The organism is Pseudomonas pichavaramensis (assembly GCF_050473265.1).
GTDB lineage: Bacteria > Pseudomonadota > Gammaproteobacteria > Pseudomonadales > Pseudomonadaceae > Aquipseudomonas.
On record NZ_JBJKFJ010000017.1, the window covers coordinates 1 to 56,168 of the forward strand.

Annotated in this window: 52 protein-coding genes; 29 read left to right on the forward strand and 23 right to left on the reverse strand. The window is 62.8% G+C overall.

Annotation, left to right across the window (positions count from 1 at the left end):
- Positions 1–265 precede the first annotated feature (265 nt).
- The gene (acs, locus tag ACJRW5_RS22300) at positions 266–2,227 is read left to right on the forward strand and encodes an acetate--CoA ligase (RefSeq protein ID WP_484572676.1); all 1,962 of its coding nucleotides are present in this window, start codon (positions 266–268) and stop codon (positions 2,225–2,227) included.
- 483 nt (positions 2,228–2,710) lie between these two features.
- Here the strand turns inward: acs and ACJRW5_RS22305 are convergent, their stop codons facing one another.
- Positions 2,711–3,388: a DUF4197 domain-containing protein gene (locus ACJRW5_RS22305; protein ID WP_484572677.1), complete on the reverse strand. Its 678-nt coding sequence runs from the start codon at positions 3,386–3,388 to the stop codon at positions 2,711–2,713.
- Between the two features lie 114 nt (positions 3,389–3,502).
- Between ACJRW5_RS22305 and ACJRW5_RS22310 the strand changes: the two genes are divergently transcribed.
- Positions 3,503–3,904: a hypothetical protein gene (locus tag ACJRW5_RS22310; protein WP_484572678.1), complete on the forward strand. Its 402-nt coding sequence runs from the start codon at positions 3,503–3,505 to the stop codon at positions 3,902–3,904.
- Between the two features lie 6 nt (positions 3,905–3,910).
- Here the strand turns inward: ACJRW5_RS22310 and ACJRW5_RS22315 are convergent, their stop codons facing one another.
- From ACJRW5_RS22315 to ACJRW5_RS22325, 3 genes are read right to left on the reverse strand one after another with little or no spacing between them, the layout of a single operon-like run.
- The gene (locus ACJRW5_RS22315) at positions 3,911–4,609 is read right to left on the reverse strand and encodes an SDR family NAD(P)-dependent oxidoreductase (protein WP_484572679.1); all 699 of its coding nucleotides are present in this window, start codon (positions 4,607–4,609) and stop codon (positions 3,911–3,913) included.
- Positions 4,606–5,139 (reverse strand): DUF3833 domain-containing protein, encoded by a 534-nt coding sequence (locus ACJRW5_RS22320; protein WP_484572680.1) that lies wholly within the window; start codon positions 5,137–5,139, stop codon positions 4,606–4,608. Before ACJRW5_RS22320 ends, ACJRW5_RS22315 begins: the two co-directional genes overlap by 4 nt.
- Positions 5,140–5,147: 8 nt before the next feature.
- Positions 5,148–5,693, reverse strand: coding sequence for a chalcone isomerase family protein (locus tag ACJRW5_RS22325; protein WP_484572681.1), 546 nt, complete (start codon positions 5,691–5,693; stop codon positions 5,148–5,150).
- A 366-nt stretch (positions 5,694–6,059) separates the two neighbouring features.
- Here ACJRW5_RS22325 and ACJRW5_RS22330 point away from each other — a divergent pair, with 366 nt between their 5' ends.
- Together ACJRW5_RS22330 and ACJRW5_RS22335 are read left to right on the forward strand one after the other, a co-directional pair.
- Positions 6,060–7,421: a putative bifunctional diguanylate cyclase/phosphodiesterase gene (locus ACJRW5_RS22330; RefSeq protein ID WP_484572682.1), complete on the forward strand. Its 1,362-nt coding sequence runs from the start codon at positions 6,060–6,062 to the stop codon at positions 7,419–7,421.
- A 229-nt stretch (positions 7,422–7,650) separates the two neighbouring features.
- The gene (locus ACJRW5_RS22335; RefSeq protein ID WP_484572683.1) at positions 7,651–8,319 is read left to right on the forward strand and encodes a TIGR04211 family SH3 domain-containing protein; all 669 of its coding nucleotides are present in this window, start codon (positions 7,651–7,653) and stop codon (positions 8,317–8,319) included.
- Positions 8,320–8,323: 4 nt separating this feature from the next.
- On the opposite strand, the gene ACJRW5_RS22340 is transcribed toward ACJRW5_RS22335, so the two are convergent.
- The 3 genes from ACJRW5_RS22340 to ubiM all read right to left on the reverse strand — a co-directional run bounded on the left by ACJRW5_RS22340 (position 8,324) and on the right by ubiM (position 11,289).
- Complete coding sequence (locus ACJRW5_RS22340; protein WP_484572684.1) at positions 8,324–8,557, reverse strand: cbb3-type cytochrome c oxidase subunit 3; 234 nt, start codon at positions 8,555–8,557, stop codon at positions 8,324–8,326.
- A complete protein-coding gene (gene ccoN / locus ACJRW5_RS22345) occupies positions 8,547–9,980 on the reverse strand; it encodes a cytochrome-c oxidase, cbb3-type subunit I (RefSeq protein WP_484572685.1) in 1,434 nt (477 codons plus the stop codon). The genes ACJRW5_RS22340 and ccoN overlap by 11 nt, the downstream gene beginning before the upstream one ends.
- Before the next feature lie 136 nt (positions 9,981–10,116).
- Positions 10,117–11,289 (reverse strand): 5-demethoxyubiquinol-8 5-hydroxylase UbiM, encoded by a 1,173-nt coding sequence (gene ubiM / locus ACJRW5_RS22350; RefSeq protein ID WP_484572686.1) that lies wholly within the window; start codon positions 11,287–11,289, stop codon positions 10,117–10,119.
- A 304-nt stretch (positions 11,290–11,593) separates the two neighbouring features.
- Between ubiM and ACJRW5_RS22355 the strand changes: the two genes are divergently transcribed.
- The 9 genes from ACJRW5_RS22355 (at position 11,594) to ACJRW5_RS22395 (ending at position 22,033) form a co-directional block, all read left to right on the forward strand.
- Positions 11,594–12,583 (forward strand): glucokinase, encoded by a 990-nt coding sequence (locus ACJRW5_RS22355; RefSeq protein WP_484572687.1) that lies wholly within the window; start codon positions 11,594–11,596, stop codon positions 12,581–12,583.
- Positions 12,584–12,621: 38 nt separating this feature from the next.
- The gene (locus ACJRW5_RS22360; RefSeq protein ID WP_484572688.1) at positions 12,622–13,356 is read left to right on the forward strand and encodes a response regulator; all 735 of its coding nucleotides are present in this window, start codon (positions 12,622–12,624) and stop codon (positions 13,354–13,356) included.
- Complete coding sequence (locus tag ACJRW5_RS22365) at positions 13,346–14,797, forward strand: ATP-binding protein (RefSeq protein ID WP_484572689.1); 1,452 nt, start codon at positions 13,346–13,348, stop codon at positions 14,795–14,797. The genes ACJRW5_RS22360 and ACJRW5_RS22365 overlap by 11 nt, the downstream gene beginning before the upstream one ends.
- 94 nt (positions 14,798–14,891) lie before the next feature.
- On the forward strand, positions 14,892–16,136 hold the full coding sequence (locus ACJRW5_RS22370) for a D-mannose isomerase (RefSeq protein WP_484572690.1): 1,245 nt from the start codon (positions 14,892–14,894) through the stop codon (positions 16,134–16,136).
- A 104-nt stretch (positions 16,137–16,240) separates the two neighbouring features.
- Complete coding sequence (locus tag ACJRW5_RS22375) at positions 16,241–17,509, forward strand: ABC transporter substrate-binding protein (protein WP_484572691.1); 1,269 nt, start codon at positions 16,241–16,243, stop codon at positions 17,507–17,509.
- A gap of 114 nt (positions 17,510–17,623) precedes the next feature.
- The gene (locus ACJRW5_RS22380) at positions 17,624–18,532 is read left to right on the forward strand and encodes a carbohydrate ABC transporter permease (protein ID WP_484572692.1); all 909 of its coding nucleotides are present in this window, start codon (positions 17,624–17,626) and stop codon (positions 18,530–18,532) included.
- Entirely contained in the window at positions 18,525–19,427 is a 903-nt protein-coding gene (locus tag ACJRW5_RS22385; RefSeq protein WP_484572693.1) for a carbohydrate ABC transporter permease, read from the forward strand. The genes ACJRW5_RS22380 and ACJRW5_RS22385 overlap by 8 nt, the downstream gene beginning before the upstream one ends.
- A gap of 29 nt (positions 19,428–19,456) precedes the next feature.
- A complete protein-coding gene (locus ACJRW5_RS22390; RefSeq protein WP_484572694.1) occupies positions 19,457–20,623 on the forward strand; it encodes an ABC transporter ATP-binding protein in 1,167 nt (388 codons plus the stop codon).
- 171 nt (positions 20,624–20,794) lie between these two features.
- Complete coding sequence (locus ACJRW5_RS22395) at positions 20,795–22,033, forward strand: carbohydrate porin (RefSeq protein ID WP_484572695.1); 1,239 nt, start codon at positions 20,795–20,797, stop codon at positions 22,031–22,033.
- Between the two features lie 335 nt (positions 22,034–22,368).
- On the opposite strand, the gene mapR is transcribed toward ACJRW5_RS22395, so the two are convergent.
- Entirely contained in the window at positions 22,369–23,781 is a 1,413-nt protein-coding gene (mapR, locus tag ACJRW5_RS22400) for a GntR family transcriptional regulator MpaR (RefSeq protein ID WP_484572696.1), read from the reverse strand.
- Between the two features lie 237 nt (positions 23,782–24,018).
- Positions 24,019–25,431 (reverse strand): cytochrome c oxidase accessory protein CcoG, encoded by a 1,413-nt coding sequence (gene ccoG / locus ACJRW5_RS22405; RefSeq protein WP_484572697.1) that lies wholly within the window; start codon positions 25,429–25,431, stop codon positions 24,019–24,021.
- 341 nt (positions 25,432–25,772) lie between these two features.
- Here ccoG and ACJRW5_RS22410 point away from each other — a divergent pair, with 341 nt between their 5' ends.
- The 5 genes from ACJRW5_RS22410 to mqo all read left to right on the forward strand — a co-directional run bounded on the left by ACJRW5_RS22410 (position 25,773) and on the right by mqo (position 30,919).
- Positions 25,773–27,440 carry a nitrite/sulfite reductase gene (locus tag ACJRW5_RS22410; RefSeq protein WP_484572698.1) on the forward strand — a complete coding sequence of 556 codons (1,668 nt, stop codon included), beginning with the start codon at positions 25,773–25,775 and terminating at the stop codon, positions 27,438–27,440.
- Entirely contained in the window at positions 27,437–27,958 is a 522-nt protein-coding gene (locus tag ACJRW5_RS22415; protein ID WP_484572699.1) for a DUF934 domain-containing protein, read from the forward strand. Before ACJRW5_RS22410 ends, ACJRW5_RS22415 begins: the two co-directional genes overlap by 4 nt.
- Complete coding sequence (locus ACJRW5_RS22420) at positions 27,955–28,308, forward strand: CidA/LrgA family protein (RefSeq protein ID WP_484572700.1); 354 nt, start codon at positions 27,955–27,957, stop codon at positions 28,306–28,308. The genes ACJRW5_RS22415 and ACJRW5_RS22420 overlap by 4 nt, the downstream gene beginning before the upstream one ends.
- Positions 28,305–28,988, forward strand: coding sequence for an LrgB family protein (locus tag ACJRW5_RS22425; protein WP_484572701.1), 684 nt, complete (start codon positions 28,305–28,307; stop codon positions 28,986–28,988). The genes ACJRW5_RS22420 and ACJRW5_RS22425 overlap by 4 nt, the downstream gene beginning before the upstream one ends.
- A 326-nt stretch (positions 28,989–29,314) precedes the next feature.
- Positions 29,315–30,919, forward strand: a complete 1,605-nt coding sequence (gene mqo / locus ACJRW5_RS22430; protein WP_484572702.1) for a malate dehydrogenase (quinone) — start codon at positions 29,315–29,317, stop codon at positions 30,917–30,919.
- A gap of 613 nt (positions 30,920–31,532) precedes the next feature.
- On the opposite strand, the gene ACJRW5_RS22435 is transcribed toward mqo, so the two are convergent.
- The 7 genes from ACJRW5_RS22435 to ACJRW5_RS22465 all read right to left on the reverse strand — a co-directional run bounded on the left by ACJRW5_RS22435 (position 31,533) and on the right by ACJRW5_RS22465 (position 38,160).
- On the reverse strand, positions 31,533–32,246 hold the full coding sequence (locus ACJRW5_RS22435) for a S1 family peptidase (RefSeq protein WP_484572703.1): 714 nt from the start codon (positions 32,244–32,246) through the stop codon (positions 31,533–31,535).
- A gap of 187 nt (positions 32,247–32,433) precedes the next feature.
- On the reverse strand, positions 32,434–34,917 hold the full coding sequence (plsB, locus tag ACJRW5_RS22440) for a glycerol-3-phosphate 1-O-acyltransferase PlsB (protein ID WP_484572704.1): 2,484 nt from the start codon (positions 34,915–34,917) through the stop codon (positions 32,434–32,436).
- 381 nt (positions 34,918–35,298) lie between these two features.
- Entirely contained in the window at positions 35,299–36,141 is an 843-nt protein-coding gene (locus ACJRW5_RS22445) for an EamA family transporter (protein ID WP_484572705.1), read from the reverse strand.
- Between the two features lie 83 nt (positions 36,142–36,224).
- Positions 36,225–36,623 carry an MAPEG family protein gene (locus ACJRW5_RS22450; protein ID WP_484572706.1) on the reverse strand — a complete coding sequence of 133 codons (399 nt, stop codon included), beginning with the start codon at positions 36,621–36,623 and terminating at the stop codon, positions 36,225–36,227.
- 113 nt (positions 36,624–36,736) lie between these two features.
- Positions 36,737–37,045: a hypothetical protein gene (locus tag ACJRW5_RS22455; RefSeq protein WP_484572707.1), complete on the reverse strand. Its 309-nt coding sequence runs from the start codon at positions 37,043–37,045 to the stop codon at positions 36,737–36,739.
- 200 nt (positions 37,046–37,245) lie between these two features.
- Complete coding sequence (locus ACJRW5_RS22460; protein ID WP_484572708.1) at positions 37,246–37,752, reverse strand: tannase/feruloyl esterase family alpha/beta hydrolase; 507 nt, start codon at positions 37,750–37,752, stop codon at positions 37,246–37,248.
- Between the two features lie 114 nt (positions 37,753–37,866).
- Entirely contained in the window at positions 37,867–38,160 is a 294-nt protein-coding gene (locus ACJRW5_RS22465; protein ID WP_484572709.1) for a chorismate mutase, read from the reverse strand.
- A gap of 520 nt (positions 38,161–38,680) precedes the next feature.
- Between ACJRW5_RS22465 and ACJRW5_RS22470 the strand changes: the two genes are divergently transcribed.
- Complete coding sequence (locus ACJRW5_RS22470) at positions 38,681–39,466, forward strand: SDR family NAD(P)-dependent oxidoreductase (RefSeq protein ID WP_484572710.1); 786 nt, start codon at positions 38,681–38,683, stop codon at positions 39,464–39,466.
- A gap of 372 nt (positions 39,467–39,838) precedes the next feature.
- Here the strand turns inward: ACJRW5_RS22470 and ACJRW5_RS22475 are convergent, their stop codons facing one another.
- Complete coding sequence (locus ACJRW5_RS22475) at positions 39,839–40,288, reverse strand: hypothetical protein (RefSeq protein ID WP_484572711.1); 450 nt, start codon at positions 40,286–40,288, stop codon at positions 39,839–39,841.
- Positions 40,289–40,443: 155 nt separating this feature from the next.
- Between ACJRW5_RS22475 and ACJRW5_RS22480 the strand changes: the two genes are divergently transcribed.
- Positions 40,444–41,487 (forward strand): IS110 family RNA-guided transposase, encoded by a 1,044-nt coding sequence (locus ACJRW5_RS22480; protein WP_484572712.1) that lies wholly within the window; start codon positions 40,444–40,446, stop codon positions 41,485–41,487.
- A gap of 269 nt (positions 41,488–41,756) precedes the next feature.
- On the opposite strand, the gene ACJRW5_RS22485 is transcribed toward ACJRW5_RS22480, so the two are convergent.
- Positions 41,757–42,272: a hypothetical protein gene (locus ACJRW5_RS22485; protein WP_484572713.1), complete on the reverse strand. Its 516-nt coding sequence runs from the start codon at positions 42,270–42,272 to the stop codon at positions 41,757–41,759.
- Positions 42,273–42,815: 543 nt separating this feature from the next.
- Here ACJRW5_RS22485 and ACJRW5_RS22490 point away from each other — a divergent pair.
- From ACJRW5_RS22490 to ACJRW5_RS22515, 6 genes are all read left to right on the forward strand, one after another.
- Positions 42,816–43,781 carry an integron integrase gene (locus ACJRW5_RS22490; RefSeq protein ID WP_484572714.1) on the forward strand — a complete coding sequence of 322 codons (966 nt, stop codon included), beginning with the start codon at positions 42,816–42,818 and terminating at the stop codon, positions 43,779–43,781.
- Positions 43,782–43,949: 168 nt separating this feature from the next.
- Positions 43,950–44,873 (forward strand): ABC transporter ATP-binding protein, encoded by a 924-nt coding sequence (locus ACJRW5_RS22495; RefSeq protein WP_484572715.1) that lies wholly within the window; start codon positions 43,950–43,952, stop codon positions 44,871–44,873.
- Positions 44,870–45,601, forward strand: a complete 732-nt coding sequence (locus ACJRW5_RS22500; protein ID WP_484572716.1) for an ABC transporter permease subunit — start codon at positions 44,870–44,872, stop codon at positions 45,599–45,601. The genes ACJRW5_RS22495 and ACJRW5_RS22500 overlap by 4 nt, the downstream gene beginning before the upstream one ends.
- A gap of 9 nt (positions 45,602–45,610) precedes the next feature.
- Positions 45,611–47,443, forward strand: a complete 1,833-nt coding sequence (locus ACJRW5_RS22505; RefSeq protein WP_484572717.1) for a GldG family protein — start codon at positions 45,611–45,613, stop codon at positions 47,441–47,443.
- 171 nt (positions 47,444–47,614) lie between these two features.
- Entirely contained in the window at positions 47,615–48,604 is a 990-nt protein-coding gene (locus tag ACJRW5_RS22510) for a DUF4340 domain-containing protein (RefSeq protein ID WP_484572718.1), read from the forward strand.
- A gap of 233 nt (positions 48,605–48,837) precedes the next feature.
- Positions 48,838–49,047, forward strand: a complete 210-nt coding sequence (locus ACJRW5_RS22515; protein ID WP_024308925.1) for a cold-shock protein — start codon at positions 48,838–48,840, stop codon at positions 49,045–49,047.
- Positions 49,048–49,453: 406 nt separating this feature from the next.
- On the opposite strand, the gene ACJRW5_RS22520 is transcribed toward ACJRW5_RS22515, so the two are convergent.
- The 3 genes from ACJRW5_RS22520 to dapE all read right to left on the reverse strand — a co-directional run bounded on the left by ACJRW5_RS22520 (position 49,454) and on the right by dapE (position 51,944).
- A complete protein-coding gene (locus ACJRW5_RS22520; RefSeq protein ID WP_484572719.1) occupies positions 49,454–49,825 on the reverse strand; it encodes a hypothetical protein in 372 nt (123 codons plus the stop codon).
- 5 nt (positions 49,826–49,830) lie between these two features.
- Positions 49,831–50,655 carry a putative RNA methyltransferase gene (locus ACJRW5_RS22525; RefSeq protein ID WP_484572720.1) on the reverse strand — a complete coding sequence of 275 codons (825 nt, stop codon included), beginning with the start codon at positions 50,653–50,655 and terminating at the stop codon, positions 49,831–49,833.
- A 146-nt stretch (positions 50,656–50,801) separates the two neighbouring features.
- Positions 50,802–51,944: a succinyl-diaminopimelate desuccinylase gene (gene dapE / locus ACJRW5_RS22530; protein ID WP_484572721.1), complete on the reverse strand. Its 1,143-nt coding sequence runs from the start codon at positions 51,942–51,944 to the stop codon at positions 50,802–50,804.
- Positions 51,945–52,139: 195 nt separating this feature from the next.
- Here dapE and tcdA point away from each other — a divergent pair, with 195 nt between their 5' ends.
- The 3 genes from tcdA to ACJRW5_RS22545 all read left to right on the forward strand — a co-directional run bounded on the left by tcdA (position 52,140) and on the right by ACJRW5_RS22545 (position 54,355).
- Positions 52,140–52,946: a tRNA cyclic N6-threonylcarbamoyladenosine(37) synthase TcdA gene (gene tcdA / locus ACJRW5_RS22535; protein WP_484572722.1), complete on the forward strand. Its 807-nt coding sequence runs from the start codon at positions 52,140–52,142 to the stop codon at positions 52,944–52,946.
- A 125-nt stretch (positions 52,947–53,071) separates the two neighbouring features.
- Positions 53,072–53,863 carry a substrate-binding periplasmic protein gene (locus ACJRW5_RS22540; protein WP_484572723.1) on the forward strand — a complete coding sequence of 264 codons (792 nt, stop codon included), beginning with the start codon at positions 53,072–53,074 and terminating at the stop codon, positions 53,861–53,863.
- A gap of 24 nt (positions 53,864–53,887) precedes the next feature.
- Positions 53,888–54,355 (forward strand): YehS family protein, encoded by a 468-nt coding sequence (locus ACJRW5_RS22545; protein WP_484572724.1) that lies wholly within the window; start codon positions 53,888–53,890, stop codon positions 54,353–54,355.
- Between the two features lie 99 nt (positions 54,356–54,454).
- Here ACJRW5_RS22545 and ACJRW5_RS22550 read toward each other — a convergent pair whose 3' ends face one another.
- Together ACJRW5_RS22550 and ACJRW5_RS22555 are read right to left on the reverse strand one after the other, a co-directional pair.
- Positions 54,455–54,859, reverse strand: a complete 405-nt coding sequence (locus ACJRW5_RS22550) for a SufE family protein (RefSeq protein WP_484572725.1) — start codon at positions 54,857–54,859, stop codon at positions 54,455–54,457.
- 100 nt (positions 54,860–54,959) lie between these two features.
- Positions 54,960–56,165, reverse strand: coding sequence for an aminotransferase class V-fold PLP-dependent enzyme (locus ACJRW5_RS22555; protein WP_484572726.1), 1,206 nt, complete (start codon positions 56,163–56,165; stop codon positions 54,960–54,962).
- Positions 56,166–56,168: the final 3 nt, after the last annotated feature.

A 56,168-nucleotide genomic window follows, 5' to 3' on the forward strand; every position in this document is an offset into this window, starting at 1 on the left:
TTACATCCCGGCCGTGTCCATGGCCTTGCCGAACTGGCTGGGTATGAGCTAGGGCCGCAGGCGATACCGCGTCTACCTCTGTGCCCGGCCTTGTGCCGGGCTTTTTTTGTGCTGCGCCAATCTACTGCCGAATTGTCCGGGGATTCGTCTGTGGCGCTTCAAGACCATGGTCTTAGAGCGGTAAGACCATGGTCGAATGGCCTCACGAAGGGTCGGGGGATACAAAAGACACCATACAAAAACAACTACCCGCCGAGGTGATTCCATGAGTGCTGCGTCTCTTTACCCTGTGCGCCCTGAAGTGGCTGCACGGACCCTGACCGACGAGGCCACCTACAAGGCCATGTACCAACAGTCGGTGGTCAACCCCGAGGGTTTCTGGCGCGAGCAGGGCCAGCGCATCGACTGGATCAAGCCCTACACCAAGGTCAAGCAGACCTCCTTCGACGACCACCATGTCGACATCAAGTGGTATGCCGACGGCACCCTGAACGTGTCCTACAACTGCCTCGACCGTCATCTGGAAGAGCGCGGCGACCAGATTGCGATCATCTGGGAAGGCGACGATCCGTCCGAACACAAGGAAATCACCTACCGCCAGCTGCACGAGCAAGTGTGCAAGCTGGCCAACGCCCTGCGCGGCCAGGACATTCACCGCGGCGACGTGGTGACCATCTACATGCCGATGATTCCGGAAGCCGTGGTCGCCATGCTGGCCTGTGCCCGTATCGGTGCAATCCATTCCGTGGTGTTCGGTGGCTTCTCGCCTGAAGCGCTGGCTGGCCGCATCATCGATTGCAAGTCGAAAGTGGTGATCACCGCTGACGAAGGCGTGCGTGGCGGCAAGAAGGTACCGCTGAAAGCCAACGTCGACGACGCGCTGACCAACCCGGAAACCAACAGTGTGCAGAAGATCATCGTGGTCAACCGCACCGGTGGCAGCATCAAGTGGAACCAGCACCGCGACATCTGGTACGAAGACCTGATGAAGGTCGCCGGCAGCGTCTGCGCGCCGAAGGAAATGGGCGCCGAGGAAGCGCTGTTCATCCTTTACACCTCCGGCTCCACCGGCAAGCCCAAGGGTGTGCTGCACACCACCGGCGGCTACCTGGTCTACGCCGCGCTGACTCATGAGCGCGTGTTCGACTACCGTCCCGGTGAAGTCTTCTGGTGCACCGCCGACATCGGCTGGGTCACCGGCCACAGCTACCTGGTCTACGGACCGCTGGCCAACGGTGCCACTACCGTGATGTTCGAGGGCGTGCCGAACTACCCGGACGTGAGCCGTGTCGCCAAGATCGTCGACAAGCACAAGGTCAACATCCTCTACACCGCACCGACCGCCATTCGCGCCATGATGGCCGAAGGTAAGGCTGCGGTCGAAGGCGCCGATGGTTCCAGCCTGCGTCTGCTCGGCTCGGTCGGTGAGCCGATCAACCCGGAAGCCTGGCAGTGGTACTACGAGAACGTCGGTCAGAGCCGTTGCCCGATCGTCGACACCTGGTGGCAGACCGAAACCGGCGCCTGCCTGATGACTCCGCTGCCGGGCGCCCACGCGATGAAGCCGGGCTCTGCTGCGCGTCCGTTCTTCGGTGTACAGCCGGCGCTGGTGGACAACCTGGGCAACATCATCGAAGGGCCTGCTGAAGGCAACCTGGTGATCATCGACTCCTGGCCGGGCCAGGCGCGTACCCTGTTCGGTGACCACGACCGTTTCGTCGACACCTACTTCAAGACCTTCAAGGGCATGTACTTCACCGGCGACGGCGCTCGTCGCGACGAGGATGGCTACTGGTGGATCACCGGTCGTGTCGACGACGTGCTCAACGTCTCCGGCCACCGCATGGGTACTGCCGAGATCGAAAGTGCCATGGTCGCTCACTCCAAGGTGGCCGAGGCTGCTGTGGTGGGTGTGCCGCACGACATCAAGGGTCAGGGCATCTACGTCTACGTCACGCTCAATGCTGGCGAGGAACCGTCCGAGCAACTGCGTCAGGAACTGAAGAACTGGGTACGCAAGGAAATCGGCCCGATCGCCTCGCCGGACGTCATCCAGTGGGCGCCGGGGCTGCCGAAGACCCGTTCGGGCAAGATCATGCGCCGTATCCTGCGCAAGATCGCTACTGCCGAGTACGATTCCCTCGGCGACATCTCTACGCTGGCCGATCCTGGCGTGGTACAGCACCTCATCGACACCCACAAGCAGATGCAAGCTGCCTGCGCCTGACCGGCAAAGGTAAATAAAAGCCCCGCCTGGCGATAAGCCCGGCGGGGCTTTTGTTTGGATCTTTCCCCGTTGCTTGTTGCATGAGGAGATATGTTTTTGTAGGAGCGGCTTTAGCCGCGAAGATTTTCGAACCGTCGATAAAGCTTCGCGGCTAAAGCGCTATGCCGCCCGGTGCAACAACCAATTGCGACATGTTTTTTCTGATTAGCAACGAAGCTCAGCCAAGCGGGTAGCCCGGATGCAATCCGGGAAAGATCGGCGGCATACCAAAGCGCCCCGGATTTCATCCGGGCTACAGGGCTGCTCCAGCGGCGCTCGCTTAGCAGGCCGGAGCTTATTACTAATCAGGTCGCTTTTCGTGGGAGTTGCGCCCCGCAGCGAATACCCTGTACACCGAATGGCTGCACGCGTTTCGCCTCGGAGCGGAGTTCCCACGAGGCGGGCGATAGGCTTCGTAGCTGCGGCGAATCCTTCAGGCCGCGCTCACAGCGCGCCGAACACCTTCTTCGCCAGGCTGGTGGCGGCAGCGGCCGGGTTCTCGCGGATGCCGGCTTCCTGCTTGGCGATCATCTCGAACAGGCCATCGAGGGCTTGCTCGGTGACATAGCCTTCCACCGTGCTGCTCTTGGCGTCGACCACACCGAAGCTGGCCGCCTGGCCGGCAAAGGCGTTGTATTGCTGAGCCAGGCCGACCTGGTCGGTGGCCTGCTTGACGATGGGCAGGAACTTGGCGCGAATCTGCTCGCGGCTGCTCTTGTTCAGGTACTGGGTGGCCGAGTCGTTGCCGCCGTTGAGAATGGCCTTGGCGTCGGCCACGGTCATCTTCTTCACGGCATCGACCAGCAGCGCCTGGGCTTGTGGCACGGCGGCCTCTGCGGCCTTGTTCATGCTGGTTTCCAGCTGCTCGACCTGAGCGCCCATGCCCATCATCTTCATGGTCTTGGCGGCCTTGCCGAGTTTGCCCGGCAGTTCGATGCGTACGTCCGGGTTGTTGCTAAAGCCACCGGGTGTACCCAGTTGCTTGACTGCAACCTGGGCGCCCTGAATCAACGCGTCCTTGAGGCCGCCGCTGGCGTCCTGCTGGCTCAGGTCGGAGAGGGACAGGGCGAAGACGTTGGCCGAGAGCAGCAGGCCAGCGGCAAGCGTAGTGAGGCGGAGCATGGTGTTCATCCTTGCATCGGTGGAAAAGTGAGAGCAGCTTAACCGAGTGTAGGACGCGCACAAGCTCGTTGCGCAGTGTGGCGGGCATCGATACGTGGCTCTATCATCCCGATCATGAATTCACCTCTGCCGATGCGTAATCCCTGCCCGCCGGGTGCCTGCGACTGTCAGCGTGACGAACTGCTGGACAGCCCGGGGGCCGACACGCGTGTGCTGCTGTTGACCCGACAGGAGGAGCAGCGCCTGCTCGAGCGTCTGGAGGGGCTGCAAAGTCTGGAGGATCTGCAGCGCATGCAGCAGCGCATGTACGAGCAACTGGGTATTCGTTTGCAGATCGAACCCAGTCATGGCGAGGTGCGCAGCATGCGCGGGATTCACATGCACTTCGAGGCGCATCCGGGACTGTGCCGCAAGACGCAGCAGAGCATTCCCGCCGCGATTCGCCGGGCCATGGAGAAAAAGCCGGAAATCGCCTGGCGCCTGCTCGATTCCTTCGACCTGTTCGGTGGCTTGTAAACGTCCCTACCAGGGCAGCGGCTGCCCATCGTAGGCATGAAAGCTGCCGCTGTGCTCTGGCCCCAGGCTGTCGATTACCTGCAGCAACGCTCTCGCGGCCTGTTCGGCTGGGCGTGCTGCAGCCGCTCCGCGAAAGGGCTGCGACAAGGGCGAAATCACCGTGCCTGGATGCAGGCTGAGCAAGCGCGCCTTGGGCTTGCTGCGCGCCAGTTCGATGGCTGCGGTCTTGATCAGCATGTTCAGCGCCGCTTTGGACGAGCGGTAGGCGTACCAGCCGCCCAGGCGGTTGTCACCGATGCTGCCGACCTTGGCCGATAGCATGGCCATGGCGCCCTGTTTGTCGAGCAAGGGCAGGAAGTGCCGCAGGACCAACGCAGGCCCCAGCGCGTTGACCTGGAACACGGCCTGCAATGCGTCGGCTTCGATCGCCGCCAGACTTTTCTCCGGAGCGATACCAGGCCGATGCAGCAGGCCGGCGCTATGCACGATCAGTTGATAAGGCGCTTCATCAGCCAGGGCAGCAGCGGCTTCCGCGATGCTGGCGGGGGCTTCCAGGTCCAGCGACGGAGAGCTGCTGCGGCTCAGCTCGCGCACACCCGCACAGTTGGCGTCGGCGCGTAGCAGCTGGCAGAACGCCTGGCCAAGTGCGCCGCTGGCACCGATGACCAGCGCCCGGTAGCCACTGCCCAGGCTGGTCAGCTTCATGGTTGCGCCGGGCCCCGACGGAAGAACAGCGTGACCTGGCCCAGTTCGATACCGAATTTGCTCATGACCGAGCGGTTGATCATCGTGTCGTCGTCCATCAGGTACATCCAGTCGTCGAAGTAGACGACGTAAGTGCTGTCATCCACCGGCAGGTTGAGGTGGTAGCGCCAGCGCAGGGCGTTGCCGGAAACCTCCCCGATGGCTTCGCCGACTACGTCGTCCGCGGTACCGATCCAGCGTCCGGCGCCGTCGGGTGTAAGTGTCCAGACCCGGCGCTGGCGCGTGCCGTCGCTGTACAGAAAACGCTCGTCGAGGATCAGCTTGTCGCCGTCGCGGCGGCTCTGGATATCGACGTGGAAGCGTTTGATCACTTCCCCGGAGCGATCCTGAAACATGCCCCAGGCCTGCACCGGTCCGGAGAAGTAGGCGGGCAGGTCAAGCGCGGGTTTCTCGTTCGCGTAGCGCTCGACCGGCACCTGGCCGCAACTGACCAGGAGCAGGCTGCCGAGCAGCATCAACAGAGCTTTCATGGGGTTCCTCATGAGTTGAGGCCGAGCAGCGCTGCGCGCAGTTTCGGGCTGCGGGTCTGCGGATCGAGCCAGATGGAGAAAAAAGCGCGGGCGAATTCAGGGTCGTCGATGACGTGCTGCAGTTTTCCGTCGACGTAGAATCGGCAACCTTCGCCAGGCAGGAATACGCCGGTGATGCGTGTGCCGTCCGTGACATCGACGAATGCCTGGCGCATCTGCCGGGTCCAGTCGCTCTGTTGCTCGTGGTCAAGCGGCTCGCCGTTGATCCGGCGCATCTCGTCGAGACTGGTGTCGACCAGCGTTTCCCGGCTGATATCGCGGCGGTAGGTCAGCTCCAGGGCGAACGGTTGGGAGAAGTCCACGCCTGCCACCGGGCTCCACAGCTTGGCGTTGTAAACCGAAAAGCCAAACCAGCTGAAGTCGCCGCTGCCAACCAGCTCTGCTTGCGGCACTTGTTCGCGCCAGCTGCTCTGGGTGTTGGCCATCGCGGTAGTGCTGAGCAGCATGGCAATGGCCAGCAGGGTTGGTGTCAGAGGTCGAAACAGGGCCGTCATGCTCACTCCCTCCGTTTGGCTGGCATTGGCCGCATCCAGCCGTTTGATCGGATGGCCCAGCGGCAGTGGGCGCCGTATAAAAAAATCCGATAACCAAAAAGGGGAGAGGTGGGTTACCGGATTGCGCAGGGCTTCGTGGGGCAGATTGAAACCCCTCTACCTGGTCTGTGAATCGGCATCTAGAGTAAATATATGTACATAATTTGATTTTGTACAATATTTGTATAGAGGTTGGTGCCTTCCCTGAACCTAGCCATGGTTGAGCGACAGATGAGCTGGCGCCCGTGCTTGCATCAAAAGGACGCTGGAAACTTGCATTCGGCTCAACAGCTTCAAGAATGAGAGTGATCGGATAAGGATTGCGCCATGCCATCACTTTTGACCTTCGGCAAACGGCTGCGCCAGCTCTGGCATGGCGCTGACCTGGCGTTGGTCGGTCAGCGGCGTGAGCGGCGCATGCGCATGCTGGCCAGCCTGGTCATGATCATGATGGGCGTGTTGTGGGGGCTGTTCTTCTCACTGCGGGGATACCAGGCCATTGCCTTGATGGATCTGGCGATCATCCTCAGTGGCATGGCTGTTTTCTTTCTTACCCTGCGCAATCGCGCGCTCAGCGCCAACCTGATTCTTTTTGGCGCATTGCTCGTGGTCGTGGTGGCGTCCACCTTGCTGCTCGATCCATCCACGGCCGCCGCACCACGTGCTACTCACCTGTACCTGTTGCCGATGTCGGTTGCGGCGCTGATGGCTTTTCGCGGCGAGCCGATCTGGCTGCGTTACGGCATTTTCCTGCTATGTCTGCTGCTGTTCCTGGCACTGGCTGCTTCCAATTGGCGTCCGACCGATTTCTACGCGCTACCGGACAACGTGCGCATCGTCGGCTCCTGGCTGCAGGGGGGAGTGGCGATGACGATGTTCTTCTTCCTGTTGCATATCCTGCAGAGCGACAGCGCCGAGCGTTCTCAGCTTGACCGGGATCTGCGCGCGGCAGTGCGTGACCAGCAGTTCGTGTTGTACTACCAACCGCAACTGAACGATGCCAACCGGGTGATTGGTGCCGAGTTGCTGATCCGCTGGCAGCACCCGCAGCGGGGCATTCTGGCGCCCGGCGAATTCATCGATCACGCCGAGAACACCGGCTTGATCATTCCCATCGGTCATTGGGTGCTGGAGCAGACCGCCGCACAGTTGCGACGCTGGCACGACGACCCGCTATACCGCGATATCGCTCTGGCAGTGAACATCAGCCAGAAGCAGTTCTCGCAGAGCAGCTTCGTTGCCGAGATACTCGGGTTGATCGAACGTCATCGTATCGACGCGCAGCGCCTGGAGCTCGAACTGACCGAGACGCTGATCGTGCACGACATGGAAGACCTCACGCGCAAGATGAACGCGCTGGTCGAGCGCGGCGTGCGTTTCTCGCTGGATGATTTCGGCACCGGTTTCTCTTCCCTGAGCCATCTCAAGCGCTTGCCGCTGAGCAAGCTGAAGATAGATCGCTCGTTCATCTGCGACGTGCTGACCGATGCCAACAGCGAAGCCATCGTGCGCACCGTCATCGCCCTGGGGCAGAGCATGGGCATGACGGTAATCGCAGAAGGCGTGGAGACCGAGGCGCAGCGCAGCTTTCTGACGGATAACGGCTGCAGTCAGTTCCAGGGGTATCTGCTCGGCCGGCCGATGCCGCTGGCGGATTTCTGTGCCTTCGTCCAGCGTCACAATGGCTGAGTCGCTGCTCCGTCCATCTCCCATCATCAGTATCAAGTGAACTCGAAGCCGCCCGCCAATGTCTGTCTGCTGTCGGCCCGAACGGGGAGGGTTAGATGGCTAATTGCCGCTAGTGTGGCGTCTTCGTCGCAGATTCTGCTCGTATCGTGTTGCAGCGCGTTTGTCGTGCTCGCCGTCATCGTTCATCCCGTTCGCCGGGTTCGTCTGACAGCCACGTGAAGATCCTTCCATGCTTTTATCCCGTCATTTCTCCTGTCGCATCGCTTTGCTCCAATCCCGTGCCTTGGGTGCCTGCCTGCTGGTCGGGGGGCTGCTTGGCAGCGCCGTGTTGCACGCCGAAGAAGCCGCCAGCAACCAGCGCTGGGTCAGCGACAGCCTCAATACCTACGTGCGCAGTGGCCCCACCGACGGCTATCGCATCGTCGGCACGCTGACGTCCGGGGAGAAGGTCGAGCTGTTGCGCACCCAGGGAGATTACAGCCAGGTGCGCAGCGAAAGCGGCAGCTCGGTATGGATTCCCAGCCGTGACCTGCAGTCGGTCCCAGGGCAGGCCGAGCGCCTGCCGCAATTGGAACAGAAGGTCGCTGACCTGAGTGCCGAGCTGAAAGGTATCGATGATGCCTGGAAGGCGCGCGTGCAGGGCATGCAGGAGACCCTCGACTCACGCAAGAAACTCATCGACGAACTGCAGGCCGCCCGCAGTGCGCTGGATGCCGAGCTGACCAGCACCCGCTCGCAGCTGCGTGATGCCCAAGCGCAACTGGGCAACGAGCAGCAACAGGCGCTGATGCGTTACATGGCTTACGGTGGCAGCATCGCCGGTGCCGGATTGCTGCTCGGCCTGATTCTGCCGACCATGCTGCGCGTGCGCCGCAAGCGTAACGATCAGTGGGTCTGAACGCCTACAGCAGGCGTTGCCCGAGGTGCTCGCAGCGCCCGTCGCAGGTACCCGGGCAGGCACAGCCACTGGTGCTGCGCCCGGTGTCACGTTCCACCCGGCGCGCGACCTCGGGGTCATCGACGAATGGCAGCATGGTCGCTTCGTCGAGTTCGCGCTGCGTTGCGCGACCGAGGCTGATCTGCACGCCGAGATAGAACAACAGCAGCGCGAGTATCCACCAGACTTCAGCGGGCATGAGCGACCTCAGGTGCGTTCTGCACAGCCTTCTCGCCAGCACGCAGGGTCAGCCAGGTGTTGAGTGCCATCAGCAGCATCCCCGAGAGGAAGCACAAGCCGCCGACCAGGCGCACCACGAAGCCAGGGTGGCTGGCTTCCAGCGCCTCGACGAAGGAGTAGGTGAGAGTGCCGTCCTCATTCACCGCGCGCCACATCAGGCCCTGGGTGATGCCGTTGACCCACATTGAGGCGATGTACAGCACGGTGCCGATGGTGGCCAGCCAGAAGTGCGCGTTGATCATGCCGGTGCTGTACATGCCGTCGCGGTCGAAGACTTTCGGGATGAGGTGATAGAGCGAGCCGAAGGTGATCATCGCCACCCAGCCCAGCGCCCCGGCATGCACATGGCCGATGGTCCAGTCGGTGTAGTGGGACAGGGCGTTGACGGTCTTGATGGCCATCATCGGGCCCTCGAAGGTGCTCATGCCGTAGAAGGCCAGAGACACCACCAGAAAGCGCAGGATCGGGTCGGTGCGCAGCTTATGCCAGGCACCGGACAGCGTCATCATGCCGTTGACCATGCCGCCCCAGCTCGGCGCCAGGAGGATGATCGACATCACCATGCCCAGGCTCTGCGCCCAGTCGGGCAGCGCGGTGTAGTGCAGGTGGTGCGGGCCGGCCCATATGTACAGGGTGATCAGCGCCCAGAAATGCACGATGGACAGGCGATAGGAATAAACGGGGCGATTCACCTGCTTGGGTACGAAGTAATACATCATCCCGAGGAAGCCGGTGGTCAGGAAGAACCCCACCGCGTTGTGCCCGTACCACCACTGCACCATGGCATCCGTGGCGCCGGAATACACCGAATAGGACTTGAACCAACTCACCGGGATCGACAGGTGGTTGACCACGTGGAGGATGGCGATGACCAGGATGAAGGCGCCGAAGAACCAGTTGCCGACATAGATATGGCGCGTCTTGCGTTGCGTCAGCGTGGTGAAGAAGACGATGCCGTAGGCGACCCAGACGATGGCCATCCACACGGCGCCGGTGAACTCGATCTCGGCGTATTCCTTGGTGGTGGTCAGGCCCATGGGCAGGGTCACGAACATGATCAGGATGGTCGCCTGCCAGCCCCAGAAGGTGAAGGCGGCCAGCGTGTCGGAGAACAGGCGCGTCTGGCAGGTGCGCTGCACCGCGTAGTAGCTGGCGGCGAACTGTGCGCTACCGGCGAAGCCGAAGATCACCAGGCTGGTGTGCAGCGGGCGCAGGCGACCGAAGCTGAGCCAGGGGGTGTCGAAGTTGAGCTCCGGCCAGACCAGTTGAGCGGCGATCAGCACGCCGGTGCACATGCCCACCACACCCCAGAAAATGGTCATCAGGGTGAACTGGCGGACGACCTTGTAGTTGTAGGCCGGATGGGAAGCAGCAGATTGCATCGCGGTAACCTTCCATACAGTAATGCGGGCGCAGCCGCGCGAGTGGCGAAACTGTAGGGAAGCCGGAAAAAACAAAACAGACTCAGAAAGTGCTGTCTGATACGTATCAGATTGGCTGCTTATGGCCCGCCAGAACTCAGGTCTGGGCTGTCAGGTGCCTGGCGATGCCTTTCTTCAACGGCAGCAGGCCCTGCGCCACGCGCAGACCGGCGCCGCGTACCAGGCGGGCGGGCAGGAGATCGTTGGTATACAGCTCCACCAGCAGGTTGGTGGCCTGATACAACGGCCAGGTGGCTAGGCGCAGTTGGCGCTCGTAGCGCGCCAGTGGTGCAGCCGCCCCGATGTCCTGACGGTTGGCATGGGCGGCCAGCAACGCCTCGCTCAGCAGCTGTACGCCGATCAGGCCGAAGTTGAAACCATGGGCGGTGACTGGGTGCATGCCCACGGCGGCATCGCCGAGCAGGGCACAGCGGTTGCCGACCATGCGCCGTGCATAGGCGCCCACCAGCGGGTAGGCATGGCGGCTGCCGACCAGTTGCATGGCGCCCAGGCGGCGTTCGAAGCGCTGCTCCATTTCCCGTGCAAAGGTAGCGTCGTCAAGCGCCTGCAGGCGTTCGATCTCGCGCGGCGGCAAGGTCAATACCGTCGACGACTGGCGACCGTTGAGTGGCAGCAGGGCGAGGGTCTGGCCATAGCCGAACCATTCCCAGGCCACCTGATGGTGATCGCGTTCGTGCTGCATGCGGCACACCAGCATGCTCTTGCCGAAATCCTTGAGCTGCGCGCCGATGCCGAGTTGACGGCGGGTTTCGGAGAAGCGGCTGTCGGCAGCCACCAGCAGGCGCGGTCGCAGCACCTGACTGTCCTCCAGTACCAGCTTCACTTGGTCCTGGCTTTGCTCGATGGCACGTACGCTGGTTTCACACAGCAATTGCACGTCGCTGCATTCGCGCAGCGCCTGATAGGCCGCACGGCGAATGGCCTGGTTGGCCACCAGATGGCCGAGTCGCTCGGCACCGGCTTGCTCGGCGCGAATTTTCAAGGCGAACAGCGAGGGGCCGTTGAACACCTGGGCATCGCGCAACACGGCGATATCCTCGGCGGGCAGGCGTGCCCACAGGCCCAGACGTTCGAGCTGCGCCTGCGAGCCATGGGTGAGGGCGATCTCGCGGCCGTCGAAGGCGGGATCGGCCAGTGCCTGCTCGGCCTGACGCTCCAGCACCATGATCGACAAACCGTGCCCGGACAGGGCGCGGGCCAGGCAAAGGCCGGCCGGGCCGGCGCCGACGATAACGATATCGGGTGACATGCTGCAGCTCTCCGTGCGGACTCGGGAAGGGCCGAGTCTAGGCTGCGTTTGCCTTGCAACTATTGTCCGGGATCATGGTGAGGGCTGAATGCGTGATGATCACTGTGGCAAGAGCCACTGCTTTTGTTGGCTGGATATTGTGGTTATTACTACTTTGTCCAGGTTGATAGGCGTAATTTTCGGGTTTACTGTGGTGCGCGTTGTCTGAACTACAAAAATAATTCGAGTTTGGAGTCGATTGCATGCAGCCTCACTTTTTCGCGGTAGCCGATTCGCGAAGCATCCTGATTATGCAGGCCTTGTCGTGAAACTGGCGCTGGTCGGCGATATCGGTGGCACCAACGCACGCTTCGCCCTGTGGCGTGACGATCGTCTAGAGGCGGTACAGGTTCTGGCGACCGCCGATTATCCCGGTCCGGAACAGGCCATCAGCGCCTATCTGCAATCCCAGAACCTGCCCCTCGGCGCCGTGGGTTCGGTATGCCTGGCTTGCGCTGGGCCGGTCGGCGGCGATCTGTTTCGCTTCACCAACAATCACTGGCGTATCGATCGTGCGGCGTTCTGCGAGGCGCTGCAGGTCGAGCGCTTGTTGATGATCAACGATTTCTCCGCCATGGCCTTGGGCATGACCCGGCTGCGCGACAACGAGCGGCTGCAGGTCTGTCCGGGCGAAGCGCAGGCTGATCGCCCGGCGCTGGTGATCGGCGCCGGCACCGGCCTTGGTGTCGGTACCTTGTTGGGCCTGGAGGATGGTCGCTGGCTGGTGCTGCCGGGCGAGGGCGGCCACGTCGACCTGCCGGTTGGCAGTCCGCGTGAGGCCGAGCTCTGGCAGGTCCTCCACCGGCAACTGGGCCATGTGCGCGCCGAAGACGTGCTCAGCGGCAATGGCCTGCTGGCACTGTACCGGGCGATCTGCACGCTGGACGGGCAGCCGCAGCAGCATTCGACGCCGGCTGCGATCACCGCGGCCGGCCTGGCGGGCGAACCTGTTGCTGGCGAGGTGCTGGAGCAGTTCAGTGGCTGGCTGGGGCGTGTCGCCGGCAACAACGTGTTGACCCTTGGTGCACGTGGCGGGGTGTATATCGTCGGCGGCGTGGTACCGCGTTTCGCCGAGCGTTTTCTCGCCAGCGGTTTTGCCAAGAGCTTCAGCGACAAGGGCTGTATGAGCCATTACCTTCACGGCATTCCGGTGTGGCTGGTGACGGCCGAGTACCCCGGTCTGACCGGTGCCGGCGTGGCCTTGCAACAGGCGTCGGACCATAGCCCGGATGCAATCCGCGAGAGTCGTCGATAGAACCCCAGATACAGGCATAACAACAAAGGTGGCGGACCATGAGCCAGCCCGGCAAGTCGATACTGTTGGTCGATGACGATCAGGAAATTCGCGAACTGCTCGATACCTACCTGAGCCGCGTCGGCTTTCAGGTGCGTGCGGTGGCCGACGGCGCCACATTTCGCCAGAGTCTGTGTGCGGAGTCGGCCGACCTGGTCATCCTCGACGTGATGCTGCCCGACGAGGACGGTTTCAGCCTGTGCCGCTGGGCGCGCGAACACCAGCGCTTCGCCCAGGTGCCGATCATCATGCTCACGGCCAGCTCCGACGAGGCCGACCGGGTGATCGGCCTGGAGCTGGGCGCCGATGATTACCTCGGCAAACCGTTCAGCCCGCGTGAGCTGCTGGCGCGAATCAAGGCGCTGTTGCGCCGCGCCCAGTTCACCCAGGAGCGCAGCGGCGAAGTGCTGGCCTTCGACGACTGGCGCCTGGATATGGTCAGCCATCGGCTGTTCCACCGCGACGGTGAGGAGGTAATTCTGTCCGGTGCCGATTTCGCCTTGCTCAAGCTTTTTCTCGATCATCCGCAGCAGATTCTCGACCGCGACACCATCGGCAACGCCACCCGTGGCCGAGAGGTGATGCCGCTGGAACGTATCGTCGACATGGCCGTCAGCCGGCTGCGCCAGCGCCTGCGTGATACCGACAAGCCGCCACGGCTGATCCGCACCGTGCGTGGCAGCGGCTACCAACTGGCGGCCACGGTCAGCATGCAGGCCGGCGATGGCCGTTGACCCCAGGCGCTGGCTGCCGCGCTCGCTGCTGGGACGCATGCTGTTACTGACGCTGCTGGCGATATTGGCGGCGCAGACGCTGTCCAGCGTGATCTGGCTGTCGCAGCTGCGCGCCACCCAGCTCGAGGGGCTGGTGACCACCGCACGCAGCCTGGCGCATTCGATGTCGGCCAGCGTGCGTTATTTTCGCTCGCTGCCGGTGGCCTACCGGCCGCTGGTGCTCGACCAGTTGCGCAGCATGGGCGGCACGCGTTTCGTGGTCAGCCTCAATGACCGCCCGCTGCAGATGAAGCTGCTGCCGGCCTCGCCACGCAAACAGGCAGTAACCGAGGCGGTGGCCGAGGTGCTGCACCAGTCGCTGGGCAATGCCGCGGACATCTCGGTGACCTTCGTCAGCCCCGATGATCTGCGCATCTTCAATGGCGGGCTGAAGCTTGATGAGTTGCCGCGTTCTTGGGCGCACTACGCTCTGACCCTGGAACCGGTCAACCCGCCAGTGCTGGTGACGCAGATTCAACTGGCGCCAGGCGAGTGGTTGTATATCGCGTCATTGCTGCCCGAGCCCTACACCAGCCTGGAAGAGCCGGTCCTGCCGACCCAGCAGTTATGGTTCATCCTGCTGACCAGTGCCTTTCTGCTGCTGTTCATCGGCCTGCTGGTGCACCTGCAGAGTCGCCCGCTCAAGCGCCTGGCGCGCACCGCGCGGCATATGTCGCTGGGCGCCGAGGTGGAGCCGGTAGCCGAAGGCGGCGGCCGCGAGGTGGTGGAGGTGGCCCGTGCATTCAACGCCATGCGCGAGCGCATCAGCCGCTACCTGACCGAACGCGCGCAGCTGTTCAGCGCTATTTCCCATGACTTGCGCACGCCCATCACGCGTCTGCGCCTGCGCGTCGAACTGCTCGACGACGACAACCTGCAGACCAAGTTCGGCCGCGACCTGGACGATCTGGAACTGCTGGTCAAAGGCGCGTTGCAATGCGTGAAGGACACCGACATTCACGAGAACATCGAACCGGTGGACCTCAACCACTTGTTGCATTGCCTGGTCGAGCCTTACCTGGCGCCTGCGGGCACTGGCAGCGTGACGCTTGCCGGTGAAGCCCTTGCGGCCTACTCCGGCAAGCCGCTGGCGTTGCGTCGCTGCATCGGCAATCTGATCGACAACGCCTTGAAATATGGGCGTAACGCTCAACTGCATATCGAGGACGATGGCGCGGCCTTTGTCCTGCACGTCGATGACGATGGTCCTGGCGTGCCGGAGCAACGCCTGGAGCAGGTATTCGAACCGCATTTCCGTCTGGCTGGCCAGCAGCAGGGCTACGGCCTGGGCCTGGGCATCGCGCGCAACATCGCCCATAGCCATGGTGGCGAGGTGAGCCTGCGCAACCTGCGTGAGGGCGGTTTGCGCGTCACCTTGCGTCTGCCACGAACGCCGGACTGAATGTCACCGTCGTGTGACGAAGGGGCGCGCTTTTGTGACCGGAGCGCTGTGGGGCCCTGACTAGAATGGCGCCGAATCCGCATGGAGCAACACGATGAAGACACCTGACTGGCTCGCTGACAGCTGGTTGCGCAAGCCCGCCCATCTCGCCTGGCTGGCTGCCGAAGGCCAGCGCCTGTTGCCGTTCGCGCGGGGGGCGAAGGTCGAGCAGGGCTTCGCTGCGCTCGATGCTCAAGGGCACCTGCCCGAGGGCGCGGTCGCCGAGCTGATTCACACCACGCGCATGACCCATTGTTTCGCCCTGGCGCATATTCAGGGCATTCCCGGTCACGCCGTGCTGGTCGACCATGGCCTTGCTGCACTGCGCGGCGCACTGTGGGACGAGGTGCGTGGCGGCTGGTTCACTGACGCCACGCGTTGCGGCGGCAAGTCCGCCTACCTGCATGCCTTCGTCGCCCTGGCCGCCAGCTCCGCCACGGTCGCCGGCCGGCCCGGTGCGCAAGTGCTGCTGGACGATGCCATCGGCATCATCGAACGGCATTTCTGGAGCGAGGGGGAGGGCGCGCTGCGCGAGAGCTTTACCTCTGACTGGGGCGATGAGGAGGCTTACCGCGGCGCCAACAGCAACATGCATGGTGTAGAAGCCTTTCTCGCCCTGGCCGATGTCACTGGCGATGTGCTCTGGCTGCAGCGTGCGCTGCGCATCGCCGAGCGCGTGATCCATCGGCACGCTGCCGTGCGCGGGCACGTGGTGCTCGAACATTTCGATGCGCAGTGGCAGGCGCTGCCGGAGTACAACGCCGACAACCGCGCTGACCCCTTTCGCCCCTACGGCAGCACGCCGGGCCATGCCTTCGAGTGGGCGCGGCTGCTGCTGCACCTGGAGGCCGCACTGAGGCAGGCCGGGTGCATTGCGCCTGACTGGCTGCTGGCCGATGCCGAAGGCCTGTTCGTCTGTGCCTGTAATCACGCCTGGCAGGCCGATGGTGCACCAGGATTGGTCTACAGCCTCGACTGGGAGAAGCGGCCGGTGGTACGCGCACGTTTGCACTGGGTGCATGCCGAGGCGGTTGCGGCGGCGGCCGCACTGCTGCAGCGAACCGCAGGGGCTGTGTACGAGCAGTGGTATCGGCAGTTCTGGACCTTCATCGCTGAGCATTTCATCGATCTGCGCGGCGGCAGCTGGCATCACGAACTCGACAGCGCCAACCAGCCGGCCGCCAGTATCTGGGCGGGCAAGCCCGATCTGTACCACGCCTATCAGGCGCTACTGCTGCCGCGTCTGGCGCTGGCGCCGAGCCTGGCTACGGCGCTGGCCGCGGATGTAACCAGGCGGTGACATTCATGCATCCTTTCGTTACCCGGGCCGCCGACGGCCCTGATTACACTCCCTGACAACGCAAGCACCACGACTTGCCCGATAACAACAAGAAAGGTACTTCGATGAACGTTATGACTCGCATCGCCACTGCCGTTTCCCTCGCGTCCCTGTTCCCCTTCGCCGCCCTGGCTGCCGACTCCAAAGGTACGGTGGAAGTGGTGCATTGGTGGACGTCCGGTGGCGAGGCCGCTGCGGTGAAGGTCCTGCAGGATCTGGTCGAAAAGGACGGTTTCACCTGGAAGGACGGTGCTGTGGCTGGTGGTGCCGGTTCCGCCGCCATGACGGTGCTGAAGACCCGTGTGGTGTCCGGCAACCCGCCGGGGGCAGCGCAGATCAAGGGCCCCGATCTGCAGGAGTGGGGCGCGCTGGATCTGTTGGCGCCACTCGATGAAGTGGCTAAGGCCAACGGCTGGGATGGCCTGCTGTCGAAGACCGTTTCCAAGACCATGCAGTACGACGGCCACTACGTAGCGGTGCCGGTGAACATTCACCGGGTCAACTGGTTGTGGATCAACCCGCAGGTGTTCGAGAAGGCCGGCATCGACAAGGCGCCTACGACCCTCGAAGAACTTTATGCCGCCGGTGACAAGCTCAAGGCTGCCGGTTTCATCGCCCTGGCCCATGGCGGCCAGCCCTGGCAGGACAGCACCGTATTCGAGGGTCTGGTGCTGAGCATCATGGGCGCAGAGGGCTTTCACAAAGCGTTCGTCGAAAACGATGAAGCGACCCTGACCAGCCCGCAGATGACCGAAGTATTCACCGCGCTGAAGAAGCTCTCCACTTACATGGACGATAACCGCGCCGGGCGTGACTGGAACCTGGCCACAGCCCAGGTGATCGACGGCAAGGCCGGCATGCAGATCATGGGCGACTGGGCCAAGAGCGAATGGACGGCCGCCGGCAAGGTAGCGGGCAAGGATTACCAGTGCGTGCCGATGCCGGGCACGGCTGGCAGCTACACCTACAACATCGACTCCATGGCCATGTTCAGGCTCAAGAACGAAGGCGACATCGCCGCCCAGCACTCCCTGGCGCGCATCGCCCTGGAGCCCGAGTTCCAGTATGTGTTCAACCAGAACAAGGGGTCGATCCCGGTGCGCGCCGACCTGGACATGAGCAAGTTCGACAGCTGTGCCCAGGCCTCGATGAAGGATTTCCAGGAGGCCGACCAGAACGGCAAGCTGGAACCGAGCATGGCTCACAGCATGGCCACCAACCTCGCCGTGCAGGGCGCCATCTTCGATGTGGTGAGCAACTTCATGAGCGAGAAAGACGCCGACCCGAGCAAGGCCGGCGCGCAGATCTACGCGGCGATCAAAGCCGCGCAGTAGCACCAGCGGGCCGGCACGCCGGCCCAATCCCGAATACTGCCTCGCGCGATTGGGCCCTTGCCTGGTCGGGGCATCGTTCGGCCCGAATTTCACTTCGCCAACTGGTAATGCCCGATGAGTCTCACCACGCAGATGACCAAGGCCTCACCTCTGGATGTGCTGCAACGCTGGCTGCCCAAGCTGGTGCTGGCGCCGAGCATGCTGGTGGTGTTGGTCGGCTTTTACGGCTACATCCTCTGGACCCTGGTGCTGTCGTTCAGCAACTCCAGCTTCATGCCCAGCTACAAGTGGGTCGGCCTGCAGCAGTACATGCGCCTGATGGACAACGACCGCTGGTGGGTGGCGAGCCAGAACCTGCTGGTGTTCGGCGGCCTGTTCATCGGCATCAGCCTGGTGATCGGCGTGTTTCTCGCGGTGCTGCTGGACCAGCGCATCCGTCGCGAGGGCTTCATCCGCACCATCTACCTCTATCCCATGGCGCTGTCGATGATCGTCACCGGCACCGCCTGGAAGTGGCTGCTCAACCCAGGCTTGGGCCTGGACAAGATGCTGCGTGACTGGGGCTGGGAGGGCTTTCGCCTGGACTGGCTGGTGGATCAGGACCGGGTCATCTACTGCCTGGTGATCGCCGCCGTGTGGCAGGCCTCGGGCTTTGTCATGGCGCTGTTTCTGGCCGGGCTGCGCAGCGTCGATCAGTCGATCATCCGCGCCGCCCAGGTGGATGGCGCAGGATTACCGACCATCTACCTGCGCATCGTCCTGCCCAGTCTGCGTCCGGTGTTTTTCAGCGCGGTGATGATTCTCGCGCACATCGCCATCAAGAGCTTCGACCTGGTGGCGGCGATGACCGCCGGTGGCCCCGGCTACGCCTCCGACCTGCCGGCGATGTTCATGTACTCCTTCACCTTCAGCCGCGGCCAGATGGGTGTCGGTTCGGCCAGTGCGATGCTGATGCTGGCCGCCATCCTCACGCTGCTGGTGCCGTATCTCTACTCGGAACTGCGGGGCAAACGTCATGACTGATGCGAGCGTCGCGCCGCGACGAACTGCCGATCACCTTTTGCCCCAGGGAGACGGTGCGAAACGACGGGTCAGGGCGATCACTCCCAGTCGTCTGGCGATCCACGCCACCCTGCTGTTCGCTGCCGCGCTGTATCTGGTGCCACTGGTGGTGATGCTGCTGACCAGCATCAAGACGCCCGACGACATTCGCACCGGCAACCTGCTGTCCTGGCCCGAGACCGTCACCCTGATCGGCTGGGTCAAGGCCTGGGGCGTGGTCGACGGCTACTTCTGGAACTCGGTGAAGATCGCCGTGCCGGGCGTGCTGATCTCCACGGTGATCGGCGCGCTGAATGGCTACGTGCTGTCGATGTGGCGTTTTCGAGGGTCGCAGCTGTTCTTCGGGCTGTTGCTGTTCGGCTGCTTCCTGCCGTTCCAGACCGTGCTCCTGCCGGCCTCGTTCACGCTTGGCAAGCTGGGCCTGGCCAACACCACCACGGGGCTGGTGCTGGTTCACGTGGTCTACGGCATCGCCTTCACCACGCTGTTCTTTCGCAACTACTACGTCACCGTGCCCGAAGCGCTGGTGCGGGCGGCGCGGCTCGATGGCGCCGGCTTCTTCACCATCTTCGGGCGCATTCTGCTGCCGATGTCGGTGCCGATCATCATGGTTTGCATGATCTGGCAGTTCACCCAGATCTGGAACGACTTCCTGTTCGGCGTGGTGTTCGCCAGTGGCGATGCGCAGCCGATCACCGTGGCGCTGAACAACCTGGTCAACACCAGCACCGGCGCCAAGGAATACAACGTCGACATGGCCGCCGCGATGATCGCCGGGCTGCCGACGCTGCTGGTGTACATCGTCGCGGGCAAATATTTCCTGCGTGGCCTCACGGCCGGTGCGGTCAAAGGCTGACACCCACGCCTTCATCTGTGGAGAAGTAAATGGCAACGCTCGAACTGTGCAATGTCAACAAGTCCTATGGCAGCGGCTTGCCGGATACCTTGAAGAACATCGAGTTGTCGATCGACTCCGGCGAGTTCCTGATCCTGGTCGGCCCATCCGGCTGCGGTAAATCCACCCTGATGAACTGCATCGCCGGGCTGGAGGACATCAGCGGCGGCGCGATCCGGGTCGATGGTGCCGACATCAGCGGCATGAGCCCCAAGGATCGCGACATCGCCATGGTGTTCCAGTCCTACGCGCTGTACCCGACCATGAACGTGCGCGACAACATCGCCTTCGGCCTGAAAATGCGCAATCTGGCGCCGGCCGACATCGACGAGGAAGTGGCGCGGGTGGCCCGGCTGCTGCAGATCGAGCACCTGCTGCAGCGCAAGCCCGGCCAACTCTCCGGCGGCCAGCAACAGCGCGTGGCCATGGGCCGGGCGTTGGCGCGGCGGCCGAAGATCTACCTGTTCGACGAACCGCTGTCGAACCTCGACGCCAAGCTGCGCGTGGAAATGCGCACCGAAATCAAGCTGATGCACCAGCGTCTGAAGACCACCACGGTGTACGTCACCCACGACCAGATCGAGGCCATGACCCTCGGTGACAAGGTGGCGGTGATGAAGGACGGCATCATCCAGCAGTTCGGCACGCCGCAGCAGATCTACAACGACCCGGCCAACCTGTTCGTGGCGAGTTTCATCGGTTCGCCGCCGATGAACTTCATTCCCGTACAGCTGCAACGCCGCGATGGCCAGTACTGGGCCGCACTCAACTCTACGCTCGGGGTCGCCGGCCAGGCGCGCTGCGAACTGCCGCTGGGCGACATGGCGCAAGGCCTGGAGAACCGTGAGGTGATCCTGGGCATTCGCCCGGAGCAGATCCAGCTGGCTGGCGAGGTCTCTGACGAGGCGCCGAGCATCTGCGCCGAAGTGGAGATCACCGAGCCCACCGGGCCGGACACCCTGGTGTTCGTCAACCTGAACCAGACCAAGGTCTGCTGCCGGCTGGCACCTGACGTGCTGCCCCAGGTCGGAGCCAGCCTGTCGCTGCGCTTCGAGCCGAGTCGGGCGCTGCTGTTCGATGCCCGGAGCGGCGAGCGCCTGCTGGCAAAAAAGCGCGTGGCCACTGACAACAAGGTGGCGCAGTTGAAGCGAGGTTAGCTGTGTCGCCTGGATGAAATCTGGGGCTGCCCAACCAACCTCCCCGGATTGCACTCGGGCTGCGCGATGCACCAAGTCACCCAGGGTGCGCCGTCCGCACCAAGGAAACGAAAAACCGTCGCTGCGGCGGTGATCCGCAGCATCGCTCAATAAAAACAATCAGGAGCAACGATGAAGACCACACCGCAAACCTTCACCCGCTCGCTTGGAGCTCCCTGTCTGCTGGCCCTGGCCATCGGCGCACCGCAGGCACAGGCCGTCGAGTTCACCGGTTACCTGCGCAGCGGTATCGGTGGTGCGGACACCGGCGGCACTCAGCAGTGCTTCCAGCTGCCGGGCGCGCAGTCGAAGTATCGTCTCGGCAACGAATGCGAGCAGTACATCGAGCTCGATCTGCGCCAGGATCTGTTTCGCCTGGATGACGGCTCGGTGATCAGCGTCGAAGGCATGGCCCAGCTCTACAACCAGTACGGTCATACCCCGAAGTTCACCGGTGATTACGGCTCTGCGCGAATGAACCAGATGTACGCCGAGTGGAGCAACATGCCCGCGCTCAACGGCGGCTCGCTGTGGGCCGGGCGGCGTTTCTACAAGCGTAACGACATCCACATCTCCGACTTCTACTACTGGAACCAGAGCGCCACCGGTTTCGGTATCGACGAGATGAAGATTGGTGACCTCAAGTACAGCTACGTGTTTTCGCGTAAGGACAACTACGACCAGGAGCCCTACATCAACCGCCACGATTTCAACGTCGGCGGTTTTCAGGTCAATCCGGGGGGCGAGCTGGAGGTGGGTGTCAGCTATATCGACAAGCCCGACAGTACCGACAGCCACAGCGGTTGGGCGGTGACCGCGCAGCACAAGCAGGAGGACTTCCTCGGTGGGGTCAACACCTTCGCCCTGCAGTACGGGCGCGGGCCGGGCACCGGCCTGGGCTATACCGGCGATCCGACCCTCGACAACAGCAACCGCAGCTGGCGCCTGGTGGAGTTCTTCGACTTCCAGATGACGCCGCGTCTCGGCGGCCAGGTGCAGCTGGTCTACCAGAAGGACAAGCGCCCGGACGGCGCGGATCAGAACTGGTTGTCCATCGGCGGCCGCACCAGCTACGCCTTTACCGAGCAGTTCAAGCTGGTCGGCGAAATCGGTCGCGATCAGGTTGAGGCGCCCGGTGGCACGCGCAAGCTGACCAAGTTCACCATCGCGCCGACCTGGTCGCCAGCGGGGCCAGGTTTCTGGGAGCGCCCGGAAATTCGTCTGTATTACACCTATGCGAGTTGGAACAAGGCAGCGCAGCGGGCCGCCAACCTGTTGGCCGACGGTTCGGCACTGTCCGAGAACGGCGCCTTCGGCAGCGCCCGCAACGGCTCCAACTTCGGCGTGCAGGTGGAGTACTGGTGGAAGTAGGGCGCTTGTAGACTGTGCCCGCTGCAAAAACAGCCGGTGCGCACGGCGCACCCTACGTCAGATGGCGCAGACCTCCCGTAGGGTGCGCCGCGCGCACCTGGCTTTTATCGAAGCAACCGTGCCACACGCCCGTAGCCCGGCTGCAATCCGGGGCGATTCCTGCAGCGGCCTCGGATTTCATCCGGGCTAAAGTTGACGGACATAGCGCGCAGATTGATCGGTGCGCACGGCGCACCCTACGTTAGATGGCGCAGACCTCCCGTAGGGTGCGCCGTGCGCACCAGGCTTCTACTGTCGGAGCAATTTGGTCATCGGCTCCCCGGATTGCATCCGGGCTACAACAGCCCCGCCACCAGGCGCCCGAGCACTTCCATGGCCTGCTCGCTGCGCGGGCTCCAGGGGTGGCCGTAGTTCAGCCGCGCGCAGTGGCGAAAGCCCTGGCTGGCGGAGAAGATCGGCCCCGGCGCCAGGCTGATGCCCTGCGCCAGGGCCAGGCGCAGCAGTTGCAGCGAGTCCAGGCGCTCGGGGAACTCGAACCAGAGAAAGTAACCGCCGGCCGGTCGCGTGACGCGGGTGCTGGCGGGAAAATGCCGCGCCGCTGAGGCAAGCATCGCGCTCTGCTGCATTTCCAGCGAGTGACGCAGCTTGCGCAGATGGCGGTCGTAGCCGCCGTGCTGCAGGTAATCCGCCAGTGCCGCCTGGGCCGGCACCGAGGGGGAGATGGTGGTCATCAGCTTGAGCCGGGTGATCTGTTCGGCATAGCGTCCACCGGCCACCCAGCCAATCCGATAGCCGGGCGCCAGGCTCTTGGAAAACGAGCTGCAATGCATCACCAGCCCTTCGCGATCGAAGCTTTTCACCGGCTTGGGCGGGTGGCTGCCGAAGTACAGCTCGGCATACACATCGTCTTCGATCAGCGGCACCTGATGCTCGACCAGCAGTTCGTACAGCGCCTGCTTCTTCGTCTCGCTCATGCTGGCGCCAAGCGGGTTCTGCAGGCTGCTCATGAACCAGCAGGCCTTGATCGGCAATTTTTGCAGGCTGTCGGAGAGGGCGCCCAGGTCGATGCCCTCGCGCGGGTGCACGGGAATTTCCACCGCCTTGAGCTGCAGGCGTTCCAGTACCTGCAGGCAGGCGTAGAAGGTCGGCGACTCGATGGCTACCAGATCGCCCGGCTGGGTCACGCACTGCAGGCAGAGGTTGAGCGCTTCCATGGCGCCGTTGCTGATCACCAGTTCCTCCATCGGCAACATCACGCCGCTGACCATGTAGCGCAGAGCGATCTGCCGGCGCAGGTCAGCGTTGCCGGCGGTCATGTCGGCGATGATCTCGTGCGGCGAGAGCATGCGCAGGGCGTGCGCCATGCTCTTGGCCAGGCGCGGCAGGGGGAACAGGTCGGGGCTGGGGAAGGCCGAGCCGAATGGCACGGTGTGCGGGTCTTTCAGTGAGGCGAGTACCGAGAACACCAGCTCGCTGACGCCCACATCGGTGGTCTGCGCGGCGTGGGCGGAAAGCTCCGGCTCATGCAGCGGGCGTTTGGCATGTTCACGGACGAAGTAACCGGAGCGTGCCCGGGCCTGGATCAGGCCGCGGTCTTCCAGCAGGTAGTAAGCCTGGAACACGGTGGATGGGCTGACCCCGTAGGTACGGCTGGCATGGCGCACCGACGGCACCTTTTCACCCGGGCCGAGCACGCCGGTACGGATCAGCTCGGCGATCTCGTCGGCGAATTTCTCGTAGCGCTTCATCCTGTCCTGGTTCACCGAGGTAAAGAGGGGAGGTGAATACTTTACGGGGTGAGCGGCAGACATGGCAGGGTCTCGTGAAGGGGACGTACATCGGATGTGGCAACCGTAGCCCGGATGCAATCCGGGGACGTATCTCGAACCGCCGCGGATTGCATCCGGGCTACGCTATTCGCCGCGGGGCGCGGCTCCTACAGGAATGTGGCAGAACCCGTAGGAGCCCCGCCTCGGGGCGAAGCGCTAGCGCAGCGGCGCGAGGAAGGTGCTCTGGGTGCTGACGCGGCTGTCCGGGTCGGCCTGGTCGCTGACCTCGAACGCCAGGGTGCGTGTGCTGGCAGTGTTCTCGGCAGACGTGAGCGCCACGTTCAGCGGCAGGTCGCGGATTTCCCCCGGCGCCAGGTTCAGCGTGCTCGGGCCGTGCAGTTCGAAGTCGCCGGGCTCGACCAGGGTGATCACATAACTACGCGGCTGCTGGGTCTTGTTGATGATCTTCAGGCTATAGATGTTCTCGATCTGGCCCAGCGCATTCTCGCGATACAGGCCACGGTCGCGGGTTACGTCCAGGGAGATCAGCGGGCGTTCGGCCAGCGCCCAGACGAAGGCGCCGATCATCACCGCCAGCATCGCCGCGTAGCCGATCAGGCGTGGCCGCAGCCAGTGGGTCTTGCCGCCTGCCAGTTCGTTCTCGGAGCTGTAGCGCACCAGGCCACGGGCATAGCCGAGCTTGTCCATCACACTGTCACAGGCGTCGATACAGGCGCCGCAACCGATGCATTCGAGCTGCAGGCCATCGCGGATGTCGATGCCGGTGGGGCAGACCTGCACGCACATCGTGCAGTCGATGCAATCGCCCAGGCCCTCGGCCTTGTAGTCGGCGTCCTTGCGCCGTGGGCCACGGTTTTCGCCACGGGCGGTGTCGTAGGAGATGATCAGCGAATCGCTGTCGAACATCACGCTCTGAAAGCGCGAGTAGGGGCACATGTCGCGGCACACCTTCTCACGCAGCCAGCCGGCGTTGATATAGGTGGCGGCGCTGAAGAACAGTACCCAGAACGCGGTGCTGGCACCCACCTCGAAGGTCAGCAGATCCAGCGTCAGCTGGCGTATGGGCGTGAAGTAGCCGACGAAAGCCAGCGCCGTCACCAGGCTCACTGCCAGCCACAAACCGTGCTTGGCAATGCGCCGCGCCAGTTTCTGCAGGGACCAGGGCGCGGCGTCGAGCTTGATACGCTGGCCGCGGTCGCCCTCGGTGATCTGCTCCACGCGCATGAACACCCAGGTCCACACGCTCTGCGGGCAGGCGTAGCCGCACCAGACCCGACCGGCCAGCACGGTGATGAAGAACAGACCGAAGGCGGCGATGATCAGAATGGCCGAGAGCAGGATGAAATCCTGCGGCCAGAAGGTCGCGCCGAAGATATGGAACTGGCGGTTCTGCAGATCCCAGAGCACGGCCTGGCGACCGTTCCAGTCGATCCAGGCGGTGCCGAAGAACAGCAGGAACAACAGCCCGGCACCGATCAGGCGCAGGTTGCGATAGCGCCCGGTGAAGCTGCGGGTATGAATCGGGCCGCCGGCCTGGGCCGGTGTCAGGCGGATGGGTCTGGCGGGGTCGATGGTCTCGACGGCTCGCACGGGGATCAGTTCGGTCATGGTCTTGCCCTCATCAGGCGTTTATCAGGCTGGCGCCATGATCCGAGTGCAACTGATCGCGAAACAGACTCAGGTTTTCGATAAAAAAGCAGATCAGATGATTGTTACGCGTGTCCGCTGAAATCTGCGAAAGATCGCCAGGCACCGTCCTGTCTAATGTCTGGCGCTTTCATAGCGAGCGATACAGCGACCACCCTGCGACATCGCGCCGCGCCAATCAGAGCGCGGTATCGCCGGCTGGCGTTTTTCTCTGATCCGGTTTTTTAAGGCTTTTCTGGCGCTGTTTTCGGCACACGCCTGGCAGGCATAGTCGACGCCCCGTGATCAGGAGGCATGCCTGCATGTACCAATACGACGATTATGACCGCGCGCTGGTGCGTGAGCGCGTCGCCCAGTTCCGCGACCAGGTACAGCGGCGCCTGGCTGACGAACTGAGCGAAGAGGAGTTCTTGCCGCTGCGGCTGCAGAACGGCCTCTACCTGCAGAAGCATGCCTACATGCTGCGTGTGGCGATCCCTTACGGCACCCTGTCGGCCAAGCAGATGCGCGCCCTGGCGCACATCGCCCGCGAGTACGACCGGGGCTATGGGCACTTCACCACGCGGCAGAACATCCAGTTCAACTGGGCCGAGCTCGAGCGTGTGCCGGACATTCTCGACTGGCTGGCCGAGCACGACATGCATGCCATTCAGACCTCCGGCAACTGCGTGCGCAACATCACCACCGAAGCCTTTGCCGGGGTCGCGGCCGACGAGTACCTCGACCCGCGCCCGCTGGCCGAGATTCTCCGGCAGTGGTCGACGGTCAACCCGGAATTCCTGTTCCTGCCACGCAAGTTCAAGATCGCTCTGTGCGCCGCTGCAGAGGATCGCGCGGCGGTGCAGGTGCATGACATCGGCCTGCAGCTGTACCACGACGAAACCGGCGAGTTGCTGTTGCGGGTGCTGGTCGGCGGTGGCCTGGGGCGCACGCCGATCATTGCCCAGCAACTGCGCGAGGGCCTGTCCTGGCGCGATCTGCTGTCTTACGTCGAGGCCATTCTGCGTGTCTACAACCGCCACGGCCGACGCGACAACAAGTACAAGGCGCGGATCAAGATCCTGGTCAAGGCCCTGGGCATCGAGGCGTTCGCCAGCGAGGTGGAACGCGAATGGCAGATGATCAAGGATGGCCCGGCGCAGCTCACGGACGACGAATATCAGCGCGTCGCGGCGTCCTTCCACAAGCCAGCCTATGTGCCGCAGGACGCCATCGATCTCGATTTCGGTACGCATCTGGCGCAGGACGAGGCCTTTGCCCGCTGGGTCGCACGCAATGTCATGGCGCATCAGGTGCCTGGCTATGTCAGCGTGGTGCTGTCGACCAAGCCTGGTATCAGCGCACCGCCCGGCGATGTCAGCGCCGAGCAGATGGAGGCGCTGGCCGACTGGAGCGAGCGCTACGGCTTCGGCGAGATTCGCGTCGCCCATGAGCAGAACCTGGTGCTGCCGGATGTGCGCAAGGCCGATCTCCACGCGCTGTGGACACAAGCCCGGGCTGCCGGGCTGGGCACGGCCAACGCCGGCCTGCTCACCGACATCATCGCCTGCCCGGGTGGCGACTTCTGCGCGCTGGCCAACGCCAAGTCGATTCCCATTGCACAGGCGATCCAGCAGCGTTTCGACGATCTCGACTACCTGCATGATCTGGGTGATATCAGCCTGAACATTTCCGGCTGCATGAACGCCTGCGGCCATCACCATATCGGCAACATCGGCATCCTTGGCGTCGACAAGAACGGCAGCGAGTGGTACCAGCTCACCCTCGGCGGCAGCCAGGGCCAGCAGGCGGCACTGGGCAAGGTGATCGGCCCATCCTTCGCCGCCGAGCAGGTGCCCGAAGTGATCGAGCGTATCGTGCGCACCTACGTGGATCATCGCGAGGTCTACGAGGGCTTTCTCGATACCTTCCAGCGCATTGGTCTGGAGCCCTTCAAGGAGCGCGTGTACAGCCGGGAGGTGACGGCATGAACAACCTGATTCGCCTGGTCGAGGGGCAGGCCCGTGTCGTCATTGACGATCCTTGGCAACTGCAGGGCGAAGAGAGCGGCGCGCCGCTTATCCTGCCGCTGGCGGTCTGGCGTGAGCGACAGCCAGCGCAAGTACTCGAGGGAGGAGCGCCGAGTGCCGATGGCGTGTTGCTGCAGGTGGATGACGACCCGGAAACGCTGCAGCCGTTTCTCGCCAGCCTGCCGCTGATCGCCATCGACTTCCCCAGCTTTCGCGATGGTCGCGGCTACAGCCAGGCCTACCTGTTGCGCACGCGCCTGGGCTGGCGCGGTGAGCTGCGGGCCGTGGGCGATGTGCTGCGCGACCAGCTGGCGCACATGCGCCAGTGCGGCTTCGATGCCTTCGCCGTACGTGCCGACAAATCGCTGGAGGATGCACTCAAGGGCCTGCAAGGGCTCAGTGTGTTGTATGGTCGTTCGGTTATCGAGCCGCGTCCGCTGTTTCGTCGTGGGCGCCATAAGGAGGAGTCGAGATCATGATGGTGCGTGGCCTGTTCTGGCTGGTATTGCTGCAGTTGTTCGGCGTAGCCCTCAACCACTGGCTGTTGCCGATGTTGCCTGGCTCGATCATCGGCCTGCTGTTACTTTCGATCTGGTTGATGGCGCGCGGCGCCGTGCCTGAGCCGCTGCAACAGGCGGCCAACGGTCTGCTGCCCTACCTGCCGCTGCTGCTCGCCGTGCCAGCCTCGGGCATCATGACCAGTGGTGAGCTGCTGTTTGGCGAGCTGCCGGTAATCGCCACAGCGCTGGTGCTGTCCTTGCTAGTCACCGTGCCGTTATGCGGCTGGCTGCTGCAGACACTGATCCGCCGTCAGGAGCGCAAGGGATGACGTTGCTGACACATCACCCGCTGTTTGCCATCGCCCTGACGCTCGCCGCTTTCCTGATCGCTGTCTGGCTGTACCGCCGCAGCGGCTGGCTGGTCCTGCAGCCCGTGCTGGTGTCGGTGACACTGATCGTCGGTACCCTGTGGCTGTGCGGGGTGGACTACGCCACCTATCGCGCCGGCGCCGAGCCGGTGGCCTGGTTGCTCGGTCCGGCCACCGTGGCCCTGGCCGTGCCGTTGCAACACAACATCCAGCGTATTCGCCAGCTGTTCTGGCCGATCATGATCACGCTCTGCGCCGGTGGCGCGCTCTCGGTCGGTCTGACCCTGCTCATCGGCTGGGCCCTGGGTGCGGACTGGAGCGTGGTGATGAGCCTGGCGCCGAAGTTCGTGACCATGCCGATTGCCATGCCGGTGGCCGAGCAGATCGGCGGTGTGGCGTCGCTGGCAGCGGTGATGGTGATGCTCACCGGTGTGATCGGTACGGCGTTGGGGCCGTTGCTGCTGCGCTGGGCCGGGGTCGATCATCCTGCGGCGCGGGGCCTGAGCTATGGCATCAATGCTCACGCCATCGGCACCGCCCATGCGTTGCAGGAGGGCGAGGAGTGCGGCGCCTTCGCTGCGCTGGGCATGAGCCTGCTGGGCATCATGACAGCGGTGCTGTTGCCACTGTTGCTGGCCTGAGTCCGGCTTCCCCGGCAGCAATTGCCGGGGAGTAGGGCGGAATCCCGCCATCTGCCTCTGAGTGTGGGCGAGCATCTGGCGAGATGTCGCCAGGGCTCGGTCGTTCTCCGCCGCGTCGCGCCTTGTTCCGCGCGGCTGCGTCTTATCGTGGCACGTCTATTGCTCCAGCCGGCGGCGCGCTGGAGTACGCCCGCCAAGAGGCCCGGAACATCCTTCCTCCCGCCGCGCCGCAGACCTGCGGCCATCGCCCATGAGCGGCCCACACGGCTGCTACCCGAAACCTTGCCTGCACGGCCCAGCGTCGTGCGACAACACTGGACTGTCCCATGAAGAAAATCCTGCTGACGCTGCTCTGCTTCAGCGTGCTCGGTTGCTCCAAACCCCAGGAGCCCGAGAAAACCGTCGACGTACTGCTGATCGGTGCCGGCATCATGAGTGCCACGCTCGGCACCTACCTCAACGAACTGCAGCCAGACTGGAACATCGAAATCTACGAGCGTCTCGACCGCGTAGCCGGGGAGAGCTCCAACGCCTGGAACAACGCGGGTACCGGCCACTCCGCGTTCTGCGAGATGAACTACACGCCGGAAACTGCCGATGGCGGTATCGACATCAGCAAGGCCATCACCATCAATGAAGCCTTCGAGATCTCCAAGCAGTTCTGGGCCACGCAGATCGAGCGTGAGGTCCTCGGCAAGCCGAAGACCTTCATCAACAATGCGCCGCACATGAGCTTCGTCTGGGGCGAGGACAACATCGAGTACCTGCGCAAGCGCCACGCCGCCATGCAGCACAGCAACCTGTTCCGCGGCATGGAGTACAGCGAAGACCCGGCGCAGATCGCCCAGTGGGTGCCGCTGATCATGCAGGGCCGTGACCCGCAGCAGAAGGTTGCCGCTACTCGCATGGCCATCGGCACCGACGTCAACTACGGCGAGATCACCCGTCAGCTGACCAACGCCCTGATCGGCAAGGACAAGGCCCAGCTGTTCCTGCAGCATGAAGTCCGCGACTTCGAGCGCAACGCCGATGGCACCTGGCGCGTTACCGTGGCCGATCTGGCCAGGGATGAAGTGAAGACAGTCAACGCCCGCTTCGTCTTCATCGGTGCTGGCGGCGGTGCGCTGAAACTGCTGCAAAAGTCCGGGATCGAAGAGGCCGAAGGCTATGCCGGCTTCCCGGTCGGCGGCCAGTTCCTGGTCACCCGCAACCAGGATGTGGTTGCCCAGCACCTGGCCAAGGTCTACGGCAAGGCTTCGGTTGGCTCGCCGCCGATGTCGGTGCCGCACCTGGACACCCGCGTGATCGATGGTGAAACCGTGCTGCTGTTCGGCCCGTTCGCCACCTTCTCCACGAAGTTCCTGAAAAATGGCTCGCTGCTGGACATGTTCAGCGCCATGACCACCGATAACTTCCTGCCGATGGTCAACGCCGGGATCGACAACTGGTCGCTCAGCACCTACCTGATGGGGCAGCTGATGCTCAGCCAGGAGGACCGCATGGCCTCCCTGCGTGAGTACTTCCCCGGTGCCCGCGATGAGGACTGGGAGCTGATCAATGCCGGTCAGCGTGTACAGATCATCAAGAACGACCCAGTCAAGGGCGGTGTACTGCAGTTCGGCACCGAGGTGGTGACTTCCGCTGACGGCAGCATCAGCGCATTGCTGGGTGCTTCGCCGGGGGCCTCGACTGCTGCGCCGATCATGTTGCACCTGATCGAGAAGGCGTTCGCTGACAAGGTCGCCACTGCCGAGTGGCAGGCGCGCCTGAAAGCGATCATCCCGTCCTACGGGCAGAAGCTCAACGACGACCTGGAGCTGACCAACCGCATTCGTCAGTGGAGCAGCGAGCGTCTGCAGCTGCTGCACGTCGAGGTTGCGCCGGACATGGAATTGCCGGTCGAGCCCGAACCTGCGGAAGTGACCTTGTAACGTCGCCCTCGCTCCAAGAGCCCGCCCTGCGTCATGCGCACGGCGGGTTTTTTCTTGGATCACCATCCGTCCCGTACGTAATCATCGAGGCCATCCGAGAGCTAAGGATTTCGCGGCTAAAGCCGCTCCTACGGAACAGATGAACACCTGTAGGAGCGGCTTCAGCCGCGATGCTTTTGTCGATGCCAAAGCCCCCCGGATTGCATCCGGGCTACGCAACCGTACGTGATCATCAAGGCGATTCGAGAGCTAAGGGTTTCGCGGCTAAAGCCGCTCCTACGGAGCAGATGAACACCCGTAGGAGCGGCTTTAGCCGTGATGCTTTTGTCGATGTCAAAGCCCCTCGGATTGCATCCGGGCTACGCAACCGTAGGCGATCATCAAGGCGATCCGAGAGCTGAGGATATCGCGGCTAAAGCCGCTCCTACGGAGCAGATGAACACCCGTAGGAGCGGCTTCAGCCGCGATGCTTTTGTCGACGCCAAAGCCCCGGATTGCATCCGGGCTACGCAACTGGTCGGCATGGCTGGTAAGGCTGTCGCAGCTGAAGCCCCTCCCACGGATTGTGAGGGGCGATGGTTGTGGGAGGCGCTTTAGCGGCGAACTGCTGCCGTCACTCCGTCAAGGTCATCAGAATGTCGGCGTACCAGGTGCAGTTCAGCCCCAGCGCTTCGTCCTGATCTTCATCGCGGTTGCCGAGCAGGCGGGTGGAGTGGATGCCGAGCAGGTGCCAGGGCAACTCGCCGTCGACGCTGGAGCGCTTGACCACCGGGGCGCCGCTGATACCGCGATGGGTACGGCCGTCGGTGAGGAAATAACCAAGCCCCTGGAAGCGCAGGCCGAACGAGGAGGCCAGGCCGGCATGCCGTGCCACCGGCATGCGGTGCAGGGTGTCCTGAAACCCGAGCGGGAAGCCGACTACCAGCAGCGTCGAACCAATTTCCACATGCTCGTCGGCCTGCAGCAGATGCTGCGGTGTGAAGGCCTGGTAGACGCTTCCTGCCGGCAGCGCCGACTGGTCCAGTTCGATCACGGCCACGTCGATCTCACCGGCACCATCGATACCCTGATGCCACTGGCGCTGTTCGCCTTCATACAGCGCGATGCTGAAGTCGGCGGTGCTGGCCAGATTGTCTGCATCGCAATGCAGCTCGATCTGCAGGGCATCCGGTTGATGGCCGCTGGGCTCGTCGAGCACCACGTGGCGGCTGGTCACCAGAAACAGGCGTTTGTCTCGTGCGAAGAAGAAACCGCTGGCATTGGTCAGTGTCTGTCCCGCTGCCAGGGTGGTGATGCGGGCGGCGCTCAACATCAGTGAATCGATCATGGCCTGGGCCTCCTGCCAGTCTGTGGCCTATTCACTGACTGCCAAAACCGTGACAGGTTCGTCTGGTCGTATCGAGCCAGCGCCATGGTGGATGCAGTGGGTCGGTAGGGTGCGCCGTGCGCACCGGGCAACGGTATGGATCGCAAGGTGCGCACGACCTGGGCGGCCCCGCGACACCCCACGGACATCACGGTGCTGTCGGTTCATCCTCGTTGCGATCCAGCGCCACCTGGCGGATCGACAGGCGAATCTCGGCCGGCAGCACGCGCTTGGCAGCGCCTTCGGCCAGCTCGCTGAGCAGCGGGTGATGGCTCAGCTTGCCGGCTTCGTCCTGGCGCAGCACGCCCTGATCCAGCAGGCTCTGGATGAAGTGGCGGAACAGGCTCTTGTCGAAGAACTCCGGTGCGTTCAGGCCATGCAGGATGGACAGGCGCTGGGCCATCACCGTGCACAGGTCTTCCAGCTCCTCGGCGCTGATCGCGTTCTGCCCGGCGTTGAGCAGCAGGGCGATGGCCATGTAGAAGCGCTGCAGGGTCTGCGCCACCGAGCGCGACAGCAAGGTCAGCAGCACGAACTGGCGCGAGCTGGGCGCCGGGCGCACGTACACGTCGCCCTCGACCTTGAGCAGGCCCTGTTCGACGAAGGCCGCCAGCCACTGGTCGATCACGCCTTCCAGCTCGCTCTGCTCCCAGCGAATGAACAGCTCCGCCTGCAGGTACGGATACAGGGCGCCGGTAAAGCGCAGAATCTGTTCGCGGCTGATCCGTGCGCTGCTCTGGAAGAAGCTCGCCAGCAGCGCCGGCAGGGCGAAGATGTGCAGCACGTTGTTGCGGTAGTAGGTCATCAGGACGGCGTTCTGCTCGTCCAGATAGAGAATCTTGCCCAGCGCATCCTTCTGCTCGGCCAGCAAGTCCATGCCCTGCACGTGCTCGATCAGCGCCGCGCCGTCGCCTTCCGGCAAGGTGGTGTGCGGCGAGTAGGGCACCGCGCGCAGCAGCGCCAGGTACAGGTCGAGCACGCGAGTCAGCGCGCGCTCATCCAGTGCCAGCTTGCTGGTGGACAGCAGCGCCAGGGCCACCAGGTTGACCGGGTTGACCGCAGCCGCCTCGTTGAGATGGCGCGCCACATGCTCGCCCAGACGATTGGTGGTCGCGTTGAGCCAGCTCGGACGGTATTGCGGGCCCAGCTCCTGCTGGCGCCAGCCGGGTTGTTGCTGGTCGAGAAACTCACCCAGCTTGATCGGCTCACCGAAGTTCACCGACACCTGACCGAAACGCTGCTTGAGTGCACCGAGCACCTTGAACAAATCGAAGATCGACTCTTTCTTCTTGCTCGCGCCGCGCAGTTCGCCCAGGTAGGTGCGGCCTTCGAGCACGCGCTCGTAGCCGATGTACACCGGCACGAAAACGATGGGCAGGCGATGCGAACGCAGGAAGCTGCGCAGGGTGATCGCCAGCATGCCGGTCTTCGGCCTGAGCATGCGCCCGGTGCGCGAACGGCCACCCTCGACGAAGTACTCCACCGGGAAGCCCTTGCTGAACAGGGTGTGCAGGTACTCGTTGAATACGGCGGTGTACAGCGGGTTGCCCTTGAAGGTGCGGCGCATGAAGAAGGCGCCGCCACGGCGCAGCAGGCTGCCGATCACCGGCATGTTGAGGTTGATGCCGGCGGCGATGTGCGGCGGCGTCAGGCCGTTGCGGAACAGCAGGTAGGACAGCAGCAGGTAATCGATATGGCTGCGATGGCAGGGCACATAGATCACCTCGTGGCCCTGGGCGATGTCGCGCACACCTTCGACGTTGTGCACCTTGATGCCGTCGTAGATCTTGTTCCAGAACCAGCTCAGCACCAGTTCGAGAAAGCGGATCACCGTGTAGGTGTAGTCCGAGGCGATCTCGTTGCCATAGCGCAGCGCCTGGGCTTCAGCCTTCTCCAGGCTGATCTTCTCGCGCTCGGCTTCCTCGGCGATGGCCTGGCGTACCAGCGGGTCATGCACCAGGCCCTTGACCAGGTTGCGTCGGTGCGAGACGTCTGGACCGATCACCGCCGCCTTCTGGTTGCGGAAATGCACGCGCAGGATGCGGTTCACCATGCGCAGGGTGCGTTCCTGGCCTTTGTCCTGTTCGACCAGCTCACGCAGATGGATCGGCGTGGAGAACTGCACACGGGTCTTGCGCCCGAGAATCAGGATGCTCACCAGCCGGCGCAGGCGCCCGGTGACGGCCCAGCTGTCGGCGAACAGCAGCTTCCAGGGGCTGGTCTCGCGATCCGGCGACTGCCCCCAGAACACGCTGACCGGCACGATTTGCGCGTCGTCCACGGCGTGCTGGCCGAGGGCAGCAACCACGCGATCGAGGGTTGGCGAAATGCCGCGTTTGTCCTGACGGCCGAACCAGTCAGGCTCCGGCGTCAGGTAGAAGAAGGCGGCGGGCTCGATATGGTCCCCGACCGCCACCGGCAGCACCGGACGCGGCAGACCGGCCTTGGTGCACTCGCGGTCGACCACCGCCAGGTCGCTCACAGAAGGCTGCTGCAGCACGTAGAACACCGGTTTGCTGCGGTCGAGCTTGAGGGTGAAGGCGGACTGGTTGATGGTTTCCGAGCGTACCCAGAGGTACAGCAGGCGGCGCAACGCGCTGAAGGCCATGCGGCGGAAAGGGGAGCGGGTCATACGAACTCTTGGGCAATTAAACGAGCGGATGCTCGGGAAGGGCGCTAGTGTGCCGCAAGCCTGTCTGGCCGGCAAAAAACTCGTGCGTCCAGGCAGTCAGCCCGGCCAGCATGCAGGCGACGTGTGACGAAAAAACGGTCAACGATTCAGCACCCGTTGATCAACAGAACTGCAAATCGGGTTTGGGGTTCCCGATCAGAATGGCGAGTCAGGCCGCCCCGGTGGTGCGGACCGACTCCTGAGCGACTGGTTGCGCCCGGGTATCGGCTAGCAGCGAGCTCTGCCCGCGAAGCGTCGGTACTTGGGGGCGCGAGCAAGGCCCGCACTTGCAGGTTTCCTGCCTATCTGTAGCCCGGATGAAATCCGGGGAAGGCGCTGTCCCTACGCCAACTTCATCACCACAACGCCGGCCGCGATCACCGCGCACGCCAGCAGGCGAATCGGTCGTAGCGATTCCTTGAGCAGCACCATCCCCAGCAGCACGGCGAACACCACACTGGTCTCGCGCAGCGCCGACACCAATGCCACCGGCGCCTGGGTCATGGCCCAGATCACGATGGTATAGGCCGCCATCGACATCGCCCCTCCGGCCAGACCACCACGCCAGTGTGGCCCCAGTTGAAGAAAGGCACGTGGCCCGCGAATGATGGCCAGCACTGTCGCCATCACCAGGCCGTTGACGGTGAACAGCCACAGCGAATAACTCAGCGCAGCGCCATTGCTACGGGCCCCCATGGCATCGCACAGCGTGTAGCCCGCGATGAACAGAGCCGTCATCAATGCGCAGAACAGCATCGCCATTTGTGGCGCCTTGTGCTGTCCGCCGCGCAGTGCCATCAGCCAGATACCCGTTACCAGCACCAGCAGCCCCAACAGCTGCAGGTTATTCAGGCCATCATTCAGGAACAGCAATGACAGCAGCGCGACCATCAGCGGGGAGCTGCCACGGGCAATCGGATAGACCTGGCCCAGGTCACCGTATTGATAAGCGCGGGCGAGGAAGAAGTTGTAGCCGATGTGCAGCAACGCCGACAGCGCGATCCATGGCCAGGCAGAGGCCTGCGGTACGGCCACCAGCGGCAGGGCACAGAGCGCCACCAGACCGGCGCCGATCTGGATCAGCGTGGCGGTGAGGAAACGGTCGAGACCGATCTTGAGCAGGGCGTTCCAACCGGCATGCAGGGCAGCGGCGGTGATGACGGCGAGAAAGACCGTGGTTTCCAAGAGCGGGCCTCGATGAGGTCAATGGGATGTCGCAGTCTACCGGGAGTCGATGACGAAACGTGCAGGCATCGAGGGCGCTGTGATCAGCGCGAAATCGTCAGCAAGACGGCCACCCACAGACCCAGGGTCGCCAGGAAGTTCACCGTGAATACCAGGCCACGAAGCCGAACATTCGTCGTACAAATCTGCACGCTACTGTGTGCGACCCGGCCAAGAATGAAGATCCAGGCCAGCCAGACCGCAACGGCCGGCGCGACCTGCTGCTGAATCAACAACAGGCATGCGGCATGGAAGAAAACGGGCCACTCGAACTGGTTGGACAGATTGGCGCTGATGCGCGGTTCGACCGCTGCCCATGGATTGCTTCCGTCGGCTCTGCCGCCAATATCCCAGACCTTGGGCGCGCGTGCGAGCGTCAGCAATACATAGAGAAAAGCACTAAGCGCCACATGCGCGGCCATTGGCAGTATCAGTGGATGCATGCTTTGGTCCTCGACGGAGGTTGATTGCGTACCCCAATTGTGGAATTCGGGCGCTAACGCCGTGCCTCATGCATGAATCGGCGCGAGCGGAGGTACAGAGCCGGGCGCCGCACTCAGGTATATCGACGAGCCTGCTTTGTACGCAGCGCCAATATAACGGACAGCGGCCCACAAACCAGCAGTAGCGCGTGTGGCCAGCTTCGCAGCCAGGAAAGCACGGCAAGTACGGACTCAAGGTCATTGATGAAGTGGAACAGGAGCATTGGCGTTACTTCGATGATGGCCAGCAATGCAAATGAAACCACTGCGATAACACCAAACATCGAGTTGGACTGCTTGCGTACCAGCAGCGCGGCATATACCAATAGCGTGTATGCCGCGAACAACGGCCAGTGCACGGTGGGCAGATGTATCGTTTCCATAGACGCATCTCTGTCGAGGCCGATGTGGGCGCAAGAGCGTGTTTCGCATGACTGACGGATCAATCAGCGCTTTCTCGGGGGAGCCTGTATAAGCGTTTGCGTGTTGCGAATGAGCCTTTGACCGGGCTGCTGTCGCAGCCGGTCTTGGGCGCACCATCATTGGCCGAAGAGGCCGCAAGTGGCAGCGGCCTCGGCGCGCCTCAGGGCGTTACGCAGCTGTAGCTGGCAGCCTGGTTCTTGTCACCGCCGTTGTAGTGGGCGTAGCTCGGGTAGGCGCACAGCGGCATCTGCCGCTCGGGCATCGACGGTGCCTTGGCCACCATGCTGGCCGGTGCCTCGCCGTTGCTGCGCCAGTTCTCCAGCGCGGTCAGCGGGTCGAAGTCCTCGAAGGCCTGGCCGCCGCCGCAGTGGGTCATGCCCGGCACCACGAACAGGCGGGCAAAGTCATTGCCGCTTTGCTGGCGGGTCTGCTCGTACCAGCGGGTGATGTCCTTGACCGAGAAGATCGGGTCGGCCGCGCCCTGGAAGATCAGCATGCGCCCGCCACGCTGGACGAAGGTGCTCAGGTAGGTTTCATCGGCATCGAAGTAGCCGCCGACCTGCGCCACGGCGTCAGCCAGTTGCGCGTAGTCGGGGTTGGCCGCCAGCTTCTGCGGCGGGCTCATGAACAGCGCTTCGAGCGACGGCACGCTGAGGCTCTGGTTCATCGCCGGGCGCTCGGCGCTGCCCAGCTTCCACGCACGCCAGCCCGGCGAGGCGATGCCCGGCTCCCATGCCCAGCCGCTGTAGAGGGCGTTGCCCTGGCTGTCGTGCGGGCCGTCCTAGACCGACTCCAGGCGCGAATGTTCCTGCAGTTCGGCATGGATAAAGGCGGCGATCATCGCCCGGTACACCGACTCCACCACCTCGCAGTCGGCACCCTGCGCCTTGGCCATGCTGCGCACATGGGCAATCACCTGCTCGACCCGCTCCGGCGCCGGCACTTCGGCGGCACTGCGCTTGAACCCCGCCGCTTGTTTGACCAGCTCACCCCGGCAGGCGAGCAGGGCGACGATTTCGCGGTCGATCGAATCGATGTGTTCACGTACTTCCTGCAGGGATTGGCAGCTGTCCATGGTTGAGCTCCGTGTGCTGAAAAAGGCAGTGGCGCCAGCGGCGCAAGGAGGCGATTGTCCCCGCCGCAGAGCGGGCGGGTGCTGTCACAGATCAGCAAACAACCGCCCCCGGCAGACGCTACTCCCCGGTCTGCTCATTTGTCTTGAAGTGCGTCGCAAGGGCGGCTTTTGCCTCGCACAGCGGTAGTGTGGGAGCCCCGACGTTTCGCACTCCTGATGCTCCCGATTTCGCCCTCCCGGGCAAAGGCGTGTTTGGGTACGGCTGGGAGAAGCTGTGTCCCGCAGTGGTTTGCCGTGTGGTGACGGTTGTAGGAGCTGGCATGCCAGCGATGGGCGTTGCCGGCAGCACCATCGCCAGCAAGCTGGCTCCTACAGGTTCGGCTGATGTTTGCGTGTAGTCTGAGGCCCCGGCCCGTAACCCTTCGAATTTTTCGAAAAGAACGATCCAATTTGCGCGGATTATCTCGTGGCGGGAAGTGCGGCACAGTGCGGTTTTTCCAACCGATGCAGGAGGCATCCCATGCAGATCGATTTCAGCGGACGCAAGGTACTGGTCACTGGCTCCACCTCGGGTATTGGCTTTGCCGCTGCACGGGGGTTTCTTGAAGCCGGTGCCGAGGTGATTATCAGCGGCCGCAGCGATGCCAGCGTCAGCGATGCACTGCAGCGCCTGGGCGCGCTGGCTGAGCGGGCACATGGTTTTGCCGGTGATCTGGCAAGCGAAGCGGCTTGCACCGAGTTGCTGGCGCAGCATCCGCAGGTGGATGTTCTAGTCAACAACCTCGGCATCTACGGCACGCTGGATTTCTTCGACACGCCCGACAGCGAGTGGCAGCGCTACTTCGACATCAACGTCATGTCCGGCGTGCGTCTGTCGCGTCTTTATGCGCCGGGCATGGTCGCGCGCGGCTGGGGGCGCATCCTGTTTATCGCCTCGGAATCGGCGCTGAACATCCCCGCCGACATGATCCACTACGGCTTCAGCAAAACAGCCCAGCTCTCCATCGCCCGTGGCCTGGCCAAACGCCTGGCCGGCACTGGCGTAACGGTCAATTCGGTACTGCCCGGGCCAACCCTCTCCGACGGCGCGGCCGCGCTGTTCCAGGCCGAAGCCGAGCGCAGCGGCCAGAGCCTGCAGGCTGTCGCTGACGGCTTTGTCACCAGCCACCGCGCCTCGTCGATCATCCGCCGTATCGCCACGGTGGAAGAGGTGGCCAACATGATCCTGTACGTAAGTTCCGCGCAGGCCTCGGCCACCACTGGCGCAGCGCTGCGGGTAGATGGTGGGGTAGTGGACACTCTGTGAAGGGGAACTGCGGTGCTACGGCCTGTAATCCGTAGTGCTGCAGGATCTTTGGCCTGGAGACGACTGCAATTCGTCCCAAGCGTTGAGTTGGTTATCTGAAACGGCTGACCGCGGGGTCCTCAAACAACATTTCTCATCGTTGTGGTGAAGAGCGAAACTGTCGGAACAGGCGAGTCCTGCAGCGGAACAAGGCCGATAACAATGATGATCTTCGTGAACGATTAAACGCTTGGCCCCGCTGCGCGAACTACAGAATGGCCAGGGCCACAACGGCCACAACAGGCCGGATATACGAATGCAGTTGCACTGATGGCAGAACCGAAAAGCTATTGCTCATTACTTGTGGAGGGAGTCCGTACACGCATTGTTAGACTAACAATTATTAGGCTTCTCGCTCATCATGTGATTGCTAAGGCACTCAATTGGATAGCTGGTGCCCATGTCGTTGACTTCGAATTTTATAAAGTCACTACTAATGAATTTTGCACTTGGCATGTAGTAGTGTCCTTCTTCAAGGCGAATGGTTAGGGTTTTCTCTGCTTTTTTGTAGTAGCTGTGAGCTTGTTGAAAATAAAGAAGAGTTAATTCGTAGGTCCCGGGTTTTATTTTGATGCCCATGGTTGAGTGACCAAAGCCAGTAGGAAATAGTGCTTTTCCATTGATGTGGGTTACGTGGCCATGCCCTCTCTCTCCCTCGCCAAGGATTGCTATTGTGGACAGGTCCTGAGTCTCGCTGGTGTTATAGTTTATTGTTTTTGCAGGTATGACCCCGCATGAGGTAATTATTAAGGTTGCTGAGAGGGGTAATAATTTTTTGATCATGGATATGATGTCCTGGATTGAGCCTAACGTTTGGTTAGGGGCGGCCTTTAGCCCGTGCCAGTGAGCGCAGCGAGCGGTTTGAATGCTGTAATGGACTCTCCCCACACCACGGTTCTATACCGTAGTCACGACATTTGCCGAACGGGAGAGCGGTTATGAAGCGCATCGCTGTTGATCTGGCCAAGTCCGTTTACCAAGTTGCCGAGAGTGTCCATTTCGGCCATGTGGTGCAGCGTAGGCGGCTGAACCGAGAGGCGTTTGCTCGTTATATACAGGAGCAAAACGCCCCCGTCGAATGGGTGATGGAAGCCTGTGGCACAGCGCACTATTGGGGGCGCACGATGCAGGCTCAGGGGCATCGGGTGATGCTGATTCATCCGCGTTATGTGCGGCCCTATCGCCGGCGTAACAAGACCGACCGCAACGACTGCGATGCCATGCTCGAGGCCGCCCGCTGTCGCGATATTCATCCGGTGCCCGTTAAAACCCACGAACAGCAGCAGGTGAAACAGCTGCATGGCCTGCGCGAAACCTGGAAGAAAGCCCGCACCCAGCGCATCAACCTGCTGCGAGGCATCTTGCGTGAAGCCGGAGTCGAAGCGCCGGCTCGCACCCGTGAATTTTTGCGAGCCGCGCATGAGCTGATCGAGCGCCCTGAGCTGGCCGCGCTTCGCCATCAATTACAGATCGTCCTGGCCGAGATCAATCTGCATGAGCAGTGCATGGCCGAATGCGAGCAACAGCTGCAGCGCTGGCACGCTGACGATGAGGTCGTGCGGGCGCTGGATGAAGTCAGCGGCATCGGCGTACTCACAGCCAGCGCGCTGAAAGCCGCTGTCGGCAAACCCGAACGCTTTGCCAGCGGTCGTCATTTAAGTGCCTGGCTGGGCATGACGCCGCGCGAGTTCAGCAGCGGTGATCGCCGCAAACTGGGGCATATCAGCCGGCAAGGCAATGTGTACGTGCGCACCCTTTTTATCCACGGCTCACGTGCCGCCTTACTGGCAGCTCAGCGTTGCCACGCACGCACACCGGAGAAACTGACGCAGCTACAGCGCTGGGCTGTCGAGACGGCGACGCGGATCGGCCACAACAAGGCCGCCGTGGCGCTGGCTAACAAACTGGTACGGATCTGCTGGGCGGTGTGGTGTCACCAGCGACGCTTCAGCGGTAACTGGCAGAGCACAATGCCCGCCTGACGGCGGGCGTCATCAGGCAACATTTCTCGTGGTTGTGGTGAAGAGCGAAACTGTCGGAACAGGCGAGTCCTGCAGCGGAACAAGGCCGATAACAATGATGATCTTCGTGATCGATTGAACGCTTGGCCCCCGCTGCGCGAACTACAGAATGGCCAGGGCCACAAAGCCCACAACAGGCCGGATATACGAATGCAACCGCGCTGACGACAGGTTCGAAAAGCTATTGCTTACTGCTTGTGGGGGGAGTCCATATACCATTTGTTAGGCCTTTATTTCTCACGTATAGCGACCGTTGCAAAGAAGTGCACATCGTCCTCTAGGCCGTTTATTAAAAACTTCTCAACTTTTGCAAGAGGAAATGCAAAGCCTTTTTCTTTGCTGTAAAGAACGGCTGCGCTAGATAAAGACATTCCTAGCGTTTCGAAAAACTTTGGCTCTAATGCCTTTGCACTTTCATAGTCGAGCCACTGCCAATTTGCCTTTGCGTCGTTTTTGCGAATCACCTCACCAACGTAAGCGCCAGCTCTGAGTACAACACGGTTCCAAGATGATTCAAGTTCTTTATTTGAGCGAACCTTTTCCAAATAGGCGTTGACTTCCTTGAGGCTTTCCAAAGTGAAATCAAGCTTGCTTTGGTTTAATGTTTCTTGACCTAATGTTCCTTGGTCTTCGTAAAATAATTGCGATAATTCAGATAGTGCTTGATTTGTATCGGTTGGGTTCTCTGCCATTGCCGTACTTGCGCTAAGAGTTAGTAAGAAGACCAGGATTATGCGTATATTCATGTTTTGGCCTAACGTTTGGTTAAGGGGCGGGCTTTAGCCCGTCCCAGTGAGCGAAGCGAACGGTTTGAACCACTGGTTAGGCGCTCCGCTACTCATTTGGTGTTCTCCAACTCTTGAGGCAGTGCATGCACTGCTTGGCACGCCACGTTCGGAGTGCTCCATTGCAGAACGGGCAGTAAGCAATTTTCACTTGACACTTAGGGTACATACGATGATCCGCGTACTCCGCGAGGATGCCTCGACCGACTCCCTCAATTTCAATAATTTTCTCTAGCGTACTCTCTTTGCTCGAAATTTTTAATTCACTCAGTCGTGAGAGTGTTTCAACTGCAGGGCAATATGCAGTAATAAGCTCTCCGCATCGATCACATGTCCTTCTGCCGTACTCTCGCTGCATTTGGCTGCCTAACTATTAATTAGACGACATTCATGTCGCGTTTCCACGCGACAGCTGTCGCATAATCTTCCTTGTCGTCTTGCAAGTCCTTGTCTAGCTTGAAGGTTGTCGCGGCAAACGCGACAGCATCTAGGGAGAAACGCGACATGGATGACGGCAAGCCCAAGCTGCTGGATCAAGTGCGCCAGCAGATTCGAGTCAGAAACTATTCCATCCGTACCGAAGCTGTCTATGCCGAATGGGTAAAGCGCTACATCCGCTTTCACCACTATCGGCATCCGGCGGAGATGGGCGCGGCGGAGATCGAGGCTTTTCTGACCCATCTTGCGGTTAAGCGTGATGTGTCTGCCTCGACACAGAACCAGGCTCTGGCCGCTCTGCTATTTCTCTACAAGGAAGTGCTCAAGCTGGATTTGCCTTGGTTGCAGGGTGTCGTTCGGGCGAAGAAACCCAAGCATCTGCCGGTGGTGCTTACCCGTATTGAGGTCGATGCCCTGTTGGCTCAACTGCAGGGCGATAGCTGGATCGTTGCGAATCTGCTCTATGGTGCCGGATTGCGATTACTTGAGGCGCTGCGACTACGAGTCAAGGATGTCGACTTTACCCGGCGAGAAATCATCGTGCGTGATGGTAAGGGCCAGAAAGATCGGGTAACCATGCTGCCAATGCGTGTCGTCGAGCCGTTACGGCAGCATTTGAACAAGGTGCAGCATATGCATCGAGGCGATCTGGCCGAAGGCTTTGGCGAGGCTAATTTGCCGTTCGCGCTGGCGCGCAAGTACCCGAATGCGGCGAAGGAGTGGGGATGGCAGTTCGTTTTCCCGTCGAGCAATCGCTCTCAGGATCCACGCGGGCACGGCATTTATCGCCATCACCTGCATGAAAAAACCATTCAGAGGGCGGTGCGTGAGGCGGCGCGGCGTGCCGGGTTGATCAAGCATGCGACGCCACATTCGCTACGTCATTCCTTTGCCACGCATCTTCTGGAAGCAGGCCAGGATATTCGCACCGTGCAAGAGTTGCTCGGTCATGCGGACATCAGAACCACGCAGATCTACACCCATGTGCTTAACCGAGGTGGCCTGGCAGTCTTGAGCCCGCTGGATCGCTGAGCACATATTCCATTTACTGCTTGTTTCGGTCTTCTGGCTGAACTTTTCGGTTTTGCTGCGGTCTTGCCCTCGTCCGGGCCGTTGGTTTTTCCGCGTCCGGCGTTCTTGCGGCCTGCGTTTTCGCGGTGGTTGCGCGGGACTCAGGCGTTTTCGCGACGGTGAGAGGCCATGATCGAAATAAGAAACCTGACCAAGCGTTTTGCGCAGCACACGGCGGTCGATGACCTGTCGTTCAGCGTCCAGCCAGGGGAAGTGCTGGGCTTTCTCGGCCCCAACGGGGCTGGCAAATCCACCACCATGAAGATGCTCACAGGGTTTCTCGCGCCGACTTCCGGCACGGCGAGCATTCTCGGTTGCGATATCCAGACGCAGACGCTCAAGGCCCAGCGACAGATCGGCTACCTCCCCGAAGGTGCGCCGTGCTACGGCGATATGAGCGTACGCGGTTTCCTCTCTTTCATTGCCGAGGTGCGCGGTTTTCGTGGTGCCGAGAAGGCGCTGCGGGTCGAGCATGCCGTGGCCCAGGTGGAGTTGCAGGCGGTGCTGGAGCAGAGCATCGAAACGCTGTCCAAGGGCTTCAAGCGCCGTGTCGGCCTGGCCCAGGCGATCCTGCATGATCCGCGCGTGCTGATCCTCGACGAGCCCACCGACGGCCTCGATCCCAATCAGAAGCATCAGGTGCGCCAGCTTATCCAGGGCCTGGCGCGCGACAAGATCGTGATCATTTCCACTCATATCCTCGAAGAGGTCACGGCGCTCTGCACCCGCGCCGTGGTCATCGCCCAGGGCCGCTTGCTGGCCGATGGTACGCCGCTGGAGTTGGAGAGCCGCTCGCGCTATCACCAGGCGGTGACGCTGGTGGCCGATGAGGCGCTGGATCAGGCTGCACTCGCGGCGCTGCCCGGTGTCGCTGGCGTCGAGGAGAACGCCCGCGAGCACAGCCTGAGCGTGCTGGCGCTGCCGGGCGAGGTGATCTTCCCGCAGGTCAATGCACTGATCGCCGAGCGCGGCTGGCAGGTCAGGGAGCTCAACGTGGAACGCGGTCGGCTCGATGAAGTATTCCGCACGCTGACCCGGGGAGAGCAGCCATGACCCAGTTGCCCGTGATCTTCAAGCGCGAGCTGGCGAGCTACTTCGCCACGCCGCTGGCCTATGTGTTCATCGTCATCTTCCTGGTGTTGTCCGGGGTGTTCACCTTCTATCTGGGCGGTTTTTTCGAGAGCGGCCAGGCCAACCTTTCGGCTTTCTTCAATTTCCATCCGTGGCTGTATCTGTTCCTGGTGCCGGCGATCGCCATGCGCCTGTGGGCGGAGGAGCGCAAGTCCGGCTCCATCGAGCTGCTGATGACCCTGCCGATTACCCGCTTCGAGGCGGTCACCGGCAAGTTCCTGGCGGCCTGGGTGTTCGCCGGCATCGCGCTGTTGCTGACCTTCCCGATGATCATCACCGTCAACTACCTGGGTGAGCCGGACAACGGCGCCATCATCACCGGCTACCTTGGCAGTTGGCTGCTGGCCGGTGCCTACCTGGCCATCGGCTCGTGTATGTCGGCGCTGAGCAAGAACCAGGTGATCGCCTTCATCCTTGCGGTCAGCGCCTGCTTCCTGTTCATCGTCAGCGGCTTTCCGATGGTGCTCGACGCCTTCGCCTGGGCGCCGCAGTGGTGGGTGGACGCCGTTGCCTCGCTGAGTTTCCTGGTGCGTTTCGAAGCCATCAGCAAGGGTGTGATCGACCTGCGCGACCTGCTGTATTTCCTCTCGCTGATCGCTGCCTGGCTGACCGCCACCGCCGTGGTCATCGATCTGAAGAAAGCCGACTGAGGAGCGCCCATGAAAAAGCTGATCTATTCCGGCGCCGGGCTGCTGCTGATCGCGGTGGCGTTCGTTGCCTTCAACCTGCTGGCCGGTGTCGGCCTGGGCGGTGCGCGCCTGGACCTGACCGAGCAGAAGCTCTATACCATCGCAGGCGGCACCAAGCAGATCCTTGGTGAGCTGGACGAGCCGATCAACCTGTACTTCTTCTACTCGGACAAGGTGGCCAAGGACCTGCCAGCGCTGCGCACCTACGCCCAGCGTGTGGAGGAGATGCTCAAGGCCTACCAGGCCCAGGCGAACGGAAAGATCCGCCTGCACATCATCGACCCCGAGCCGTTTTCCGAGGATGAGGACAAGGCGGCCGAATATGGTTTGCAGGGCATCCCACTGCAGCAGGGTGGCGACCCGGTCTACTTCGGTCTGGCGGGCAGCAACGCGCTGGACGATACCCAGGTCATCCCGTTCTTCGCACTGGATCAGGAGGAGCATCTGGAGTACGAGCTGAGCCGTCTGGTGCAGACGTTGGCCAAACCGCAGTTGCCGGTGGTTGGGGTGCTGTCCGGGCTGCCGATGACGGGCGGTTTCGACATGATGGCGCGGCAGCCGACGCCGCCGTGGATGGTGCTGGAGCAGGTGCGCCAGTTGTTCCAGATCGAGAATCTCAAGGCCGATGTCGACCAGATTCCCGACAAGGTCTCGGTGCTCTGGTTGGTGCATCCGAAGAACCTGCCCGAGCAGACGCTCTATGCCATCGACCAGTTCGTGCTGCGCGGCGGCAAGCTGATGGTGTTCGTCGACCCTTATGCCGAGGCTGACAGCGGTGAAATGCCGGGTGAGATGGCGGTGGACAAGGCTTCGAACATCGAGCCGCTGTTCAAGGCCTGGGGTCTGCGCATGGTGCCGGACAAGGTGCTGGGCGATGGCTCCTATGCCATGTCGGTGAGCATGGGGCAAGGCCAGCGCGCGGTGCGTCATGCTGCCTGGCTGAGCCTGCCGCGCAAGGCACTGGACCAGACCGACATCGCCACGGCCGGGCTTGAAAGCATCACGGTCGCCACGGCCGGCATTCTCGAGCCGCTGGAGGGGGCGAAGACGCATTTCACCCCACTGATGCAGAGCTCCGAGTACGCCATGCCCTTCGACGCTCAGCGTTTCGCCATGCTCAGCAACCCCGAGGAGCTGATCCGCGAGCTGGAGCCGACCGGTGAGCGCTACACCATCGCCGCGCGCATCGATGGTCCGGCGCAGAGCGCCTTCCCAGACGGCATCGAGGGGCGCAAGGACGGCCTCAAGCAGGCCGACAACATCAATGTGATCGCCGTGGCCGATACCGACATCCTCAGCGACCGCATGTGGGTGCAGGTGCAGGACTTCTTCGGCCAGCGCATGCCGCAACCCTGGGCCGACAATGGCAGCTTCACCATCAACGCATTGGACAACTTGACCGGCTCCGAGGCGCTGATCAGCGTGCGTTCGCGTGGTCGTTTCAGCCGGCCATTCGTGGTGGTTGAAGAACTGCAGCGGGCGGCCGAACAGCGCTTCCGCGACAAGGAGCAGGCGATCCAGGCGCGTCTGGCCGAGACCGAGCAGCAACTGGCGGCGCTGCAACACAGTGATGATCCGAACAAGGCGCTGGAGCTGACTCCGGAGCAGCAGACCGCGCTGCAGCGCTTCATCCAGCAGAAGCTGGAGTTGCGCAAGGAGCTGCGCGATGTGCGCTATCAGCTCAACGCCGATATCGAGGCGCTGGGGCGGGCGTTGAAGGTGATCAACATTGCCCTGGTGCCAGCGCTGCTGACCCTTGGTGTGCTGGCGTTGTGGCTGTGGCGGCGCCGCCGTCGCGCTTGATGATCATTGTCTGTGGGAGGGGCTTTAGCCGCGACAATCGCCGCTGAAGCGCCTCCACCAATGTCTGGTTTTCTAGAGGCCTGTAGGGTGCGCCGTGCGCACCACCCTGGAAGCACCGGTGCGCACGGCGCGACCCTACATGGCTTCATCCTATCGAAGGGTGAAAAGATCATGGGACGTAAAGGTCTGATCGCATTGATCGTCATCGTGCTGTTCTGCGTGCTGGGTTATCTGGCGGTGCAGCACGATCAGCAGCAGGCCACGGCGCCAGTCGAACAAGCAACATGGCTGGCTGCGCAGCAGGATTACCTGAACAGCCTGCAGGCGCTGGATATCGAAGCGGCGGGGCAGCCGCCGATACGTATCGCGCGTCATGGCGGAGACTGGGTGGTGCCGGGCAAGGCCGATTATCCGGCTGCCCCGCAGTTGCTGGCAGACCTTCTGCGGGCACTGCGCGAGGCGCGAACGGTCGAGGCCAAGACGGCCAATACGCAGTGGCACGCTCGCCTGGGCCTGGCTGAGCAGGGTGAGGAGGGCGAGCAGGCGCTGCGCCTCAAGCTGCAGTTCGAGGGCCATCCTGATCTGAATCTGCGTCTGGGCAAGCCGTCGCAACAGGGCACTGGGCAACTGGTGCGGCTGGCTGGAGAGGATCAGGTCTGGCTGATCGACCAACAGCTGCAGGTGCCGACTCGTGAGCTGGACTGGTTGGACAGGCGCATCAGCGACATTCCCTACACCGCCATCCAACGTATCGAACTGCATCATGCCGATGGCGAGACGCTGACCTTGAACAGGGCCGATGCCGAGCACTACAACTTTGCCGTTGAACAACTGGCTCATTCGCAGAAGCTTGCTTTCGAGGGCGCAGCCAACAGCGTGGTGACTTTGTTCTCCAACCTGCTGTTCGCTGACGCGGCGCCCTTGGCTCAGGTGGGATTCAAGCAAAAGCCTGTGCTGCGCTTCAGTCTCTTTGGTTTCGAGGGGCAAAAGCTCGAAGGCGCTCTGTACAGGCAGGGTGAGCAGTACTGGCTGGTAGTTTCCAGCCGTGAAGGGTTCAAGGCTGAGGAGGTCAGTGCTCGTAGTGACTGGGCCTATCGACTCGAGCGTGAACAGGTGCAGCGGCTTACGAAGAAGTTGCGCGATCTGCTGGCTAAAAGCTGACAAAAAGCGCTCTGGATAGCGCGTTTTCGCTGGATGTGGGGCGGCTCCAAAAAAGTACTTTTCAGTCACAACTGTTGCTTTATACTCGGCCTTCGGCTGCAGCAAGAACGCGAATCGCTTGACCTGCTCCATGCTCGAATTGCCGGGGTTGGCGAACGATGAGAAGACCGTTTTTACCGAGCCGTTAAAGCGCCTTCGGGACAATAAAAACAGCGAGTTTGGAGAAGTTGGTAATGGCAGATCGTGAGACCGGAACCGTCAAATGGTTCAATGATTCCAAGGGTTACGGGTTCATTCAGCGCGAAAGCGGCCCGGACGTGTTCGTTCACTACCGCGCCATCCGTGGCGAAGGTCACCGCACCTTGGTCGAAGGCCAGAAGGTCGAGTTCGGTGTGACCCAGGGCCAGAAAGGCCTGCAAGCGGAAGACGTCTCTGCGGTCTGAGCCTCAGACTCCCATGAAAAGGCCCGTCGAAGACGTAATGTTGTTCTCATAAGAAGTGGTCGGACGCGATTAGTCCCCTCGCCCCTTTGGGGAGAGGGTTAGGGAGAGGGGAAACTGGCAGTTTTGCGGCATTTTCAGCCCTCTCCCCCAGCCCCTCTCCCATAAATGGGAGAGGGGAGCCAACGTCTGTAACCTTAAATGAACAGCATTACCGTCATCGACGGGCCTTTTCGTTTCTGGCGTATGCGGACCAGCGCTAATCCGCGCTCGACTTCGGGAGTGCGTTGCTGTTGCCCCGGATTGCATCCGGGCTACGGATGATGGCTGCAAAACCCCATGGCGTGAGACGCCTGGCCCTCTCCCATAAATGGGGGAGGGGCATCAACAGGCCGCTAAGCGGCCGCTTTCACTCGGTACGCCAGACGATCTCGGTCTCGCCGTCGGCATCGACCTTGATCCAGCGGTCGGCTTCTTCGTCGCTTTCATCTTCCACCCAGGTGCCCGGGGCGCAGCGCACCTGTACGCCGAGCGCGGCATAGGCGGCGCGGGCGCAGGCGAGGTCGTCGGCCCAGGGCGTGGCGTCGCTTTCCAGGTAGAGGCTGTGCCACTTGCCCACGGCTTTCGGCAGCCAGGTGACCGGCACGTCGCCGGCCTGGCATTTGAAGGTCTGGCCCTTCTGCTGCCAGTCGCTGCAGGTGCCGAGGGCTTCGCTCAGCCATTGGGCCACGGCGTCGCGTTCGACGTCTTTCAGGTAGATCTCGATATCCGGTTGGCGCATGGCATTCAGTCCTGAGAGCGGGTGCTCGGGTTTTTGACGATCCAATCGTAGCGGATTGAAACGGTGACATCGAAGGGCGCGGCGATAACGGCTTCGCGGCGTTCGGCGCTGGCGCGCCAGCCATGCGGGGTCATGGCCAGCAGGTCGGCGCGGGCCTGGGCGTCGGCCAGGTGCAGGCTGAATTCCAGGGTTTCGCTGTGCGCCAGCTGCATGCCGTCCGGGATCAGCGCCAGATGCTTCTCGTCGTCGTAGTCGCGGACTTCGTCGTAGAGCTTCTGCCGCAGTTCCATCAGGTGGCCGCGGGTCGGGCCCATGCGCAGCAGGCCGCCGCCGGGGGCGAGCAGGCGCTGGGCCTCGCTCCAGTCGAGCGGGCTGAACACGCTGGCCAGCAGATTGCAGCTGGCATCGGCCAGCGGCACGCGGGCCATGCTTGCCACCAGCCAGCTTAGCTGCGGGGCGCGTTTGCAGGCGCGCTTGACCGCCTCGCGGGAGATGTCCAGGGCGTAGCCGTCAGCCTGCGGCAGGCCGCGGCCGATCTGCTCGGTGTAATAACCCTCGCCGCAACCGATATCCAGCCAGCGTGCCGGCGCGCGTTCGGCCGCCAGCTCGGCCAGGCGTTTGGCCAGTGGCGCGTAGTGGCCGCCGTCGAGGAAGCGCCGGCGTGCCTCGACCATGGCCTGGTTGTCGCCCGGGTCGCGGCTGTTCTTGTGCTGCACCGGCAGCAGGTTGAAGTAGCCCTGGCGGGCGCGGTCGAAGCTGTGCCGGTTGGCGCAGGCCAGGCAGCTGGCGCTTGGCTCCAGCGGCGCTTGGCAGATGGGGCAGATCAGCATGCGTAAAATCCGTGAATAGGCCGTCGCGAGCGCGCCGAGAGCAAGGCGGACGGAACGCAGCGACGAGACATATCGAATAGATAGGCGAGGAGCGAGTACCGCCCAACGCAGCTATTGGTGTGCGTAGCAGGCATATTCATGGATTTTCATGCGAGGAGATTTACCATGGTTCGGTAGTAAACCTCGGTCAGCAGATCGAGATCGCTGGCCAGCACGCGCTCGTTGATCTGGTGAATGGTGGCGTTGACCGGGCCGAGTTCGACCACCTGGGTGCCGAGGGTGGCGATAAAGCGCCCGTCGGAGGTGCCGCCGCTGGTCGACGGCGTGGTTGCGCGGCCAGTGACGCTGTGGATGCTGGCGGCCACGGCGTCGAGCAGGTCGCCCGGCTGGGTGAGGAACGGCAGGCCGGACAGCGCCCACTCCAGGTGGTAGTCCAGGCCGTGCTTGTCGAGGATGTCGGTCACGCGCTGCTGCAGGCCTTCGACGGTGGATTCGGTGGAGAAGCGGAAGTTGAACACCGCTTTCAGTTCACCCGGAATCACGTTGGTGGCGCCGGTGCCGGCGTTGAGGTTGGACACCTGGAAGCTGGTCGGCGGGAAGTAGTCGTTGCCGTGGTCCCAGTGCTCGGCAGCCAGTTCGGCCAGGGCCGGCGCGGCCAGGTGGATGGGGTTCTTGGCCAGGTGCGGGTAGGCTACGTGACCCTGCTTGCCGTACACGGTAAGGGTGCAGCCGAGCGAGCCGCGGCGCCCGTTCTTGACCACGTCACCGAGCAGGGTGGTGCTCGACGGTTCGCCGACGATGCACCAGTCCAGGCGCTCGCCGCGCTCGCGCAGGCGTTCGACCACGGCCTTGGTGCCGTGGTGGGCCGGGCCTTCCTCGTCGCTGGTGATGAGGAAGCTGATGGCGCCCTTGTGCTGCGGGTAGTCGGCGACGAAGCGCTCGACGGCAATGATCATGCTCGCCAGGCTGCCTTTCATGTCGGCGGCGCCACGGCCGCAGAGCATGCCGTCGTCATCGATGCGCACGTCGAACGGCTGGTACTGCCAGGCGTCCAGCGGGCCGGTCGGCACCACGTCGGTGTGGCCGGCGAAGCACAGCACCGGGCCTTCGCCACCGCGTTTGGCCCAGAAGTTTTCCACCTCTTCGATGTTCATCGGCTCCAGTTCGAAACCGCAGGCGGCCAGACGGCGCATCATCAGTTCCTGGCAGCCTTCGTCGAGCGGGGTCACCGACGGGCGGCGAATCAGGTCGAAGGCGAGTTCCAGGGTCGGGGTGAGGGTGGCGGTCATCGTGGCTCCGGTACAGCGGCTGGCGTGAAGGTCGGCCATCTTAAAGCAAAAGTCGCTGCCAATCAGGTGATAAGGCCCGCCGCTGGGCGTATCGGCAGCCTGCTGCTGTGATGCATGCCGACGGCTGACCTGCCTTTCGGGCTTGGGTGGGCAAGGTGCTATCTCTATAATGCGCGCGGTTCTGCAGGGGGATAGATGAATACAGACGATCAGCGCTTTGGCGGTATAGCCCGGCTTTATGGCCAGGCGGGTTACCAGTGCCTGGCAGCGGCGCATGTGGCCGTGGTCGGCATCGGCGGCGTCGGCTCTTGGGCGGCAGAGGCGCTGGCGCGTTCGGGCGTGGGCGAGATATCGCTGTTCGACCTGGATGACGTGTGCATCACCAACACCAATCGCCAGGTGCACGCCGTCGAAGGTGCGGTGGGCAAGGCCAAGGTCGACGAGATGGCCGCGCGCATTCGCGCCATCAACCCGGCCTGCGTGGTGCATGCGGTGGCGGACTTCGTCACCCGCGAGACCATGGCCGAGTACATCACCGAGCAGCTCGACGGGGTGGTCGACTGCATCGATAGCGTGCCGGCCAAGGCGGCGCTGATCGCCTGGTGCAAGCGGCGTAAGATCCAGATCGTCACCACCGGTGGTGCGGGTGGCCAGGTCGATCCGACGCAGATTCAGATCACCGATCTGAACAAGACCTTCAACGATCCGCTGGCGGCCAAGGTGCGCAGCATGCTGCGTCGCGATTATGGGTTTTCCCGTACGCCGGGGCGCACCTACAGCGTGCCTTGCGTGTTCTCTACCGAGCAGCTGCGCTACCCCAAGCCGGACGGCACGGTCTGTCAGGCCAAGGGCTTCGTCGGTGAGGGCGTCAGGCTGGATTGCGCAGGCGGTTTCGGCGCGGTGATGATGGTCACTGCAAGCTTCGGCATGGCTGCAGCTGCCAAGCTGGTGGACAAGCTGGTAGCCGGCGCGCGGCGACCGGCAGAGCGCCGCCCGCAGTAGTGAGTGTTTCCGGGTTAGTATGGCGCCCGGTTGATTGGCCAGCACGGATGCTTCGAGCAAAGTGCGTGAGGTGAGTTGTGACAGATTGGTTTGACCGTCAGGTCTTGCGCGCAGTATGGGCAAGGATGCCCGCTGCGTTGTTGTTGACCCTGGCCTTGGTCACGAGCGCCCTCGGCGCAGAGAAGACGCTGCGTATCGGCACCAGCGACTGGCAGCCCTATGTCGACCAGTCCCGGCCTGACGCAGGTGCGCTGGGGCGCCTGATCAGTGCGATCTTTGCCGAGGCCGGCTATCGCGTTGAATACCTCTATTACCCCTGGGATCGCGACGTGCTGATGCTGCAGCAGGGCCAGCTGGACGCGATCATGCCTTATAGCTGCAACCCCAGTCGCCTCAACTATGGCATCTGCAGTGATCCCCTGGTGCGCGGTGAGATCGTCCTGTTTCACCGTGTCGACCTGCCTCTGGACTGGCAGAACATCGAAGATCTGCGGCGCTATCGGATAGGCGTCACGCTCGGGTATTCCTATGGGCCGAGCTTCGATGAAGCGCTGCAGCAGGGGCAGTTGCAGGTGGAGCAGGGGCGTAACGACGACATTGGCTTTCGCCTGCTGCAGCTTGGACGGGTCGACCTGCACCCGCAGGATCGCGCGGTCGGATACGCCATGCTGCGTCGGTTATTCCCGGGGGGCGAGTGGCGCAACATCACCCACAGCGAACGTTACCTCAACCGCGAGCCACTGCGCTTGCTGTTCCGTAAGGACGATACGCAGGCTGCCGAGCTGCTACGTGTCTTCAATGCCGGTTTGCGCCGCTTTGCCGAGCGTGGCGACTTGCAGCGCCTGCAGCAGGCCCTGAACTCGGGCGATGCCGATGACTGGCAACCCAGCGCTTCGGGCTCACTGGCCCGCGACTGAGCGATCTCTTGCCAAGGAAACCTAATGCTCAATAACGATGTGCTGCGTAGCCTGCGCTATTTGCTGAACGTCAGCGACAGTCAGCTGGAGGCGTTTTGCCGGCTGGCGGATTATCCGGTGGAGCCTGGGCAGATCTCCGCTTGTTTGCTGCGTGAGGATGAAACCGGCTATCGCTCCTGTAACGATGTGCTGCTCGCTCACGTGCTCGAAGGGCTGGTGTTCCATCGGCGTGGCAAGGACGACAGCCGGCCGCGCTTGCCAGTGGAAAAGCGCCTGAGCAACAACATCGTGCTGAAGAAGCTGCGCGTTGCTTTCGAGCTGCGTGACGACGATATCCAGGCCATTTTGCAGTCAGCTGATTTGCCGATGACCAAGGCCGAGTTGGGAGCACTGTTTCGCGCGCCGGGGCACAAGCACTATCGCGAGTGCGGTGACCAGATTCTGCGTAACTTCCTGCGTGGGCTGACTTTGCGCGAGCGTGCGCAGGCCTGATACGGCGGTTGGCCTGGCCCCGGATTGCATCCGGGCTACGGAGCGGCGCCGGGCAGGAGGCTCAGGCGGGTAGCCCGGATGAAATCCGGGAATCTTCACTCAGGCGCTCAGCGCTGCCATGCGCTGCAACACGGCATGCAGGCCGTTGCTGCGGGAGGGGGAAAGCTGGCGTTGCAGGCCCAGCTGGCTGAACCAGTCGCTAAGATCGAGCACCGACAACTCGTTACTGCTCAAGCCTTCGACGCGTACCAGCAGCACCGCCAGCAAGCCGCGTAGCAGGCGTGCATCGCTGCTCGCGCGGAAGCGCCAACGGCCCTCCTGTTGTTCGGCGACCAGCCAGACCAGGCTTTCGCAGCCATGCACGCGGTTGGCTTCGCTGCGTTCGGCGTTGCTCAGCGGTGTCAGGCGTTCGCCCCATTGCATCAACAGGCGTGCGCGCTGTTCCCAACCCTGGCAGGCAGCGAAGGCGTCGAGGGCTTGTTGGGCGGCTGCTGGCAGGCTCATGGTGCAACTTTCCAATTAACAGTGGCAGCTGCTGGGCGGCATTGTGCTTTAGCGGCGAGTAACGGTGCCGCTGCTTTCGCGGCTGAAGCCGCTCCCACAGTCATCGCAGCAACTCCAGCGCATTGTCCAGCGCGGTAAAGAAGCGCTGCAGGTCATCACCATCGTTATACAGGCCGAGCGAGACACGGATGGCGCCACCGAGGCCGAGCTGTTTCAGTAGCGGCATGGCGCAGTGATGGCCGGCGCGCACGGCGATGCCCTGTTCGCTGAGCAGGTGGGCGAGGTCGGCGTTGTGTACGCCGTCGATGCAGAAGCTGGCCAGCGCGGTCTGCGGTGCGCCGAGCAGGCGTACGCCGGCGCGCGCCTGCAGGCCTTGCAGTAGGGCGGCGTGCAGCGCCGCTTCGTGGGCGGCGACGGCGGCGCTATCGAGGCTGTTCAGCCAGCGCAGCACGGCGCCGAGGGCGATCACTGCGCTGACGGCCGGGGTGCCGGCCTCGAAGCCCAGTGGCGCCGGGCGGAAGCTGGCGTGCTGGTAGTCGGCGTCCTGCACCATCTCGCCGCCGAACTGCCAGTGCTGCAGCCGGCTCAGTGCGGCCTGGCGGCCGTAGAGCAGGCCGATGCCGTCCGGGCCGTACAGCTTGTGCGCCGAGCAGACGTAGAAGTCGCAGCCCAGCGCCTGCACGTCGGGGCGCTGATGCACGGCGCCCTGGGCGCCGTCGGCCACGCTCAGGGCGCCGTGTTTACGGGCCAGGGCCAGCAGTTCGGCCAGCGGTTGCCAGCGGCCGAGCACGTTGGACAGCTGGGTCACGGCCAGCAGACGGGTCTGCGGGCCGATCAGGGCGGCGGCCTGCTGCAGGTCGACACTGCCACTGGCATCCAGCGGCAGCACGACCAGTTCCAGCTGGCAGCGCCGCGCCAGCTGCTGCCAGGGCAGCAGGTTGGCGTGGTGTTCGGCGGCGCTGATGACGATCTGCCCGCCGCCTTTCAGCAGCGGCTCCAGGCCGTAGGCGAGCAGATTGAGGGATTCGGTGGTGCCCCGGGTGAAGATGATTTCCTCGGCGCTGGCGGCGTTGAGCCAACGGGCCGCATCGCTGCGGGTGGTCTCGAAGGCGCGGGTGGCACGCTCGCCGGGCAGGTGCTGGGCACGGTGCACGTTGGCCGCACCGCCGGCGTAGTAGCCGAGCAGGGCGTCGAGCATGACCTGCGGCTTCTGCGCGGTGGCGGCGCTGTCGAGGTAGGTCTGACCTTCGGCTTCGAGGGCGAGGACGCCGGGGAAGTCGGCGCGCCAGGGGGAAATCAGTGACATTGG

Coding starts and splice junctions, on each gene's coding strand:
- acs (WP_484572676.1), top strand. CDS start 266: ATGAGTGCTGCGTCTCTTTACCCTGTGCGCCCTGAAGTGGCTGCACGG.
- plsB (WP_484572704.1), bottom strand. CDS start 34,917: ATGACCCGCTCCCCTTTCCGCCGCATGGCCTTCAGCGCGTTGCGCCGC.
- ACJRW5_RS22490 (WP_484572714.1), top strand. CDS start 42,816: ATGGATGACGGCAAGCCCAAGCTGCTGGATCAAGTGCGCCAGCAGATT.
- dapE (WP_484572721.1), bottom strand. CDS start 51,944: ATGACCGCCACCCTCACCCCGACCCTGGAACTCGCCTTCGACCTGATT.
- ACJRW5_RS22525 (WP_484572720.1), bottom strand. CDS start 50,655: ATGCTGATCTGCCCCATCTGCCAAGCGCCGCTGGAGCCAAGCGCCAGC.
- tcdA (WP_484572722.1), top strand. CDS start 52,140: ATGAATACAGACGATCAGCGCTTTGGCGGTATAGCCCGGCTTTATGGC.
- ACJRW5_RS22425 (WP_484572701.1), top strand. CDS start 28,305: ATGACGTTGCTGACACATCACCCGCTGTTTGCCATCGCCCTGACGCTC.
- ACJRW5_RS22330 (WP_484572682.1), top strand. CDS start 6,060: ATGCCATCACTTTTGACCTTCGGCAAACGGCTGCGCCAGCTCTGGCAT.
- ACJRW5_RS22365 (WP_484572689.1), top strand. CDS start 13,346: ATGGCCGTTGACCCCAGGCGCTGGCTGCCGCGCTCGCTGCTGGGACGC.
- ACJRW5_RS22470 (WP_484572710.1), top strand. CDS start 38,681: ATGCAGATCGATTTCAGCGGACGCAAGGTACTGGTCACTGGCTCCACC.
- ACJRW5_RS22475 (WP_484572711.1), bottom strand. CDS start 40,288: ATGATCAAAAAATTATTACCCCTCTCAGCAACCTTAATAATTACCTCA.
- ACJRW5_RS22310 (WP_484572678.1), top strand. CDS start 3,503: ATGAATTCACCTCTGCCGATGCGTAATCCCTGCCCGCCGGGTGCCTGC.
- ACJRW5_RS22485 (WP_484572713.1), bottom strand. CDS start 42,272: ATGAATATACGCATAATCCTGGTCTTCTTACTAACTCTTAGCGCAAGT.
- ACJRW5_RS22395 (WP_484572695.1), top strand. CDS start 20,795: ATGAAGACCACACCGCAAACCTTCACCCGCTCGCTTGGAGCTCCCTGT.
- ACJRW5_RS22385 (WP_484572693.1), top strand. CDS start 18,525: ATGACTGATGCGAGCGTCGCGCCGCGACGAACTGCCGATCACCTTTTG.
- ACJRW5_RS22370 (WP_484572690.1), top strand. CDS start 14,892: ATGAAGACACCTGACTGGCTCGCTGACAGCTGGTTGCGCAAGCCCGCC.
- mqo (WP_484572702.1), top strand. CDS start 29,315: ATGAAGAAAATCCTGCTGACGCTGCTCTGCTTCAGCGTGCTCGGTTGC.
- ccoG (WP_484572697.1), bottom strand. CDS start 25,431: ATGACCGAACTGATCCCCGTGCGAGCCGTCGAGACCATCGACCCCGCC.
- ACJRW5_RS22340 (WP_484572684.1), bottom strand. CDS start 8,557: ATGCCCGCTGAAGTCTGGTGGATACTCGCGCTGCTGTTGTTCTATCTC.
- ACJRW5_RS22495 (WP_484572715.1), top strand. CDS start 43,950: ATGATCGAAATAAGAAACCTGACCAAGCGTTTTGCGCAGCACACGGCG.
- ACJRW5_RS22510 (WP_484572718.1), top strand. CDS start 47,615: ATGGGACGTAAAGGTCTGATCGCATTGATCGTCATCGTGCTGTTCTGC.
- ACJRW5_RS22450 (WP_484572706.1), bottom strand. CDS start 36,623: ATGCATCCACTGATACTGCCAATGGCCGCGCATGTGGCGCTTAGTGCT.
- ACJRW5_RS22375 (WP_484572691.1), top strand. CDS start 16,241: ATGAACGTTATGACTCGCATCGCCACTGCCGTTTCCCTCGCGTCCCTG.
- ACJRW5_RS22545 (WP_484572724.1), top strand. CDS start 53,888: ATGCTCAATAACGATGTGCTGCGTAGCCTGCGCTATTTGCTGAACGTC.
- ACJRW5_RS22410 (WP_484572698.1), top strand. CDS start 25,773: ATGTACCAATACGACGATTATGACCGCGCGCTGGTGCGTGAGCGCGTC.
- ACJRW5_RS22390 (WP_484572694.1), top strand. CDS start 19,457: ATGGCAACGCTCGAACTGTGCAATGTCAACAAGTCCTATGGCAGCGGC.
- ACJRW5_RS22315 (WP_484572679.1), bottom strand. CDS start 4,609: ATGAAGCTGACCAGCCTGGGCAGTGGCTACCGGGCGCTGGTCATCGGT.
- ACJRW5_RS22555 (WP_484572726.1), bottom strand. CDS start 56,165: ATGTCACTGATTTCCCCCTGGCGCGCCGACTTCCCCGGCGTCCTCGCC.
- ACJRW5_RS22360 (WP_484572688.1), top strand. CDS start 12,622: ATGAGCCAGCCCGGCAAGTCGATACTGTTGGTCGATGACGATCAGGAA.
- ACJRW5_RS22455 (WP_484572707.1), bottom strand. CDS start 37,045: ATGGAAACGATACATCTGCCCACCGTGCACTGGCCGTTGTTCGCGGCA.
- ACJRW5_RS22465 (WP_484572709.1), bottom strand. CDS start 38,160: ATGGACAGCTGCCAATCCCTGCAGGAAGTACGTGAACACATCGATTCG.
- ACJRW5_RS22500 (WP_484572716.1), top strand. CDS start 44,870: ATGACCCAGTTGCCCGTGATCTTCAAGCGCGAGCTGGCGAGCTACTTC.
- ACJRW5_RS22305 (WP_484572677.1), bottom strand. CDS start 3,388: ATGCTCCGCCTCACTACGCTTGCCGCTGGCCTGCTGCTCTCGGCCAAC.
- ccoN (WP_484572685.1), bottom strand. CDS start 9,980: ATGCAATCTGCTGCTTCCCATCCGGCCTACAACTACAAGGTCGTCCGC.
- ACJRW5_RS22335 (WP_484572683.1), top strand. CDS start 7,651: ATGCTTTTATCCCGTCATTTCTCCTGTCGCATCGCTTTGCTCCAATCC.
- ACJRW5_RS22320 (WP_484572680.1), bottom strand. CDS start 5,139: ATGAAAGCTCTGTTGATGCTGCTCGGCAGCCTGCTCCTGGTCAGTTGC.
- ACJRW5_RS22480 (WP_484572712.1), top strand. CDS start 40,444: ATGAAGCGCATCGCTGTTGATCTGGCCAAGTCCGTTTACCAAGTTGCC.
- ACJRW5_RS22325 (WP_484572681.1), bottom strand. CDS start 5,693: ATGACGGCCCTGTTTCGACCTCTGACACCAACCCTGCTGGCCATTGCC.
- ACJRW5_RS22520 (WP_484572719.1), bottom strand. CDS start 49,825: ATGCGCCAACCGGATATCGAGATCTACCTGAAAGACGTCGAACGCGAC.
- ACJRW5_RS22550 (WP_484572725.1), bottom strand. CDS start 54,859: ATGAGCCTGCCAGCAGCCGCCCAACAAGCCCTCGACGCCTTCGCTGCC.
- ACJRW5_RS22415 (WP_484572699.1), top strand. CDS start 27,437: ATGAACAACCTGATTCGCCTGGTCGAGGGGCAGGCCCGTGTCGTCATT.
- ACJRW5_RS22420 (WP_484572700.1), top strand. CDS start 27,955: ATGATGGTGCGTGGCCTGTTCTGGCTGGTATTGCTGCAGTTGTTCGGC.
- ACJRW5_RS22460 (WP_484572708.1), bottom strand. CDS start 37,752: ATGAACCAGAGCCTCAGCGTGCCGTCGCTCGAAGCGCTGTTCATGAGC.
- ACJRW5_RS22435 (WP_484572703.1), bottom strand. CDS start 32,246: ATGATCGATTCACTGATGTTGAGCGCCGCCCGCATCACCACCCTGGCA.
- ACJRW5_RS22540 (WP_484572723.1), top strand. CDS start 53,072: ATGCCCGCTGCGTTGTTGTTGACCCTGGCCTTGGTCACGAGCGCCCTC.
- ACJRW5_RS22515 (WP_024308925.1), top strand. CDS start 48,838: ATGGCAGATCGTGAGACCGGAACCGTCAAATGGTTCAATGATTCCAAG.
- mapR (WP_484572696.1), bottom strand. CDS start 23,781: ATGAAGCGCTACGAGAAATTCGCCGACGAGATCGCCGAGCTGATCCGT.
- ACJRW5_RS22505 (WP_484572717.1), top strand. CDS start 45,611: ATGAAAAAGCTGATCTATTCCGGCGCCGGGCTGCTGCTGATCGCGGTG.
- ubiM (WP_484572686.1), bottom strand. CDS start 11,289: ATGTCACCCGATATCGTTATCGTCGGCGCCGGCCCGGCCGGCCTTTGC.
- ACJRW5_RS22380 (WP_484572692.1), top strand. CDS start 17,624: ATGAGTCTCACCACGCAGATGACCAAGGCCTCACCTCTGGATGTGCTG.